The 57,671-nt window shown below is 62.9% G+C and carries 50 protein-coding genes (2 of these 50 running past the window's edge); 16 read left to right on the top strand and 34 right to left on the bottom strand.

What is annotated here, in order from left to right; genetic code table 11:
- The 4 genes from AC57B1_RS27010 to AC57B1_RS26995 form a co-directional block, all read right to left on the bottom strand.
- On the bottom strand, positions 1-268 hold the 5' end (the start) of the coding sequence (locus AC57B1_RS27010) for a tetratricopeptide repeat protein (RefSeq protein ID WP_408342398.1). The gene continues 488 nt to the left of window position 1, outside the view; 268 of the gene's 756 nt are visible here — the first part of the coding sequence; it begins with the start codon at positions 266-268; the stop codon falls past the left edge of the window.
- On the bottom strand, positions 265-2,262 hold the full coding sequence (locus AC57B1_RS27005; protein WP_408483442.1) for a bifunctional 2',3'-cyclic-nucleotide 2'-phosphodiesterase/3'-nucleotidase: 1,998 nt from the start codon (positions 2,260-2,262) through the stop codon (positions 265-267). The genes AC57B1_RS27010 and AC57B1_RS27005 overlap by 4 nt, the downstream gene beginning before the upstream one ends.
- A 241-nt stretch (positions 2,263-2,503) precedes the next feature.
- Positions 2,504-3,976 (bottom strand): MocR-like pyridoxine biosynthesis transcription factor PdxR, encoded by a 1,473-nt coding sequence (gene pdxR, locus AC57B1_RS27000; protein WP_496419191.1) that lies wholly within the window; start codon positions 3,974-3,976, stop codon positions 2,504-2,506.
- Positions 3,977-4,189: 213 nt separating this feature from the next.
- Positions 4,190-5,731 (bottom strand): peptide MFS transporter, encoded by a 1,542-nt coding sequence (locus tag AC57B1_RS26995; protein WP_408185124.1) that lies wholly within the window; start codon positions 5,729-5,731, stop codon positions 4,190-4,192.
- Positions 5,732-6,636: 905 nt separating this feature from the next.
- Here AC57B1_RS26995 and AC57B1_RS26990 point away from each other — a divergent pair.
- On the top strand, positions 6,637-7,209 hold the full coding sequence (locus tag AC57B1_RS26990; protein ID WP_007177972.1) for a cupin domain-containing protein: 573 nt from the start codon (positions 6,637-6,639) through the stop codon (positions 7,207-7,209).
- Between the two features lie 245 nt (positions 7,210-7,454).
- Here the strand turns inward: AC57B1_RS26990 and AC57B1_RS26985 are convergent, their stop codons facing one another.
- Positions 7,455-8,687, bottom strand: coding sequence for a DUF2252 domain-containing protein (locus tag AC57B1_RS26985; RefSeq protein ID WP_091802473.1), 1,233 nt, complete (start codon positions 8,685-8,687; stop codon positions 7,455-7,457).
- Positions 8,688-9,040: 353 nt separating this feature from the next.
- On the opposite strand from AC57B1_RS26985, the gene AC57B1_RS26980 reads away from it, so the two are divergent.
- From AC57B1_RS26980 to AC57B1_RS26965, 4 genes are all read left to right on the top strand, one after another.
- Positions 9,041-11,689 (top strand): response regulator, encoded by a 2,649-nt coding sequence (locus AC57B1_RS26980; RefSeq protein WP_496419190.1) that lies wholly within the window; start codon positions 9,041-9,043, stop codon positions 11,687-11,689.
- A 36-nt stretch (positions 11,690-11,725) separates the two neighbouring features.
- The gene (locus AC57B1_RS26975) at positions 11,726-12,637 is read left to right on the top strand and encodes a DUF72 domain-containing protein (protein ID WP_496419189.1); all 912 of its coding nucleotides are present in this window, start codon (positions 11,726-11,728) and stop codon (positions 12,635-12,637) included.
- A gap of 128 nt (positions 12,638-12,765) precedes the next feature.
- Positions 12,766-13,713: a phosphatase PAP2 family protein gene (locus AC57B1_RS26970; protein ID WP_496419188.1), complete on the top strand. Its 948-nt coding sequence runs from the start codon at positions 12,766-12,768 to the stop codon at positions 13,711-13,713.
- A 264-nt stretch (positions 13,714-13,977) separates the two neighbouring features.
- Positions 13,978-14,244, top strand: coding sequence for a hypothetical protein (locus AC57B1_RS26965; RefSeq protein WP_408348276.1), 267 nt, complete (start codon positions 13,978-13,980; stop codon positions 14,242-14,244).
- Between the two features lie 117 nt (positions 14,245-14,361).
- Here the strand turns inward: AC57B1_RS26965 and AC57B1_RS26960 are convergent, their stop codons facing one another.
- The 3 genes from AC57B1_RS26960 to AC57B1_RS26950 all read right to left on the bottom strand — a co-directional run bounded on the left by AC57B1_RS26960 (position 14,362) and on the right by AC57B1_RS26950 (position 16,856).
- Positions 14,362-15,717, bottom strand: coding sequence for an ATP-binding protein (locus tag AC57B1_RS26960; RefSeq protein WP_496419187.1), 1,356 nt, complete (start codon positions 15,715-15,717; stop codon positions 14,362-14,364).
- On the bottom strand, positions 15,714-16,427 hold the full coding sequence (locus AC57B1_RS26955) for a response regulator (protein WP_408300809.1): 714 nt from the start codon (positions 16,425-16,427) through the stop codon (positions 15,714-15,716). The genes AC57B1_RS26960 and AC57B1_RS26955 overlap by 4 nt, the downstream gene beginning before the upstream one ends.
- 135 nt (positions 16,428-16,562) lie before the next feature.
- The gene (locus AC57B1_RS26950) at positions 16,563-16,856 is read right to left on the bottom strand and encodes an EF-hand domain-containing protein (protein WP_091802493.1); all 294 of its coding nucleotides are present in this window, start codon (positions 16,854-16,856) and stop codon (positions 16,563-16,565) included.
- 541 nt (positions 16,857-17,397) lie between these two features.
- On the opposite strand from AC57B1_RS26950, the gene AC57B1_RS26945 reads away from it, so the two are divergent.
- Positions 17,398-17,643, top strand: coding sequence for a hypothetical protein (locus AC57B1_RS26945; protein ID WP_496419186.1), 246 nt, complete (start codon positions 17,398-17,400; stop codon positions 17,641-17,643).
- Between the two features lie 51 nt (positions 17,644-17,694).
- Here AC57B1_RS26945 and AC57B1_RS26940 read toward each other — a convergent pair whose 3' ends face one another.
- Together AC57B1_RS26940 and AC57B1_RS26935 are read right to left on the bottom strand one after the other, a co-directional pair.
- Positions 17,695-18,945 carry an arsenic transporter gene (locus AC57B1_RS26940; RefSeq protein WP_408182020.1) on the bottom strand — a complete coding sequence of 417 codons (1,251 nt, stop codon included), beginning with the start codon at positions 18,943-18,945 and terminating at the stop codon, positions 17,695-17,697.
- 133 nt (positions 18,946-19,078) lie between these two features.
- Positions 19,079-20,095 (bottom strand): GGDEF domain-containing protein, encoded by a 1,017-nt coding sequence (locus AC57B1_RS26935; RefSeq protein ID WP_408348267.1) that lies wholly within the window; start codon positions 20,093-20,095, stop codon positions 19,079-19,081.
- A 229-nt stretch (positions 20,096-20,324) separates the two neighbouring features.
- Here AC57B1_RS26935 and AC57B1_RS26930 point away from each other — a divergent pair, with 229 nt between their 5' ends.
- The 3 genes from AC57B1_RS26930 to AC57B1_RS26920 all read left to right on the top strand — a co-directional run bounded on the left by AC57B1_RS26930 (position 20,325) and on the right by AC57B1_RS26920 (position 22,199).
- Positions 20,325-20,879, top strand: coding sequence for a cytochrome b (locus AC57B1_RS26930; protein ID WP_408348265.1), 555 nt, complete (start codon positions 20,325-20,327; stop codon positions 20,877-20,879).
- Between the two features lie 118 nt (positions 20,880-20,997).
- On the top strand, positions 20,998-21,573 hold the full coding sequence (locus AC57B1_RS26925; RefSeq protein ID WP_496419185.1) for a YceI family protein: 576 nt from the start codon (positions 20,998-21,000) through the stop codon (positions 21,571-21,573).
- A gap of 47 nt (positions 21,574-21,620) precedes the next feature.
- Positions 21,621-22,199, top strand: a complete 579-nt coding sequence (locus tag AC57B1_RS26920) for a YceI family protein (RefSeq protein ID WP_408348259.1) — start codon at positions 21,621-21,623, stop codon at positions 22,197-22,199.
- A 106-nt stretch (positions 22,200-22,305) separates the two neighbouring features.
- On the opposite strand, the gene AC57B1_RS26915 is transcribed toward AC57B1_RS26920, so the two are convergent.
- Positions 22,306-23,289, bottom strand: coding sequence for a hypothetical protein (locus AC57B1_RS26915; RefSeq protein ID WP_496419184.1), 984 nt, complete (start codon positions 23,287-23,289; stop codon positions 22,306-22,308).
- Positions 23,290-23,722: 433 nt separating this feature from the next.
- Here AC57B1_RS26915 and AC57B1_RS26910 point away from each other — a divergent pair, with 433 nt between their 5' ends.
- Both AC57B1_RS26910 and dinB read left to right on the top strand, forming a co-directional pair.
- Positions 23,723-24,331: a hypothetical protein gene (locus AC57B1_RS26910; protein WP_408348474.1), complete on the top strand. Its 609-nt coding sequence runs from the start codon at positions 23,723-23,725 to the stop codon at positions 24,329-24,331.
- Positions 24,332-24,402: 71 nt separating this feature from the next.
- Positions 24,403-25,569: a DNA polymerase IV gene (gene dinB / locus AC57B1_RS26905; RefSeq protein ID WP_496419183.1), complete on the top strand. Its 1,167-nt coding sequence runs from the start codon at positions 24,403-24,405 to the stop codon at positions 25,567-25,569.
- On the opposite strand, the gene AC57B1_RS26900 is transcribed toward dinB, so the two are convergent.
- The 6 genes from AC57B1_RS26900 to AC57B1_RS26875 all read right to left on the bottom strand — a co-directional run bounded on the left by AC57B1_RS26900 (position 25,536) and on the right by AC57B1_RS26875 (position 34,551).
- A complete protein-coding gene (locus AC57B1_RS26900; protein ID WP_408348252.1) occupies positions 25,536-26,990 on the bottom strand; it encodes a heavy metal sensor histidine kinase in 1,455 nt (484 codons plus the stop codon). The two genes, dinB and AC57B1_RS26900, sit on opposite strands and share 34 nt — an antisense overlap.
- Positions 26,987-27,673 (bottom strand): heavy metal response regulator transcription factor, encoded by a 687-nt coding sequence (locus tag AC57B1_RS26895; protein WP_091802526.1) that lies wholly within the window; start codon positions 27,671-27,673, stop codon positions 26,987-26,989. Before AC57B1_RS26895 ends, AC57B1_RS26900 begins: the two co-directional genes overlap by 4 nt.
- 76 nt (positions 27,674-27,749) lie before the next feature.
- Entirely contained in the window at positions 27,750-29,246 is a 1,497-nt protein-coding gene (locus tag AC57B1_RS26890; RefSeq protein ID WP_496419182.1) for an efflux transporter outer membrane subunit, read from the bottom strand.
- Positions 29,243-30,466: an efflux RND transporter periplasmic adaptor subunit gene (locus AC57B1_RS26885; protein WP_408348246.1), complete on the bottom strand. Its 1,224-nt coding sequence runs from the start codon at positions 30,464-30,466 to the stop codon at positions 29,243-29,245. Before AC57B1_RS26885 ends, AC57B1_RS26890 begins: the two co-directional genes overlap by 4 nt.
- 35 nt (positions 30,467-30,501) lie before the next feature.
- The gene (locus AC57B1_RS26880; protein ID WP_408348243.1) at positions 30,502-33,741 is read right to left on the bottom strand and encodes an efflux RND transporter permease subunit; all 3,240 of its coding nucleotides are present in this window, start codon (positions 33,739-33,741) and stop codon (positions 30,502-30,504) included.
- A 375-nt stretch (positions 33,742-34,116) separates the two neighbouring features.
- The gene (locus AC57B1_RS26875; RefSeq protein WP_408348240.1) at positions 34,117-34,551 is read right to left on the bottom strand and encodes a VOC family protein; all 435 of its coding nucleotides are present in this window, start codon (positions 34,549-34,551) and stop codon (positions 34,117-34,119) included.
- 143 nt (positions 34,552-34,694) lie between these two features.
- Between AC57B1_RS26875 and AC57B1_RS26870 the strand changes: the two genes are divergently transcribed.
- The 3 genes from AC57B1_RS26870 (at position 34,695) to AC57B1_RS26860 (ending at position 36,802) form a co-directional block, all read left to right on the top strand.
- Entirely contained in the window at positions 34,695-35,579 is an 885-nt protein-coding gene (locus AC57B1_RS26870; protein ID WP_408348237.1) for a LysR family transcriptional regulator, read from the top strand.
- Positions 35,580-35,734: 155 nt separating this feature from the next.
- Positions 35,735-36,373, top strand: coding sequence for a LysE family translocator (locus AC57B1_RS26865; protein ID WP_496419181.1), 639 nt, complete (start codon positions 35,735-35,737; stop codon positions 36,371-36,373).
- 69 nt (positions 36,374-36,442) lie between these two features.
- A complete protein-coding gene (locus AC57B1_RS26860; RefSeq protein WP_091802544.1) occupies positions 36,443-36,802 on the top strand; it encodes a hypothetical protein in 360 nt (119 codons plus the stop codon).
- A 43-nt stretch (positions 36,803-36,845) separates the two neighbouring features.
- Here AC57B1_RS26860 and AC57B1_RS26855 read toward each other — a convergent pair whose 3' ends face one another.
- A complete protein-coding gene (locus AC57B1_RS26855; RefSeq protein ID WP_496419180.1) occupies positions 36,846-38,543 on the bottom strand; it encodes a SulP family inorganic anion transporter in 1,698 nt (565 codons plus the stop codon).
- Positions 38,544-39,259: 716 nt separating this feature from the next.
- On the opposite strand from AC57B1_RS26855, the gene AC57B1_RS26850 reads away from it, so the two are divergent.
- Positions 39,260-40,117: a PA4780 family RIO1-like protein kinase gene (locus AC57B1_RS26850; protein ID WP_496419179.1), complete on the top strand. Its 858-nt coding sequence runs from the start codon at positions 39,260-39,262 to the stop codon at positions 40,115-40,117.
- A gap of 85 nt (positions 40,118-40,202) precedes the next feature.
- On the opposite strand, the gene AC57B1_RS26845 is transcribed toward AC57B1_RS26850, so the two are convergent.
- The 12 genes from AC57B1_RS26845 to rpoD form a co-directional block, all read right to left on the bottom strand.
- Positions 40,203-41,258, bottom strand: coding sequence for a LacI family DNA-binding transcriptional regulator (locus AC57B1_RS26845; protein ID WP_408348227.1), 1,056 nt, complete (start codon positions 41,256-41,258; stop codon positions 40,203-40,205).
- Between the two features lie 50 nt (positions 41,259-41,308).
- Entirely contained in the window at positions 41,309-42,496 is a 1,188-nt protein-coding gene (locus AC57B1_RS26840; protein ID WP_496419178.1) for an ABC transporter ATP-binding protein, read from the bottom strand.
- Positions 42,497-42,500: 4 nt separating this feature from the next.
- Positions 42,501-43,421: a carbohydrate ABC transporter permease gene (locus AC57B1_RS26835; RefSeq protein ID WP_408348221.1), complete on the bottom strand. Its 921-nt coding sequence runs from the start codon at positions 43,419-43,421 to the stop codon at positions 42,501-42,503.
- Complete coding sequence (locus AC57B1_RS26830; RefSeq protein WP_496419177.1) at positions 43,421-44,362, bottom strand: carbohydrate ABC transporter permease; 942 nt, start codon at positions 44,360-44,362, stop codon at positions 43,421-43,423. The genes AC57B1_RS26835 and AC57B1_RS26830 overlap by 1 nt, the downstream gene beginning before the upstream one ends.
- A 9-nt stretch (positions 44,363-44,371) precedes the next feature.
- Positions 44,372-45,610, bottom strand: coding sequence for an ABC transporter substrate-binding protein (locus AC57B1_RS26825; protein ID WP_408182061.1), 1,239 nt, complete (start codon positions 45,608-45,610; stop codon positions 44,372-44,374).
- A 52-nt stretch (positions 45,611-45,662) separates the two neighbouring features.
- Positions 45,663-47,075, bottom strand: a complete 1,413-nt coding sequence (locus AC57B1_RS26820; RefSeq protein ID WP_408348212.1) for a GH1 family beta-glucosidase — start codon at positions 47,073-47,075, stop codon at positions 45,663-45,665.
- A 277-nt stretch (positions 47,076-47,352) separates the two neighbouring features.
- Entirely contained in the window at positions 47,353-48,567 is a 1,215-nt protein-coding gene (locus tag AC57B1_RS26815; RefSeq protein WP_496419176.1) for a DUF2252 domain-containing protein, read from the bottom strand.
- A 43-nt stretch (positions 48,568-48,610) separates the two neighbouring features.
- Entirely contained in the window at positions 48,611-49,375 is a 765-nt protein-coding gene (locus AC57B1_RS26810; RefSeq protein ID WP_496419175.1) for a bestrophin-like domain, read from the bottom strand.
- 215 nt (positions 49,376-49,590) lie between these two features.
- Complete coding sequence (gene ftrA, locus AC57B1_RS26805) at positions 49,591-50,556, bottom strand: transcriptional regulator FtrA (protein ID WP_496419174.1); 966 nt, start codon at positions 50,554-50,556, stop codon at positions 49,591-49,593.
- Positions 50,557-50,773: 217 nt separating this feature from the next.
- Entirely contained in the window at positions 50,774-51,811 is a 1,038-nt protein-coding gene (locus AC57B1_RS26800; RefSeq protein ID WP_408348200.1) for an isocitrate/isopropylmalate dehydrogenase family protein, read from the bottom strand.
- 139 nt (positions 51,812-51,950) lie between these two features.
- Positions 51,951-52,406 carry a 3-hydroxyacyl-ACP dehydratase FabZ gene (gene fabZ, locus AC57B1_RS26795; RefSeq protein ID WP_496419173.1) on the bottom strand — a complete coding sequence of 152 codons (456 nt, stop codon included), beginning with the start codon at positions 52,404-52,406 and terminating at the stop codon, positions 51,951-51,953.
- 79 nt (positions 52,407-52,485) lie between these two features.
- Positions 52,486-54,612 (bottom strand): RNA polymerase sigma factor RpoD, encoded by a 2,127-nt coding sequence (gene rpoD, locus AC57B1_RS26790; RefSeq protein WP_496419172.1) that lies wholly within the window; start codon positions 54,610-54,612, stop codon positions 52,486-52,488.
- Positions 54,613-54,923: 311 nt separating this feature from the next.
- Between rpoD and AC57B1_RS26785 the strand changes: the two genes are divergently transcribed.
- Positions 54,924-55,748: a fused MFS/spermidine synthase gene (locus tag AC57B1_RS26785; RefSeq protein WP_496419171.1), complete on the top strand. Its 825-nt coding sequence runs from the start codon at positions 54,924-54,926 to the stop codon at positions 55,746-55,748.
- Between the two features lie 84 nt (positions 55,749-55,832).
- Here the strand turns inward: AC57B1_RS26785 and AC57B1_RS26780 are convergent, their stop codons facing one another.
- The 4 genes from AC57B1_RS26780 to AC57B1_RS26765 all read right to left on the bottom strand — a co-directional run.
- Positions 55,833-56,030: a ribbon-helix-helix protein gene (locus AC57B1_RS26780; protein WP_091802594.1), complete on the bottom strand. Its 198-nt coding sequence runs from the start codon at positions 56,028-56,030 to the stop codon at positions 55,833-55,835.
- 174 nt (positions 56,031-56,204) lie between these two features.
- A complete protein-coding gene (locus tag AC57B1_RS26775; RefSeq protein ID WP_408348189.1) occupies positions 56,205-56,978 on the bottom strand; it encodes a spermine/spermidine synthase domain-containing protein in 774 nt (257 codons plus the stop codon).
- A 70-nt stretch (positions 56,979-57,048) separates the two neighbouring features.
- Entirely contained in the window at positions 57,049-57,312 is a 264-nt protein-coding gene (locus AC57B1_RS26770) for an HPr family phosphocarrier protein (RefSeq protein ID WP_408348186.1), read from the bottom strand.
- Positions 57,313-57,378: 66 nt separating this feature from the next.
- On the bottom strand, positions 57,379-57,671 hold the 3' portion of the coding sequence (locus AC57B1_RS26765; protein WP_496419170.1) for a hypothetical protein. It continues 154 nt past the right edge of the window; 293 of the gene's 447 nt are visible here — the last part of the coding sequence; its start codon lies beyond the right edge, outside the window; it ends in the stop codon at positions 57,379-57,381.

The raw sequence follows: 57,671 nt of genomic DNA, 5'->3' as shown, positions 1-57,671 counted from the left end.
AAAGCTCGACGCCTTCACGGCGCTCGTCGGGCCGCGTCGAATTCACCAGCACGTCCGCGAGCGCTTCGCGCGCCGCCGCGTTGCCGAAGGCCGAGGTCACGCGCAACTGCCACAGCGGCCAGGCCGCGTGCGTCGCCGTGCCCTGCATCTGCCAGTCGTCGATCTGCACGTTGGACACGCGCGTGGCGGCCACCGTGGCCACCGTGGCGAACGTGCCGCCTGTGATGGCGACGGCCACCGCCAGCACCAAAGAAAGCCGCGCGTTCATTGGTTGAGGTTCACGGTGTAGACCGCGAGTCCCTTGCCCGTGCCGTCGTCGGCCTGAATCTGGGCGACGTTGGCAATGCCGTTGGCCTGCGCGAGCGCCGCCAGGTTCGGCGCAGACAGGAAGGTCACCGGGCCGGCCGTTGCCACCTTCGTAAAGCGCCAGCTGCGATCGCTGCCGTTGCTCGCCGCCTTGATGGCCTGCACTTTCTTGATATAGGCGATCAGCACGTCGCGGCTCGCATCCGGCGACGCGTAAATCGTCTTGCTGCCGTCGAGCCCAGGGAAATTTCCGCCACCGCTCGCGCGATAGTTGTTGGTCGCGACGATGAACGACTGCGTGTCCGAGATCGCCGCGCCCTGATATTTCAGGTTGCGAATGCGGCTGCCGACAGCCTGCGTCACGTCGATTTCGTAGCTGAAATCCTTCGACGTGATCATGTCGAAGTTATAACCGGGATACGTGCTGACGAGTGCCTGCGGCGCGGTGTTGGCCGGATCGATCTTGTTGAAGCGTTTGGCCGCGGTTTCGAGCCAGGCCTTCAGGTCGGCGCCCGTCACCTTCACCGCATAAATCGTGTTCGGATACAGATAGAGGTCGGCGGCGTTGTTGATCGCCACGTTGCCTTGCGCGACGTCGGTGAAATCGTTGCCGCCGCCGAAGCCGCTCTTGAACGGCGCGCTCACCGATAACACCGGAATGCCCGCATATTGCGGCAGATTCGCGTTGATGTAGTCCTGCGTGTAGGCCGCCTGCGCCTGGTTGACGATTTCGATGGCCGACACGTCGCCCACATCGGCAAAGTACGTGGTCATGCGGAAATCGGTCGTGCCGATCGGTGTTTTCACGTAGTTGATGGTCGCGGCGTGCTCGGCAGCGATCGCCTGTGAGACCGCCGGATCGACGGCGACGTAGCTTTTATCCGCGTTCTGGATCGAGCGGGCTTCCGCGGTGCTCGCGTTTCGGTCCACCGTCCACGTGCCGTTCGTGAAGTTCAGCGCGAGCTTGATCACGCCGAGATGTTTGCCCCAGAAATTCGCCATCACGGTCGGCACGCCGTTGACGGTGCCTTTCACCTTGTCCACACCCGGCAGGTTGAATTGCGTGACCGTGCTGTTTTTGTCGGGGAAAACCTGATGCGAATGGCCAATCAACATGGCGTCGATGCCAGGCACTTTGGACAGGTAGTAGCTGCCGTTTTCCATCGAAGGCGAATAGGTCGAGTTGTCGAGCCCGCCGTGCGACATCGCCACGATGATCTGCGCGCCCTTCGCCTTCATTTCCGGCACGTACTTCGACGCGCTTTCGACAAGACCTTGCGTGTAGACGTTGCCGTCGAGCCAGCGCTTGTCCCACGCCATGATAGCGGGCGGCGTGAAGCCGATCACGCCGATCTTCACCGGCGCGCTGACGGTCTTGCCGTCGGGCGTCGTGGCCGTGATCGTGCGCTCGAGAATCGTGTACGGCTTGAAGATCGGCTGCTGCGATTTCGCGCCGAGCACGTTGGAGAGCACCAGCGGAAAGTTCGGCCCCGCGCATGCCGGCTGCGCGGCGACCGGACTCATGTTCGGCACGTCGAACGCGCTGCCCGTCACTTGCGCGAGAAATGGCAGGCCGTAGTTGAATTCGTGATTGCCGATCGTGCCCGCGTCGTACTTCAGCAGATTCATGACCTTGTAGACACCGAGCGTGGTCTTGCAATCGATCGGCGCGACTTGCGCCTGATAGTCGGCGAGCGCGGTGCCCTGGATCGTGTCGCCGTCGTCGAGCAACATGGTATTGGGAAATTCCTTGCGCGCCGCCGCGATCAGCGTCGCCGTGCGCTCCAGACCGAGCGACTTGTCTTCCGCCAGCTTGTAGTAGTCGTAACTCAGCAGATTGGTATGGATGTCGGTGGTTTCCAGCAACGCAAGCGTCGCGGTCGTGCCATTCGCCACTTGCGGCGCGGGCGTGTCGACACTGCTGCTGCACGCCGTGATACCCGCGGCGATTCCCATTGCGCCCAGCGCCCCCAAGGTTCCCCATGCGCCAAACGCGCCTCGCGCGCGCAGCCGCTTGCCCGCCATGAACGTCACTCGCATCCTTACCGCCCTCCGGTTTGTCGTCGTGTCATGCCGGCACATCTGGCCGGCTTTGCATTACAAACAATTACAGAGGCGCAAGCGTACGGCGGGTTTATGACACTGATTTGTAGGGCATTAGATAGGTTTGAGTAAACCGTATGCGCGGTTCGCGTGCCTATTGCGCGAGCCGCGGAAGGATGCCGGCTAGCTTGGTGAGCGCCGCGTCGATATGCTCGACCGCGATATTGCCGTAGCCGAAAATCAGACCGGGCCGCGCCTTCACACGCAAATAAAACGGTGCGAGTCCATACAATCCGATCGATGCTTCACGCGCCGCGCCAACCACGGCCTCCTCCGTCAGCGGCGCTTTCAGGTGCGCCGCCATGTGGATGCCGGCCGTGGGCACGATCGGCTCGAACCAGGGCGCGAGGCCGCCGTGCAGATGATCGAGCAGCACCGCACGGCGCGCCGCATAGGTCTTGTGCATGCGCCGCAGGTGCTTGGCGAAATCGCCGTTGAGCAGGAAGGCCGCGAGCGCGGTTTGCGTGAGCGTGCAGCCATGCCAGTCGGCGATCTGGCGTGCCTTGAGAAGCGGATTGAAGAGCGAAGCTGGCGGCACCACGTAACCGACCCGCAGCTCCGGAAAGATCGTCTTAGAAAACGTGCCCACGTAGGCCACGAGTCCGGCGCGATCGAGGCTTTTGAGCGGCTCCATCGGCCGGCCTTCGAAACGGTACTCGCAGTCGTAGTCGTCCTCGATGATCACCGCGCCGCGCTTCTGCGCCCATTCGAGCAACTCGACGCGGCGCTCGAGACTCATCGGCATGCCGAGCGGAAACTGGTGTGAAGGCGTCAGATAGACGAGCCGTGCCTTGTCCGGCAGCTTGCTCACGATCAGCCCTTGCGCATCCACCGGCACGGGCACCACGCGCGCGCCGGTGGCCTTCAGGCAGGCATGGGCGGGCGAATAACCGGGGTCTTCGATAGCTGCGACGTCGCCGGCCCGCAAGGTGACGCGAGCCAGCAGATCGAGCGCGTGCTGCGCGCCTTGCGTCACGATCACGTCTTCCCAGTTGCTCGCCACGGCCCGGTTAAAGGCCAGATAGCGCGAGATCGCGAGACGCAACTCCTGCTCGCCGGCCGCATCGCGATACGTGCCGGGGCCGCGCGCTTGCGCACGCAACGCACGATTCACGCAGCGGCGCCACACGTCGAAGGGGAACAGCGTCTTGTCGGTCGCGCCGCCCATGAAGTCCTGCGGCGACATTACCGAAGGACGCGGCAACGCGAGGCGCTCAGGCATCTCCTCCCACAGCGGCTGGGCGCGCGCGGCGGCCTTCGCCTTGGCCCGCTCGCGCGACACATCCGCCGCGCGCGCATGCGAGGAGCGCTCCACCGGCAAACGCTCCAGGCCGTCGGCGACGAAGGTGCCCGAGCCGGCACGGGCGCTGAGATAGCCTTCGGAGAGCAGCCGCTCGAATACGTCGAGCGTGGTCTTGCGCGACACCCCCAGTTGCGTGGCGAGTTCTCGCGTGGACGGCAGGCGCGTGCCGCCGGCAAGGCGCCCTTCGAGGATGCCGGCGCGCAACTGGCGATAGATCTGTCCAGACAGATCGTGATGCCCTTGGACCGCGATATGGATTTCCATCCGGGTGGCTACCTCAACTATCCGGAAGAGGGTTGAGTCGAAAGACCCATGTCGGTCCTAAGCTTACCCCCGTCGCCGGCATTTGAGCGGACATTGACGATCAGGAAGGTCTGATGCCGGAAGTGCCGGATTGAGTGCTGGACTCAATGCGGCGCTCAAGGTGAAGGCGGCCTGCAAGCGGCGCGTTCGCAGCGCTGCCGATGTTGCAGCGGATTACTCCGCCACCACGCCGTTCAGTGCCGCGCTTTGCCGCGCGCTCTCGCGCGCTTCGTCGCTGCAGCGCTGATGTTCGCGCGACAGCTTGCGCATCAGCGGCAATAGCAGAACCGCCACCAGCGCGCCCACCGCCGCGAGCCAGCCGAGGCCGGTGAACAGCTTGGTGTAGAGCGGCAGTGATTCGAGTGGATCCATGTCGCCGGCCGGCATCTGCGCGAAATTCGCCACCACGCTGCCCAGATATTGCGACACACCGGTCGCGACGAAGTAGGCGCCCATCATGAAGCCGCTCATGCGTGCGGGTACGTAACGCGCGATCATGGCGAGCCCGAGACCGCTCACCAGCAGTTCGCCGAGCGAATACAGCCCGTAGCCGCCCACCATGAACCACGACGACACGCGTCCGTTCACCGCGTAATTGCCACTCGCCGCATAGACGAAAAAGCCGGCCGCCACCACAGCGAAACCGAACGCGTACTTCACCGCCACAGGAACGTCCTTGCCGCTTTTCGCGAGCTTGGTGTAAAGCAGCGCAAGCACAGGGCTCAGCAACATGATCCAGATAGGATTGAGCGCCTGGAACTGCGCGGCGCTCCACGTGAACCACGTCTGGCCGAACAGAATGAAACGCGGATCGACGTTGCGCAGCGCGAACAGCGTGAGCGAGGTCGACATCTGCACGTAGAACACGAAGAACAGGATCACCTGCGCGGTCAGAATCAGCGCGGCCACCAGACCCGAGCGCTCCGAGCGTTCGCACTTCATCAGCATGTAGCCGAAGATCGCCAGAATCGCGACGCCCGCCGTGTACACGCAGGCCACCGCGATCGCCTTGTGCTGCAGCACGAACATGGTCGCCGCGCCGAGCGCGAGGCCGCCCAGCGCGACCGCGCCGACGCGCTTCCAGCGCACCGGTTCGGCATCCGGCGCGGAGCCGATATGCGCGAGCGTGCGGAACATGACGAAATAGTTCAGCACCGACAACAGCATCCCCGCGCAGCAGACGGCGAACGCCGTGTGCCAGCCCCAATGGTCCTTGATCCACGGCGTGGCGAGCATCGACACGGTCGAGCCGATGTTGACCGCCATGTAATAGATCGTGAACGCACTGTCGATGCGCGCGTCGTCGCCTTCATAAATACGGCGCACGAGATTCGCGGCATTGGCCTTGAAGAGACCATTGCCCACCACGATCACGCCGAGCGACGCGTACATATAGGCAAGCTGGTCATTGGGCAGCGCCAGCATGAAATAGCCGACCGACAGCACGCCCGCGCCGAAGATCATCGTGCGGCGCGCGCCGAGAATCTTGTCGCCGATCCAGCCGCCGATCGAGGGCGACGCATACACCAGCGCCGTGAACGCGCCCCACGTCAGGGTGGCGTGGCTGTCGGTGAACTGCAGCTTGTCGATCATGAACAGGACCAGCAGCGCGGCCATGCCGTAGTAGCCGAAGCGCTCCCACATCTCGATCAGAAAGACCGTCGAAAACGAACGGGTCTGCGACACGCGCGCGCCCGGCGGATTGGATGAATTCATCGTGTACCTCTTGTTCAAACGGTTACGGCGTCGCGCGAACTGGCCGCGCGGCGCATGAAACGGAATCTGGAAAGACAGTCGGCGCAGCCTGTGCCGTTACGCACACGCGGACGCATTGGCCCTGGCGCGAACGCGCGCATTCGCGCGCCAATGCGCCAAACCAGCAGATAAACCAGGAAGGGTGGCGAAGGCCCGTCTCGCGATAGGCCTCGAAGCAAGTCCCGTTGGCGAGCGCCCTGCGCAACGCGTTGCCGGGGCACGCGACGTCGTATCGGGCCCGCGTTCCGGCATGCGGAGCGGGCTCAATGATAAAGCATCGCGGCGAATGGAAATTCTGAGGCCGGCCAATGGCGTCCGTGCCAGTCGGCGATGGGCGGCGAGCCCGCGGCGGGAAAGATCGGCAGTGATGGTCATATCCTTACGCCGGCGGGCGTTCGGTTGGAACGGGCCGGACAATGCTCCGCCGCACAGGATCGCTGCGCGCGGAATGAAAAATAGTGGGGCTGATTCTGCAAATAGAAACATGCTGAGTCACTCAGGGATTTCACCGATCCCGCGTTGATGACATGGGTCGATTGCGCCTTGCGTCTTTGCCGCACCCGCATCCGCACCGGCCGCCAAAAATAATCTGTAATGTCATGCCGTTAATCCTGCTGATACTCGAATTGCATAAACGCGCCGGCGAGCGTGCATACTCCAGGCGTTACCGCCTTTGTTTGCTGTTTTCCGAAATAAACAGTCATTTTGGCGGGGTTTAGTTTCGATTCTGGCAACATAGAGTGTTATCTCAGATTGTGGTCGCTTGCCTCACCCGGCGTCGCCAAGGCCCGATGCCGCGCCCGGACCGCAATCAAACCATATTTACATATATCAAACAAATTTTGACGGGCTAATTTCCTCCTGCTATGGTCACGACAATTCAAAAGAGCAATCCGGCACTAGAAATCGGCAGCAAGATCCGCGCGCTGCGGCAACGGCTCAAGCGCACGCTGGATGACACGGCAACCGCGGCGGGCATTTCCAAGCCGTTTCTGTCGCAGGTGGAACGTGGCCTCGCGTCACCGTCCATCACGTCGTTGGCGGGGATCGCAAACGCACTCGGGGTCACAGTGCAGTATTTCGTCGACACACCCAGCGAAGAACGCTGCGTGAGCCGCGGCGATCAGTTGAGGTTTTTCGGTTTTGCGGACTCGGCCAATCTGTTTGCGCGGCTGACCAATGTGACGGGCGGCCGCCAGCTCGAGGCGATCCTGGTGAGAATGCCACCCGGGCAGAAGCGCTCCGAAGTCACCACGCATGCCGGAGAAGAGTTTATGTATGTGATCGACGGCGAAGTGTCGTTGACACTGGAAGGCAAGACGTTCGTGTTGCACGCGGGAGACAGCGCGCATTACGAATCGACGGTGCCGCACAGCTGGGTGAACACCGCGCGCATCGAGTCGGTGGTCGTCTGGGTGGGCACACCAAGACTGTTCTAAAGAGCAGGCACCTCATCCGGTCGGACCGGCCAGGGATTGCCTGCATTACGCAATGTAAGGAATCCTGCATGTCGCGCTATCAATACGAGCAACAAGGGCCGCCCTGGCCCGAGCAACGCAGCTAAACGGGCGCGCCGCTCGTCTCGCCGTATGTGTCGTTGTCGAACTGAGGTTGGCTTGACCTCGTTAGCGGTTTTCCGGCGGCGGCTCCAATCATGTTGCCGCCGCCAGTGGACAACCCTGCGTCAACCGTCCCGGCGCTCGGTCGCGTAGCGCCGGCAATGCTCCAGATAGCCGGCTGCATGGCTGCTCACCAGTTCCACGATGCCTTTCCACAGCCACCCGGGCGCGTCGAGGGTCTTTGAACGATTTCTGCGCAGTTCGGTGAGCCAGGCCTTGCGCTCGGCGCGATCCATTTGCCGCGCATGCGCCCGGCCGACCACCATCGCCAGAAAGCGCGCCGCCTTCGTCGCTTCGTCCCGAGTCAGTTGCTCGATGGTCAGCTTCATGTCCTGCGGCAGCAGTTCACGAATCACGACGGCGCGATCCGCGAACCGCGCCGCCCGCATCCGCTCGCCGAGCGACGGCGACAGATGCCGCGCGCCCTCCACCACCCGCTCCGCGTTGTCGCGCGGCATCCGCACGCCGGGATAGCGCGGCGCGGCGGCCTGCGCGGCCTCCTTGATATCGATAAGGCACAGGTCGTCGCCCTCCATCGCGGCCCCGTCGATGTCGAGCAGCACCGCATAACGCAGCCTGCCGAGCGAACTGCATCCTTTCACCCAGTAAGCGGCGTCGAGCACTTCCACGTCGGTCTCGTCGCCGACGGCGCGCAGGACCGTGGCGAACCGGGCCAGCGAGCCCTTCTCGAACAGCGCTTCAATCTCGCGTCGCTCGCTCTTCGCAAGCGGCCAGAAGCGCGGACCGAGCGGAATGCTCGGCTCGAGATCCTCGATGCGCTCCTCCGCCAGATGCCGCCACGAGCGGCGCACCGCTTCCTTCATCACAACCCGCACCGCCTCGGGCTTTTCTGCGCGGATGTCGGCGTCGCTGGCCGCTTCGTCGAAGGCGCGCTCGTAGCCGTCCGCCAGCGCTTCCATCATGCTGACGGTCGTCACGCCCGGCAGGTCCGAACCACGCGCGGCGGTCGCCAACGAGAGGCCGAGGCGAATCAGGTCGTGGGCCGGATTGCCGATCACGGTCTGATCGAGGTCGCGAATCTGAATCTCGACGCGCCCTTGCGCATCGGCCACCGGCCCGAGATTGCCGGTATGGCAATCGCCGCAAATCCAGATGGCGGGCCCCTCCGGCAACGCGTGGCCGTCGATGCCTTCGAGCCATTCGTAGAACTTGCTGGTATTGCCGCGTACATAAGCGTGCGCCGAGCGCGCCATTCTGGCATTGCGGCGCGTAACGAGAAGCGCCTGACGCGCATCCGGTTTGGGCAGCTTGTTTCGTGTGCTGATTTTCTTCGCCATTGTGTGGTCCGCGTTGCTTCAGATTCGAATTCTGCGTGGTGCGCCGCCCCACGATGCGCCAGGTGGCGCGCGCGAACAAGTGGGATCAGCAGGATTCGCGCCTGGGGCAGACCTTCCACGCAAATTCCGCCAACGCGTCTTGCGGATGTGATCCAGCCGACCCGGCGGTCGCCGGAGCGACCTGTCACCCGTTGGGGGTTGTGACCTACAATTGTCGCAGCCTGCCTGCAGCTATCCTGCCGGCAGATGGGGACAGCAAAGGTTCATCCCGCCTGCTGCCAGGCATAGAAGCGCGTCACACGCGCCGGCAGAGTGGGAACACATTGATCGACGTGACCTTTGGAGAGCGCAGCATGCCATTTCCGGCACAAGACCATGGCTGCTCAGGCTGGAGCGGGGAGATGGCGCAGCGCATCAGCGCCTTCGACTGGACCGCCACCGGCATCGGCGCAATTGAAGACTGGCCGCGCAGCCTGACCGCCACGGTCCAGCTGGTGCTTGCCTCGCCCGTGCCGCTCGTGCTGCTGTGGGACAAGCCGGGCTACATGATCTACAACGACGCCTACGCGGTCTTCGCGGGCGGTCGGCATCCCTATCTGCTCGGCAGCCCTGTCGAAATCGGCTGGCCCGAGGTTGCCGAGTTCAACCGCCACGTCATGCACACCTGTCTCGCGGGCGGCACGCTGTCGTATCGCGACAAGGAACTCGTGCTGCTGCGCGACGGCCTGCCCGAAGACGTGTGGATGGATCTCTACTACAGCCCCGTCGCCGACGACAGCGGCGCACCGGCCGGCGTGCTGGCAGTGGTCGTCGAAACCACCTCGCGTGTGCTTACCGAACGCTGGCGGCAACGCGCCGAAACCGAACTGCACGAAACCAACGAGCGGCTGCAACTCGCCCTCAACACCGGCGCGGTGCTCGGCACATGGGTACTGGACGTGCGCACGGGGAAGGTCAGCGGCGACGAACGTTTCGCGCGCACCTTTTCGTTTCCGCGCGAAGAAGCCGCGAAAGGCATCGATCGTCATGCGGCCACGCAGATGCTTCATCCGGACGATCAGGCGCTCAACGATCAGATGACCGTCGAAGCCATGCGCACCGGCGAGCCGTTTCGGGCCGAGTACCGAATCCGCCGGCCCGATGGCGACTACCTGTGGGTGCAGGCGAACGGCCGCTGCGAATTCGACGAGCACGGCAAGCCGACCCGCTTTCCCGGCGTGCTGATCGACATTCACGAACGCAAGATCGCCGAACAGTCGCTGCGTCAGTTGACCGAAACGCTCGAACAGCGCGTCACCGACGCGGTCGCGGCGCGCGCGCTGGCCGAAGAACAGTTGCGCCAGGCGCAGAAGATGGAAGCGATCGGCAGCCTCACGGGCGGCGTCGCGCACGACTTCAACAACGTGCTACAGGTCATCAACGGCAACCTGCAAATGCTCGCCGCCGACGCGGGCGATAATCCGGCCACGCTGCGCCGCCTGTCCGCCGCGACCGACGCTGTCAAACGCGGTGCGAAACTGGCCGCCCATCTGCTGGCGTTCGCACGGCGCCAGCCGCTCTCGCCTACGGTGCTGAACCCGCGCCGGCTGTTGAACGGCATGACCGAGATGCTGCATCGCGCGCTCGGCGAAACCGTCAAGGTGGACACGGTCCTGAGCGACGATCTGTGGCACGTGCAGGCCGACCGCAATCAGCTGGAAAACGCGCTGCTCAATCTGGCGATCAACGCGCGCGACGCGATGCAGGCGGACGGCACGCTCACCGTGCGCGCCGCCAACCGCGTGCTGGACGCCGCGTTTTGCCAGGATAAGCCGGAGCTGTCGCCGGGTGAATACGTGGTGTTCTCCGTCGCGGACACCGGCGGCGGCATGCCGCCCGAGATCTTGCAGCGCGTGTTCGAGCCGTTCTTCACGACCAAGCCCGACGGCCACGGCACCGGTCTCGGCCTGAGCATGGTATTCGGCTTCGTCAGACAAAGCGGCGGTCACACCCTGATCGAGAGCGAGGTGGGACGCGGCACCACCGTCTCGCTGTTTTTTCCGCGCTGCTACGAGCCGGAAACCGCGGAAACCGTCGACGATACCGCTGCGCCGAGCGGCGGCGGTGAAACGATTCTGGTCGTGGAAGACGATGCCGACGTGCGGCTCACCGCCGTCGAGATGCTCGCGCAACTCGGCTACAAAGTGCTGACCGCGTCGAGCGGCGACGCGGCGATCGAGTTCATCGACAGCGACGTGCCGATCGATCTGCTGTTCACCGACGTGGTGATGCCTGGCAAGGTGAAGAGCGTGGAATTGGCGCGGCGTGCCGCAGCGCGCTCGCCCGCCGTGCCGACACTCTTCACCTCCGGCTATACGCGCGACGAAATCGTCCATCACGGCAAACTCGACGCCGGCATCACGCTGCTCTCAAAACCGTACCGGCGCGACGATCTCGCCCGCATGTTGCGCAGCGTACTGCGCGCCGGTCAGGCCGCGGCGCGGAGTGGATCCGTGCCCGGCGCCACACCGGTTTTCCTGCCCGCTGGACAGATCGCCGCTTGCGTGCCGCCCGCCGTCTACGACCCTCCCGCGGACCTTGGCGAGCAAAGCGGGCATCCCGAGCCCGAAACTTCGGCGCGCCCTTGCGGTACCCCGGCTCGCGTGCTGCTAGTCGAAGACGACGCGGATTCGCGCGCAGCCTTCAGCGATCTGCTGAGCGTCCTCGGCTTCGCTTGCACCGCAGTCGCAAGCGCGGAAGAAGCACTGCCGCTCGTGCTCGCGCAACGCTTCGACATCCTCTTCACGGACCTGACGCTGCCCGGCATGTCCGGCGACTGCCTCGCGCGCGCCGTGCTGTGCCAGCAACCGGAGATTCGCGTGCTGCTGGTGTCGGGCTATGGCAAGAGCGCGCAGATCGGCGACGCCATTCCCGGCGCGCGTCTGCTCGGCAAGCCGCTCGACATCGCCGAGTTGCGGCGCGAACTCGCGGAATGGATCGACCACACCGAAGCGGCCTCCTAGCCCGCCCACACGACGCCCTTTGACACGAGTTCGCCGATGGATATTCGATGCGGCACCGCAGGCTGGACCGACAAGACGCTGATTGCCTGCAAGCGTTTTTATCCGCGCGGCAGCAACAGCGCTGAAGCACGACTGCGGTTTTATGCGTCACAGTTTCCGCTGGTCGAAGTCGACTCGGCTTATTACGCAATGCCTTCGGCAAGCAATGCGCAGTTGTGGTCCGAACGCACGCCCGAGGGCTTCACCTTCAACTTCAAGGCGTTTCGTCTTTTCACCGGGCATCAGACCTCGCCCGACGCGCTGCCGAAAGACATTGCGATGGCGCTACCGGCCGGCATCACCGGCCCGCGCAAGAAGAACGTCTACTACCGCGACATGCCGGCCGACATCCGCGATGAACTGTGGCGGCGCTATCAGGAAGCGCTCGAACCGCTGCGCCGAACCGGCCGCCTCGGCGCCGTGCTGTTCCAGTTCGCGCCGTGGATCACGCGCGCGCCGGACGGCCTGGCACTCGTGGAGGAATGCCGGGCGCGCATGGCGGGCTACGTGATGGCGGCTGAATTCCGCAATCAGTCCTGGTTCGACGACCAGCATGCGGCCGGGTCGCTCGAATTCCTGCGCGAGCGCGGCATCGTGCATGTGATCGTGGACGCGCCGCCGGACGTCACCAACCGCGTGCATACGCTGTGGGAGGTGACGCAACCCGCGCTCGCGATGGTGCGCCTGCATGGGCGCAACACGCAGACATGGAGCGCGACGGGCGCGGCGAGCGCCGCGGAGCGCTTCGATTACGACTATGACGAAGCGGAATTGACTGAACTGGCCGCGCCGATCCGCGCGATCGCGAGGCGGGCGGGTCGCACGCATGTCATTTTTAATAACTGCTTTGAAGACCAGGGGCAGCGCAATGCGCGCACCTTGATGAACATCCTGGGAAATGATGCGTAATCGATATGGAATGCGGTAAGTCCGCTTTGATAATCTGATTTCACTCCCGCCTCGGATTTTGCGGCTGAGCACCGTGCATCTTTGAATTAATATCGCAGGCATAATGCAAAAAAAAATCCGAGAGACCTATGCCAAAACAAATGCGCGCGCTTTACGGGGCGGCCTGGCAGTTCACTTTCCTGATGTTGCTGATCGACTGCATATGGGCGGCCCGTATCGGCTTTCGGCTCGAGCGCAGCGGCGTCGCGCTAACCATCGCGCTGACTTGCGGCCTCGTTGTGATTGACGCAGTGCTGTGGATCGTTTCGCGCGTGCCTTTCAAAAACGTCGACAGATCGATGTTTTATCGGAACGTGCTCGACGCGTTCTTGTGGCTCACCGTTATGGCCACGTTCAGCAAGGTCGGCGTCGTCTTCCAGTATCTGTGCGTGACGACGAATTTCCCGCTCGCGACCCATGCATTCATTGCCGCCGACGCCGCGCTCGGATTCCACTGGCCCGATCTCTATCGATGGGTTCAGGCGCACCCGTGGCTGCACACAGCGCTTGCCTGGGCCTATAAGTCCGGCGCGTGTCAGCTCCTCGTCATTCCTGCCATTCTCGCGGTGACCCGCAACACACAGGACTATGCAGAGTTCGTCGTGCAGTTCATGGTGTCGGCTACGCTGGTGATATTGATCTCTCTGCCCTTTCCGGCTGAAAGCGCCTTCGTGCATTTCGGCATTCACGATCCCAATACGGCCTCGACCGTGTCGGACTTTGCCCTTTTCAGAAACGGCCACGCGCGAGAACTGAATCTGTCCTTAGCGCAGGGACTGGTTTCCTTCCCGTCGTTGCATACGATTCTGGCGCTCTGCTACGCGTATGCATTGCGTCACGTTCGTTATGTCTTTCCCATGGCGATTGCGCTGAACGCCTTAATGATCGTTTCGACGCTCACGCAGGGCGGCCACTACCTGGCCGACGTTCTGTCAGGACTGGTCGCCGGCGCTATTGTGATCTGCGTGGTCCGCAGGGTCGTTTTCCGGCTGGCCGTTCCGGCCGCCGAGCAGATTCCTTCGGCCGTGACATCGTAAGGTTTGCGTGGCATCGCGCTTTTTAGCCTGCTGCGGGAAATGCAGCTTATATTGATGTTAAGTGTGTTCCTGCATCAACGGGACTACCGGTTCAGCGCAATCGCCGCGCTCGTACCGGCGATCGTGGTCTTGGAGTGGGTGGTTGGCGCGGCATGAAATGCGCGCCACGCACACACCCTGGTATGATGCCCATCGCGCTTCTTTTGCGGAGTCCGGTTCACCAATGCTCCCCGCGCTGCTTTTCCTATCGTCACGAGATCCATCATGCCCGCCCAACACGACAAAGTCCCCGCTGATAGCGCCACGCCGGGCCAGGCCAGGCGCCGCGCCATGCCCATTGCGGCGCGCAATCTTCTGATGGTGGCCGTCGGCGTCGCGGTCTTCGCGATCGTGGCGACCGTCGTGCTCTATGGTCCGATCACATACGGCGACGAGATTCCGAACTTCGGCATCATCCTCATGCTGACGGTGCCGGTTATCGCGGGCGTGGCGTTCCGGGTCGGGCTCGATGCGTGGCTTGACAGAAAATGAAGAAAGGACGCCCGGCAGCAAGGCGACCGCTCGCCGCACCCGCGACGTGTAAGCCAGTTGACGGCGAGGCGCAGGGAAGATGGCATGGCCCGAACCGTACACGGGAAGTCGCGATCGCTAGCGTGTCGAGCCACTGAAAGGCAACACGACCCACACCTCCAGCCCACCACCCTCGCGCGCATGAAACTGCAGATTGCCGCCATGCAGCCGCGCAATCCGCTCGACGATCGCCAGCCCCAATCCCGTACCGCCGCTATGCGAACGCGCATTGCGGCCGCGCTGGAACGGCGCCTTGAGCTGCTCCAGCTCGGCCGCCGAAAGGCCCTTGCCGCGATCGCCGACCGCCACATACACCGCCTCGCGCGTCGCCCAGCTTCGTACCGCGAGTCCGGTTCCGGCGTAGACGATCGCGTTCTGCATCAGGTTCATCAAAAGCCGCATCATGCTGATCGGACGATAAGGCACAGGCGGCAGATTCGCGAGAGAGAGATCGAACTCGTGCCCGAGCCCCGCGAAATCGCCCGCCAGCCGTTCGATCAATGCATTCAGATCGCCCGGCTCCGGTTGCTCACGCTCGCCGCTGCCCGCGTAATCCATGAACTGCTGCAGGATCGTTTCGATCTGATCCAGATAGGATTCGGCGGCGACCGCGAAGCTGCTGTCGCTGCCGTCGGGCATCGCCATGGCCATTGAAAGTCGCAGCTTGGTGAGCGGCGTGCGGATGTCGTGCGAGATGCCGGCCAGCATCAGCGCGCGCGTCGCCTCGGCTTGCTGCAACGCTTGCGTCATCTGATTGAAGGCGCCGCTCACAGCGGCGATTTCAATGGGGCCGTCGGTCGGCAGCGGCGCGGGCATTTCACCGGCGCTCACGCGGCGCGCCGCGCGCGTCAACTCCTGGAGCGGCCGGTTCAGGTGGCGCTGGATCACGTAACCGGTCAACGCGGCCAGCGCCCCCAGGCCGAGCGACAACAGGATGGCGGCGTCGAGTCCATTACCCTGCGCGTCCTCGGGAACCGGCAGCGCGATCCAGTACGGCGCCTGTGGCGCATCGGCCGGGCCGTGCATCCGGATCCACAGGCGCTGGCCACCCACGGACTGCCAGCGCGCCGGCATATCGGCGGGCAGGTGCGCGCGCAGGCTATCGAGAAACAGGTCGCGCTGATAGATGCGATAGGCGCGCACCACATTCCGCGGCGGCGTCTCAAAGGCTTCGGCCGGCAATTGCGCGCGAGCGTCGAGGCGCGCCGTCAATTCGACGCGCGCCTTGGGTGGCGTTGCCGCGAGCAGATTGTCGAGCGTGGTCACATACGTGGCGAACACAGCCGCGGCGCGCTCGACCCGAGGCCGCTGCACGTAGTGCAGCAGCACGCCGAGCGCGCACACCTGGCTCAACATCACGAGCGCGATCAGCAGCGCGATATTGCGCGCCAGCAGCGTTCTTGGCAGCGCTCTTTGCAGCAGCGAGCGCGTCATGAGTCGACGTCCGCGGCCAGCATGTAACCCACGCCCCACACGGTCTTGATGAAGCGTGGCTTGGACGGATCGTCCTCCACGATCTGCCGGAGCCGCAGCACCTGCACGTCGATGCTGCGATCGAGCGCATCGTGATCGCGGCCCCGCGCGCGTGCCAGCAGATTGTCGCGGCTCACCGGCCGGTTCGGCGACGAGGCGAGCGCGACCAGCAACAACATCTGCGCCGAATGAATGTCCAGCAACTCGCCCGCGCGCGACAGCTGCTGCTTGGCGACATCGAGAGAGAAATCGCCGAAGCGCACGCTTTGCGAGGTCACGGTGACCTCGCCCGATGCGATCTTCTGGCGACGCAGCAGCGCATTGATGCGCGCTACCAGTTCACGCGGCAGGAACGGTTTGGCGAGATAGTCGTCGGCGCCGGTTTCGAGGCCGAGCACCCGGTCGAGCGGGTCGCCCTTCGCGGTCAGCATCAGGATCGGCAAGGTCTGGCCCTGCTCGCGCAGGCGGGCGCAGATGGCGAGGCCGTCCTCTTCGCCGATCATCAGATCGAGCACCAGCAGATCGAACGGTTCGCGCTCCAGATAGCGGTCGAGACGCTTGCCGTCTTCGGCGACTCTCACGTCGAAGCCGTGGCCGCGCAGGAAACGCTGCAGCATGTTGCGCAATTCGACTTCGTCGTCGAGCACGATGATTTTCGCGGGGCGATCCATGCGAAAGCTCCTTGGTTCAGCTGGCGGTTGGTCGGGCATCAGGCACGATCGGAGTATGACGTGCCGATGCTTGCGTGTCCGGTGAGCGCCGCGCCGCGCGCCGCGACTCTACGGTCCCGCCCATCGCTTCGCGGCTCAGTGCGCTGCCCCGCGTTCCTGCATGAATGCCTCGATCTGCGGCAGGGTGATGTAGCCCGCCTTCTGCGTATCGATTTCATCAAAGTGCTTTGCCAGCATCGGCATGCCGGAGGCGGCCTGATCTTTGGTGAGCTTGCCGTCGTGCGTGGTATTCGCATTCGCAAAGCGCGTTTGCAACTGCTGCACCATGCGCTCCATGCGCTGCGGATTGCCGGCTTGAGGCGCGGCGGTCTGGGCGAACGTGACGGTGGATGCGCTGCACAGCAACACGATAGCGATCAATTTTTTCATGACAGATTCCTTCGATTGAGCCACCGGCCGTCGCCTGCCTTTTGCCGCGATCCGTTTCGATGACAGACCGAATTCTTGAGGAAGCGCCGCCGGAAGGCAACGCCACAATCATGTCGACTTATGTCACGCGTTTCACCCACCCGCAGCCGATGATGAAGGCATCGCGCCATGGGCGCCGGACGTGCATGTATTCACGGGATTGATGACGGGTTGATGACCCCGAAACGGCTGTGAAAGCAGCATAGGACATGCCGTCGCGAGGAAAGCCTGGTGAATTCCCGTTGTTGTGAGGAATTTGGAGTCGCCGGGAATAAAGCGGTCGGCACACCGGTTACTGAAGGAGACAAACGAAAGAGAGAAGCGCGTGCGATTTCATTCCGACGAATGCGGAATGGGCCTTGCTGGACGTGATTCATCATGCGGGAAATGTCCATTCGTTGGACATATCTGTCCAACTATCGCATTCGCGAGCGCATGCATGAAACCGGCTCGGACAGACCCGAACCGGCGCCACCAGGTAACCCTTGGGGGAAAACATCAGATGAACCACCTGGAAATCGACAAGGAAATCGCCCACCTCGAACGCGTATTTGTGGTCATCTCCACCAGCGACCGCATTCCCCTGTCCTATTGGCAGGAACGCCTGCGTGGTTTGGTGTCACCGTGTTTGATGCCGTCACAACGAGAACGCGTCGCGCGCCTCGTGGAAATGCTGCGCCTGCTGGAAGAAGCGGAGGAAGTTTTGCGCGCCAAACCTCCGCTACATCGCACCGGCACCCGGTCGTGACGCCGCGCTCTCGAACCAGCGGCGCCGCATTCAGATCTCGCGCACGCGTCTTCACCCGGTCAGTATTCGCGCGCCGAGAGCCAGCACGAGCGCCGGCAGCATCACCAGCGCCCCTACCTTCAGAAACTTCATGAAGCTCACGTCTTCGCCCTCGCGGCGGATCGCGCTGAGCCAGAGGATCGTTGCCAGTGAACCGGTGATGGACAGGTTCGGCCCCAAATCCACGCCGATCAGCAGCGCGTCGATCACGCGCTCCGGGCTGTGGGCCTGCATCACGGTCGAACTGGCGATCAACCCGGCCGGCAGGTTGTTCATCAGATTGCTGCCGATCGCGATGATGCTGCCGGCCCAGCCCGCCGCGGCCAGTTCGTCGTGTTGCGCGGCGCGCTGCGCCAGTTGGGCGAGCGCCGTAATGACGCCGGTGTGATCGAGCATCTCGACGAGCACGAACAGCGCGGCGACGAGCGGCAGCACGCTCCACGAGATCTCGCGGATCATCGGCAGCGGCGATTTGCGCTCCTGGATCAGCACGATCAACGCGGTCAGCGCGCCGAGTATCGCGGTGGGCAAGCCGAGCGCGACATCGAATGCCGAGACCGTCAGCAGCACGGCAGCCGTCACCGCGATGCCCGCCAGCGCCACGCGCCCGCTCGACGACAGTTCGAGCGGTTCGAGATTCGCCTCGCAGGTGCCGGCGAGCGCCTCACGCTGGGTCCAGCGCAGCATCGCGTAGGTCGCGATGATCGACAGGAGCGAGGGCAGCGTGAAGCGCAGCAGCCAGGCGCCGAGCGCCGGCGTGTGGTTGCCGTACAGCACGATGTTGGCCGGATTCGAGATCGGCAGCACGAAGCTCGCCGCATTGGCAATGAACGCGCAGACGAACAGCAGCGGCAACGGATCCGTCTTCGCTTTTTTGGCGGCGGCGAACACGGCCGGCGTGAGGACGACGGCGGTGGCGTCGTTCGACAGAAAAGCGGTGATCACCACACCGACCAGATAGACGAGCAGGAACAGTTTGCGCGGCGAACCCTGGGCGTGATTGACCGCGAGCACGGCCACCCAGTCGAACAGGCCTTCACGGCGGCCCACTTCCGACAGCAGCATCATGCCGAAGAGGAACAGATAGACGTCGGTGCCCTTGCCGATCGCCTCGATTGCCAGATGTACGGGCAATAGCCCGAGCGACACCAGCAGCAACGCGCCGGCCACGGCCCAGACAGCCTCCGGCCATTTGAACGGCCGCGTGATGACACCCGCCGTGGCGACCGCGGCAATGCCCCAAGACAGAAAAATGGAATTCACAACGTAAGCCCTGGATTCTTGATCAGTGCGAGCACGGGGTTTCGCCCTCGCCTCGCAGCCGCACCATGAGCCGGCGGCCGCAGGCGCTCACTTTAGCAAGTTGCGCGCCTGCGGCGAAGCCGTTGGCCGCGCTTCATCCCACCCGGCTCACCGCGGCGATGCAGTCGCGCCCGTTGTCCTTCGCGCTGTACAACTGCGTATCCACCAGGTTGACGAAGGCCACCGGGTCGCCCGCCTCTGCCGGAATCGTCGTGCCGACGCCGAAGCTGGCCGTCACCGTCTGCCGGAACGGGGAGCGCTCATGCGCGATCTGCTCGGCGGAAATCCGCTCGCGGCAACGCTCGGCCACCTGGCGCGCGGCCTCGGCGCCGGTGTTGGGCAGGATCAGCACGAACTCTTCCCCGCCGAAGCGGCCGACGAAGTCACCCGGCCGCACCGCGCCGCTAAGCACGCCGGCCAGCCGCCTCAGGCACTCGTCGCCCTGCACGTGCCCGTAGTAATCGTTGTAGGACTTGAAGAAGTCGATATCGACCATGATCAACGAGAGCGGCGCCGCGTGTCGCAAGGCCGCGCTCCATTCCCGTTGCAGGTTGGCGTCGAACGCGCGCCGATTGCCGACGCCCGTCAGGCCGTCCCTGAACGACAGCGCCTCGAGTTCGCGCTGCAGCGCGGCCAGCTTCTCCTCGGTCTTCTTGCGCTCGCTGATATCGAACATGAAGCCGACCAGCGATTCCACCTCGCCCTGCGCGTCGCGCACCACATGCACCACGTCGCGCAGCCACACGTATTCACCCCGGCTCGTCAATGCACGATAGTCGGCTTCGTGATCGGTGCCGGCCTTCGATTGCGCCACGCAGAATTCGACCACCTTGTCGCGGTCGTCCGGATGCATGCGCGCCGCCCAGTCCTGCACGGTTTTCCAGCTAGCGGGCGCCCAGCCGAGCAGGGCTTCGATCTGCGGGCCGATATAGGCGAACTCCATGGTCGCCCAATCGATCTTCCAGGGAATCGCCCTGGTCGATTCGAGCAACGTGCGGTAGACCGCCGCGTCGTGCTCCAGGTAGCCTTCCACCCCGGCTGCGGCAGGCGCCGTGTCGTGCCGCAGAAAATCCGCGCCGAGCGCGACAGCGTTGTTATCGATTCTGTTCATTGGCCTCAACTCTCCTCGCGGTTCAGCCGGCAAATTACCACAACGCCCTGTCGCGCGACCCGTTAAGGCCGCCGCCGAGCGTTATTCCAGCGACATTAGCGTCACGGTTACAACAATGTGTTCTCTTCTGCATGCCTATTCAGTTTTCATTGGCATCCCTACCATCCGCACTTCATCTGCATTTATCTGCATTCGTCGGTTATCGCCGACGCCCCACGAGCGCGACACAATGAAATCCAGCCCTGTCCAACCAGACCGCTACCACGGCGCCGCCATTGCCTTGCACTGGCTGATCGCGGCGTTGATGATCTGCGGCTTCTATATCGGCTGGATCATGACCGATATCCCCGGTTTCACGCCCACCAAGCTCAAATATTTCTCCTGGCACAAGTGGATCGGCGTGACCGTGTTCGTGCTCGCCGTGGCCCGCGTGCTGTGGCGCGCCACCCACCGCGCGCCGGCGCTCGACAGCGCCACGCCCGCCTGGCAGAAGGCCGCCGCGCATCTCGTGCACGCCGTGCTGTACGTGCTGATGCTGGCCATTCCGCTGTCCGGCTACTTTTATAGCTCCGCTGCCGGCATTCAGGTGGTGTATCTCGGCATCGTGCCGCTGCCCACCTTGATCGGCCCGGATCAGGCGCTCAAGGCGAGCCTGCGCACCGTCCACGTGCTGCTCAACTACACGTTGCTCGCCCTCGTTGCAATGCATGTGGCGGCGGCGCTCAAGCATCAGTTCCTCGACCGCGATGGATTGCTCGCGCGGATGGTTCCGTTCCTCAAGTAACTGACCGGCAGGCAACTCATAGCAGACGGACCGCAGGTCATTGGCAACGGCTTGTTGGCAATCTAATTCCCAGCGGTGCGCAATCAACGCACGCGGGTTCGATAGGATGCGTACCACCATGAAATCAAACTTTTATCTCTCCGCTCACCGTGTCACGCTCGCCGGCGTGACGGCCTTCTCGCTGTTCGGCGCGAGCTTCGCGCACGCCGACGTCGATACGAGCAAGAGCACTGTCATTGCCACCACGAAGCAGATGAACGTGCCCGTCGACGGCAAGTTCAGAAAGTTCTCGGCGCAACTGACTTTCGATCCGGCCAAACCGACCGCCGGCAGCGCCAATGTGTCGATCGACACGGGCAGCTACGACCTCGGCGCCGACGACTACAACAAGCAGGCCCAGGGCAAGGAATGGTTCGACAGCGCCGCCTACCCGGCCGCGACCTTCGTCTCCAGCGCGATCGCGCCGGCGGGCGGCAATCAGTACAAGATCACCGGCAAGCTCACCATCAAGGGCAAGTCGCAAACCGTGGTGGTGCCCGTCACCATTGCAAGCCAGGGCGCCACGCAAACCTTCGACGGCGCATTGCCGATCAAGCGCTCGCAATTCGATGTCGGCACCGGCGAATGGAAAGACACCTCCGTGGTCGCCGACGAAGTCGTCATTAAATTTCACCTCGTCGCTTCGAAGAAATAACCCCGACACCGAAGCGTCGCCACACTTTCTGAAACCTGGAGAACACCTTGAAGAAACAACTTTTGCTCGCCGCAGGCGCGCTGGCCGCCGCATTGTCCTTTAACGCCATGGCAGCCGACACGTACCAGCTCGACCCGACGCACACCTACCCGAGCTTCGAGACCGACCACTTCGGCGGCATTTCGGTCTGGCGCGGCAAGTTCAAGAAGAGCAGCGGCAGCGTGGTGCTGGATCGCGCGGCGAAGACCGGCACGGTGGACGTGACGATCGACATGAGCTCGGTGGATATCGGCAACGACAAGCTCGACGCGGAACTGGTCACGGACAAGTTCTTCGACGCCGCCAAGTATCCGACCGCAACCTACAAGGGCACGCAGATCCGCTTCGACGGCGACAAGCCGGTGGAAGTGATCGGCACGCTGACGATGCACGGCATCACCAAGCCGGTCAATCTGAAGATCGAATCGTTCAAGTGCTTTGTCAACCCGATGCTCAAGCGTGAAGTGTGCGGCACGGAATCGACCGCGACGTTCAATCGCGACGACTTCGGCGTCGACTTCGGCAAGGCCTACGGCTTCAAGATGCAGACCACGCTGCACATTCAGGCCGAAGGCATCAAGCAGTAAACCGCTGCCTTTTCAGGCCGGCGTCAGGCGGTTGCGGCAACCGGTCTCTGTACCGGCATGTCGCCGCAACCCGCCCCTACCTGTGTACGTCGGCCGGTTCCGTCGCTCAGCCGCTCACGAGCGCGCGGAACGTATCCACGCTTTCCGTGTAATTCCCCGTCTGACCATTCGCTGTCACCGTAATGCCGACCGTCGACGCGTCTTTCGGCGTGATGGTCTCGACGGTATCGCTCGTCGACAACTGGATTACGCCCGCCTGCACGTTGCCGCCGCTGATCGTGACCGGCGTCGGCGTCGTCACGCTGAAGGCGATCACAGCGTCCGCCACGTTCACATTGATATTGCCGCTCGTGCTGAGGGTGTCGGTGACCGGATCCGTGCCGTGCACGCGCGAGTAGGTCAGCGACGTGATCGTGATGGTGCCGCTCACATTGCCCGAACCCGCCGGCTGCGAACGCTCGAGCGTGACCGTCGGCGCGCTGGCGGTGGTGGTGGTCACACCCGTCTTCGCGTCATAGCTCATCGTGAAGCTGACCGTGCCGTTCACCACAGTCGTGCTGCTGCCGGAGGTGAGTGTCAACGCATTGGCGGTTTCGACGGCGCTGTACGACCAGTCGTTCGACGCATTGCCGACCACACCCCGCGAACTCTGAATCTGCACACTCACCGCGCCTGTCACGGAAGCGCTGTTCGATACGCCGGGCGCCTTCACCTGACCCACGCATTGATTGAAACTGACGGTCGCGGTTTCGCCGCTCTGCAGACCGCTCGCACCGGCGCTCTGCGCGGCCACGCTGATCGAGCCGCCTACCGGGCAAGCGGTCGTGCTATTCGGCGTACCGGCCGTGACACCACTCACCAGCGACTGCACCACCGAGGTATAGATCACCGCGACGCCCGGCCCGGACAGCATGCCGAACGCGCCGGCATAACGGGCGACGTGCTCGCTTTGCACCGCCGACGACAGTTTCAGCACGTTGCTGCTGGTGCTCGTGCTACCGCCGCCCGAGCCACCGCACGCGCTCAATAAAACCGTTGCGGCCACAACGACTGCGGCGCCGAACGATCGCGAGGTTTGAGACGAAAACATAACTGCTCCAGATCCAGAAAAGCCGGTCGCGCACACGATCACGACCCACGCAAGACGAAGCGCGATGCGCTCCATTTATCAGATGAATAGACCTGTTTTTTCGAGTGCCGTGTGCGTGGCGAACGGGTCTTCTGCGGATGTGATTATCGAAGCGGCAGCCACGGTTCGATTCATCGAATAGCCCTTGAAAACAGGGCTATTTTTCATGTCGCGTGCGATTCAATCGCGTGTTCGGCATGTTTTACGCGTCATAAATTCCGTTTTCTCCGGAGCTCAAAACTTGAGCGAGAAGAGCTGCCATAAATACCCGCTATTCATGCGTTTGAACCGCTCGGTTAAACCGTAAAGTCGCCAGCACGGAAATAATCCTTTGTCGGGAGACTGTGCGGTGAAACTGGTAAAAAATGCGGCTGTGGTCGCGGTGTTGGCGACGATGATGGTGGGAACAGCACAGGCGCAGGAGATGTATGTGCATGGCGGATCGCTCGGCGCCGGTGTAGGCGCGGCACTGCCGCTGAGTTCATGGGCGGGCGTTCACGCGGAATTCGAAGGCTTCGGACTGTCGCATTCGGTCAACGTCAACGAGAACGAGTACGACGGCCATCTCAAGCTCTTGCAGGGCGGCCTGTACCTCGACCTGTTTCCGTTCAGCTCCAGCGGTTTTCGCGTCACGGCCGGCGCGCTGATCAACGACGACGAACTGAGCGCCCACGCCGTGCCGAACGCACAGGGCAACTACAAGATCGGCGACGACTATGTGCCGGCCGTGGCCGACGCGCCGTCCGCCACGGTCACGCTGCCGCGCGTCATGCCCTATCTCGGCATTGGGTACGGCCATAAGCCGGTTTCGAAGGGATTCGGTTTGACGTTCGATCTCGGCGTCGCCTACGGCCGTCCGCGCACTACCTATAACGTGCCGGCGATCTATTCGATGTTCACCACGCAGGCAAATATCGACGAGCAGGAACGCAAGATCAGCGACAAGGTGGAGCGCTACAAGGTTTATCCGGTGCTGCAGATCGGCGTGAGCTACCGCTTCTGAGCAGTCCTTGCGGCGGCAGAGCAAGGTAGTATTACGGTTTGGCCTTTGTTGCCATCCGTTTTCTCCATCCCATGAGTTCTGCAGGCCGCCACATCGCGCACCTCGACATGGACGCGTTCTACGCGTCCGTCGAACTCTTGCGCTATCCGGAATTGCGCGGCCAGGCGGTGGTGATCGGCGGCGGCCGCAGCGGCGTGCCGCAAACGCTCGAAGACGGCACCCGCCGTTTCGCGAGGCTGCGCGACTACGCGGGCCGTGGCGTGGTGACCACCTCCACTTACGAAGCCCGCGCACTCGGCGTGTTCTCGGCCATGGGCATGATGAAGGCGGCCATGCTCGCGCCGGACGCCATCCTGCTGCCCACCGACTTCGACTCGTATCGCCACTACTCGCGCCTCTTCAAGGCGGCGGTCGCCACCTTCACGGACCGTATCGAAGACCGCGGCATCGACGAAATCTATATCGATCTGACCGACGTGCCGGGCGAGCCGCGCGAGACCGCCGCGCGCATCAAGCAGGCGGTCAATCAGGCCACCGGACTCACCTGCTCCATTTGCGTGGCGCCGAACAAGCTGCTGGCGAAGATCGGCTCCGAACTCGATAAACCCAACGGACTCACGATCCTCACGCCGGCCGATGTGCCGCTGCGCGTGTGGCCGCTCGCCGTGCGCAAGGTCAACGGCATCGGGCCGAAGGCCGCGGAAAAGCTGACCGCGCTCGGTCTCGCCACGGTCGGCGATCTGGCGGCGGCAGATGCGGGACTGTTGCAGGACCACTTCGGGCGCAGCTACTCGGCGTGGCTCATGCAGGTCGCGCAGGGCCAGGACGAGCGGCCGGTGGTGGTCGAATCGGAGCCCAAGTCGATGAGCCGCGAAACGACCTTCGAGCGCGATCTGCATCCTCGTCACGACCGCCCGGCGTTGTCGAACTCGTTTACCGGCTTGTGCGTGCGGGTGGCGGAAGATCTGGTGCGCAAAGGCTACGTGGGTCGCACGGTGGGTATCAAGCTGCGTTACGACGATTTCCGCACCGTCACCCGCGATCTGACGCTGGATGCGCCGACCGCCGACGCCGCCGAGATCCGCCGCGCCGCAACCGAATGCCTGCGCAGAGTGGAATTGAACCGCAAGCTGCGGCTGCTCGGTGTGCGCGTGAGCGCCTTGAGCCCGGCCAACGCGATGCCGCCGCAAAGGCGGCTGCCGGTTCAGGCCGACTTGCCCTTCACCAGCGACGAATAATCCGCCGGCCCGGCCGCGGCGCTTGCGTTCGCCCGCACCGGCCGCATGCCGGCTTCGACCGGCAGCGCCGCGACCGAGAACGCAAAGGTGTTGATGCCGTGCGCGCTTTGCGCCGACACCTTACCGCGATGCATCTCCGCAATCGCTTTCACGATCGCGAGACCCAGCCCGTGGTTTTCGCGGCTATTGGTGCGCGAGACCTCCGCGCGATAAAAACGGTCGAACAGATGTTCGAGCACGTCCGGCGAAATCGGTGCGCCGGGGTTGGCCACCGCGACGCGCACCTGATCCTCTTCATTCACGATCGTCACGTTGATCTCCGCGCCGGGCTCGCAATGCTGGATGGCGTTCATCAACAGATTCGTGCAGGCACGGCCGAACAGCGAGCGGTTCACGCGCGCCACGGCGTCACCGCGCAATTGCGCATGCACTCGCGCTTCTTCGAGCGGAATCTCGAGAAACTCCAGCGTGTGCGCGGCTTCCGCGGCCAGCGACACTTCGACCAGACCGGTCGCCCGCTCGCCCTGATCGGCGCGGGCGAGGAACAGCATGTCGTTGATGATCGCGCGCATGCGCTCGAATTCTTCGAGGTTCGATTGCAACGTATGGCGCAGATCGTCGACGGAACGATTGCGTGTCAGCGCCACTTCCGTCTGGCCGATCAGAATCGTCACCGGCGTGCGCAGTTCGTGAGCCACGTCCGCATTGAACGATTCGAGGCGGCCGTAGGCGCCGTCCAGCCGCTCGAGCGCGCCGTTGAAGGAATTCGCCAGGTCGCTCAATTCGAGCGGCAGCGCGGCCGTGTTCAGACGCTGCGAGCGATTGTTCGGGCTGACGGCGGACGCGTCGCGCGTGAGACGCGTGAGCGGCGCGAGACCGAGCCGGGTGACGGAGTAGCTGAGCAACAGGACAGCAAGACTGCCGAGCGCCGACAGCGCGGCGAGTGCCGAGCCGAACACGCGCATGGTGCGCACGTTGGGCGAGTAGCTCGCGGCCACCTGCAATTGAACAGGCGGACGCGCGCCGTAGGCCGGGATCGTCACCGTGGAGGTGAGCATGTCCTGACCGCCGCCGGCCGGCGTCACGCGTGTATAGCCGCCCGGCCAGCTCGTCACCACCGGACCGTCCACCAGCTTGCCGTAATGGAAATAAGGATCGGTGCTCGACACCGCATAGACGGTGCTGCCGTCGTGCGGCGTCATGTCAGTGAGTTTTTCGCGTGCCATGCGCCATTTTTCCGGCGTGACCGCGTGATAGACAATGATGCGCGCAATCTGCGTGCGATCGTCGAGCGACTCGCGCAGATGATGTTCGAGCTGCGTGCGCAGCACCAGAAACAGCCCCGTGCCGACCAGCGTGAACACGAACAGTGCGACGAACGCGAACATCATGGCGAGGCGCCGGGCGATCGAACGGTTCATGACTGCTCCGCCTCCTCGCGCACTTCGAGCACGTACCCCATGCCGCGCACGGTGTGCAGCAGCTTGGAGGAAAACGGGCCGTCGAGTTTGGCGCGTAATCGTTTGATCGCGGTTTCGACCACGTTCGTATGGCTGTCGAAATTGACGTCCCAGACGAGTTCGGTAATCGCGGTCTTCGAGAGTATGTCGCCTTGCCGGCGCGCCAGCACGCTGAGTAACTGGAATTCCTTGGCGGTCAGGTCGAGGCGCACGCCGTCGCGGGTCGCGCGCCGGCCGATCAGATCGACGAACAGATCGCCCACGGAAATCAGCGTGGATTCCTGCGAACGGGTGCGCCGCGCCAGCGCGTGCAACCGTTCGACCAGTTCGAGAAACGAAAAGGGTTTGGTGAGGTAGTCGTCCGCGCCTTCGCGCAAGCCGCGCACGCGGTCGTTCACATGGTCGCGCGCGGTGAGCATGATGACCGGCGTCGATTTGCGCATGCGCAGTGCCTTCAGCACGCTGAAGCCGTCGCGTTTGGGCAGCATCACGTCGAGGACGATCACGTCGTAATCGAATTCGGTGGCCAGATGCATGCCTTCCTCGCCGTCGAGTGCGACGTCGACGACCCAGCCCTGCTCTGTCAAACCGGAGCGCAGGTAGTCCACCACCTTGTGCTCGTCTTCAACAATCAGCAATTTCATGCGCGTCCCCTTGTCTATGCATTATACGAAACGCCTCGCCGCCCCCCTGCGTCCGCGCCATTCATGATCCATCGGCTCACCGCGCGGGAGCCATTGCCTCCTTCGTGTCGCCGGGCTGCGTGTTCTTCGGCATGTCCGCCATATCCGCGCCGACGTCCCAGCCACCGCCGAGCGCCTTCACGAGCGATACCGACAGCGTCATCTGCTGGCCGTGAATCTGCACGTCCTGGCGCTCGCTGGTCAAGAGCGACTGCTGCGCCGTAATGACGTCGAGGTAAGCGACGAGGCCGCCCGAATAGCGGTCGTTGGCGAGCGCCAGCAGATGCTGCGCGTCGGTCACGGCCTCGCGCGACTGCCTGGCCGCGCCGTCCAGCACGGAGAGTCCGGTGATGCCGTCCTGCACCTGCTGGAACGCGGTGAGCACGGTCTGGCGGTAGTTCGCCTCGGTGGCCTTGTAGCCTTCGCTCGCGAACTGCACGTTGGCCGCGCGGCGGCCGCCGTCGAACAGCACCTGGCCGACCGCCGCGCCGAGCGTCCACATCAGCGTGGGCGCGCTCAGCAAGCTGGCGAACTGCGTGCTTTCCCAGCCAATGCTCGGTGTCAGCGTCAGACTCGGGAAGAACGCCGCCTTGGCGACGCCGATCTGCGCATTCGCCGCGGCCATCGCGCGCTCCGCCGAGGCGATATCGGGCCGCCGTTGCAGCACGTCGCTCGGCACGCCGAGCGGAATCGACGGCACCTGGACATCGACCACTTTGGGTGCGATCGAGAACTGCGGCGCGGGCACGCCGACCAGCGCGGCAATCGCATGTTCGAACTGCGCGCGCTGATTCAGGAGCAGTTGCGCCTGCACGCGTGTCGAGTCGAGCAGCGACTTCTGTTGCAGCACGTCGAGTCCCGACACCGAACCGAGATCGTGTTCCGTCGTGACGTAGTCGAGCGCCTTCTGTTGCAGTTTCACCGATTGATTCAGCACGTCGATCTCGGCGTCGAGTTCGCGCAGCGAGAAATAGTCGGTGGCGAGATCCGTGGTGAGAACGAGGCGCGCATTGGCGAGGTCGTCCGCCGATTGCTGTGCGGATGCCACCGAGCCTTCCACTTCACGCCGTATCCTGCCGAATAGATCGGTGTCGTAGTTGATGGTGGGGCCGAGCTGCACGTTGTTCTGCACGGTCGACGTGGTGGGCGTGCCGTAATTGGTCCGCGGGCGATCCTGCGAAATCCGGAAACGCGATGCCTGTGCCGCCAGATCGACTTCAGGAATCTGCTGCGCGCGGGTGTTCGCCCGCGTCGCCCTGGCTTGCTCATAGTGCGCGCTGGCCGCCACCAGCGTCTGATTCTGCGCGAGCGCCTGGGTTTCCAGCGTGGCAAGCGTCGGATCGTTGAACGCACTCCACCAGTCCGGCGAAATCGGCGCGTGCGACGGCACGGCCACGCGCCAGTACGAATCGGTTTGCCAGGTAGGCGGCACCTCGGCCTGCGGCCGCTGATAGTTGGGCCCGACCGTGCACGCGGCCAGCAACGCCGTGCCCGCGAGCGTCGTTATCGCACGCCCTGTGGCCACGCGCTTCACGACGCCCCCTTGCCGTTGGCCCGCGGCGGCTGGATCTGCACGTGATCGCCGTCCGCGATCGAATCGCTCGGGTTGATGATGACCTTGTCGTTGGCCTCGATCCCGCTTTCTATTTCGAGCGACTGTCCGAGGTCTTGCGCAATCACGATCTTATGCAACTGCACGTTGCCGTTCGCATCGACCACCGCGACGCGCGGGCCTTCGGCGCGGAACAGCAGCGCGTTGCCCGGCACCATCAATTGTGCGTGGGCGACGGAAGGCACCGCGACCTGCACGTAAGCACCGGGTCGCAGCTTGTCGTCGGGATTCGGCAGCGTCACTTCGACCTGCAACGAACGGGTGGGCACGTCGATCGCGCCGGACATGTGCGTGATGGTGCCGTGGAATTGCTGGCCCGGCAGTTCCGCCTGCGTCACCACCACCTTCTGTCCCACCGACACGTTTTGCGCGTACGCCTGCGGCAATTGCACATAGACACGCAGCGGGTCCGACTGCGCCAGCGCGAAGAGCGCGCGGCTCGTGCCGCTGCCCGCGTCGATCAGGTCGCCGACATCCACATTGCGCTGCGTGACCACGCCCGCGAACGGCGCGACGATGCGCTTGAACGATTCGAGCTGCTGCAGGCGCTTGACGTTGGCGTCGGCAGCGGCCAGGTTGGCGACGTCCTGCGCATACGTGCTCTGCCGTTCGTCGAGCTCCTGTTGCGAGACCGCGTCGCGCTGGCGCAATTGCTGCCAGCGGTCCAGCGAGCTTTTGGCGAGGCCGAGGCTCGAACTGGTTTGCTGACGCTGCGCCAAAGCCTGCGCGAGTTCCTGATCGATTTCCGGCGTATCCAGATCGGCGAGCAGTTGGCCCTGCTTCACGCGCGTGCCGATATCGGCGTACCAGTGCAGCAGATAACCCGTGGAGCGCGCATAGATCGGCGATTCGACATAGCCGCGCAGCGTACCCGGTAGCAGCGTATTGCCGCCGCCTTCGGTCTGGGTCGGGCTCACCACGTTCACGTACTGCGTGGCGTTCTGCTTCGTGGTCTCCGCCACCGAACGGTTTTGCATCACGTTCGCGATCACGGTGCGCAACGCCCCGACGGCGAGCAGCGCCAGCACGATCCAGACAGCGATTTTGGCGCGCTTCCATTCGCGATGGCGCGGCGGCAAGGCGTGGCCGCCTTCGGTCTCTCGCGAGGGAATCGCTAGCGATGCATGAGTTTTTTCGGTCATCTCAGTCAGCCATCTCAGTCAGCCGTCAATTAACTTTACGCGGGCTTGCCGGCGCCGCCATGGTCCGGCGTCGGGCCATCGTGGCCATCGCCGTGGGAGTCTGCGTGGTTCGCGCCGCCGTCGTCGCCATCGTCACGGTGGCGGCGTGCGAGCCGCGTGTGAATGGCCGCGAACACGAGCGGCACGAAAAACAGCGTGGACACCGTGGCAAACAGCAATCCGCCGATCACCGCGCGGCCGAGCGGCGCATTCTGCTCGGCGCCTTCGCCGAGACCGAGCGCCATCGGAATCATGCCGATGATCATCGCAAACGCGGTCATCAGCACCGGCCTGATCCGGCTCGCACCGGCTTCGAGCGCGGCGGTCAACGGCGGTGCGCCGGCGGAAAGCCGTTGGCGCGCGAACGACACCATGAGAATACTGTTGGCGGTAGCCACGCCCATCGTCATGATCGCGCCGGTCAAGGCCGGCACACTCAGATGCGTGCCCGTCAGGAACAGCATCCAAACAATGCCTGCGAGCGCCGCGGGCAACGCGCTGACGATAATCAGCGGATCGACCCACGACTGGAAATTCACCACGATCAACAGGTACACCAGCACGATCGCCATCGCCACGCCGAGTCCCAGCCCGAAGAACGAACTGCGCATGGTCTGCACCTGGCCGCGCACGGTAATCTGACTGCCGCGCGGCAGCGACGCGCGCATGTTGTTCACGAGCTGGTCGACCTGATTCGCCACGCTGCCCAGGTCGCGCTTCTCGACGCTCACATACAGATCGATCACCGGCTTGATGTTGTAGTGCGTGACTTCCGCGAACTGATTTTGCGGCGAGACCCGCACCAGGTTGCCTAGCAACTGCGTCGGGCCGTTGGCCGAACCCGACACCGGCGTGCGCAACAGTTCATCGATCGACGAGACCTGATACTGCGGCGTCTGCACCGCCACGTTGTATTCCACACCATTCTTGTTGTTGAACCAGAAACCCGGTGAGGTCTGCGAACTGCCCGACAGGGAAATGAGCACGTTCTGCGCCACGTTGCTCGCGCTCAGATTGAGCTGCTGCAAACGCGTGCGATCCATCTGAAGGTTGATCGCCGGTTCATCCAGCTTCTGCTGAATGTGGGTATCCACCGTGCCGGGAATCAGGCGCACCTGTTTCAGCAGCTTGCGCGCGACGTCGAAGTTGCCCTCCTGATTCGCGCCGGAAATCTGCACGTCCACGGCGGCGGGCAAGCCGAAGTTGAGAATCTGCGTGACGATGTCGGCCGGTTGAAAGAAGAACTCGACGCCCGGAAATCGCTGCGGCAAGATCGCGCGCAGTTTGTCCATGTAGATTTGCGACGGCTTGTGGTCTTCATTGAGCGCCACCTGGATCTCGCCGTCGAGCGTGCCGATCGTGCCCGCATTGCTATAGGAGAGGTTGATGCCGCTATAGGGCAAACCGAGGTTGTCGAGAATCGTGCCGAGTTCTTTAGCGGGCACTACCTCGCGGATCACATTTTCGACCTGGTCGGCCAGACGCGCGGTTTCCTCGATGCGGGTGCCCGTCGGCGCACGCATGTGCAGGCGAATGTCGCCAGCATCCACACTCGGGAAAAAGTCTTCGCCGAGCACGAAAATCAGGCCCATCGACACGACGCAAAAACCGAGAAACACGCTGCCGAACACACCACGGCGCACCAGCACACTGCTGAGTATCATGATGTAGCCGGCGCGCATGCGCTCGAAACCGCGATCGAAGCGGTGATAGATGCGCATGAACGGATTCGGTTTCGCGCCCTCTTTCGGCTTGTGCGCGTGCCCCATCAGTAGCATCGCCAGGGTCGGCACCAGCGTACGCGACAGAACGTACGACGCCAGCATGGCGAACACCACGGCCTCGGCGAGCGGCACGAAGAGATACCGCGCCACGCCGGTCAGGAAGAACATCGGCACGAACACGATACAGATACACAATGTCGACACCAGCGCCGGAATCGCGATTTCTCCCGCGCCGTCCAGAATCGCATCGTGCAGATTCGTGCCCATATGCAAGTGCCGTTCGATGTTCTCGATCGTCACCGTGGCATCGTCCACCAGAATCCCGACCGCCAATGCCAAACCGCCGAGCGTCATGATGTTGATCGTCTGCCCGAGTGCATGCAGCGCGATCAGCGAGGACAGGATCGACAGCGGAATCGAGATCGCGATGATGCAGGTGCTGCGCCAATTGCCGAGAAACAGCAGGATCATCGCCGCGGTCAGCGCGGCGGCAACCAGCGCCTCGCGCACCACGCCCTGCACGGCCGCTTTAACGAACACCGATTGATCGAATAGCGGCGTGATCTTCAGGTCCGGCGGCAGTGCCGCCTCAGCGCCCGGCAGCAGGCCACGCAGCGTGTTGACGATCGAGAGCGTCGACGCACTGCCGTTCTTGAGCACCGACATCAGCACGCCGCGATGGCCGTCCTGCCGCACGATATTGGTCTGCGGCGAGAAGCCGTCGCGCACGTGCGCGACTTCCCGCAGATACGTCGTGGCGCCGTTGAGCGTACGCACCGGAATATCGTTGAGCCCTTCCACTGTGGCGGGCGAGCCGTTCATGTTGATCGTGTATTCCTTCGGTCCGATCTTCGCCGTGCCGGTCGGCAGAATCAGGTTTTGCGCGTTGAACGCGCTCACCACGTCGGATGGCGTCAGGCCTTTGGCAAGCAATGCGCGCGTGTCCAGATCGACCGAGATCAGCCGCGATTTGCCGCCGTAAGGGTACGGCACGGCCGCGCCCGGAATCGTCACGAGTTGGGGACGCAGGAAGTTCAGCGCCGTATCGTTGAGCGCCTGCTCGGAGAGCTTCGGGCTCGACAGGCCGAGCTGGATCACCGGAATACTGGAGGCCGAGTAGCTGATCACCAATGGCGGCGTGGCGCCGGGCGGCATCTGCTTGAGCTGCGCCTGTTCGACGGCCACCGTCTGCGCGATCGCGGTCTGGATGTTCGCAGTCGGCTGCAGGAAAACTTTCAGGATCGTAATGCCCGCGAGCGATTGAGACTCGATGTGTTCGATGTCGTTGACCGTGGTGGTCAGGCTGCGCTCGTTCACCGACGTAATGCGGTTGGCCATGTCTTGGGCCGACAAGCCCGTGTAGGTCCAGATGATACTGACCACCGGAATATTGATTTCCGGCAGCACGTCGACCGGCGTGGTGAACAGCACGAATGGCGTCGCCAGCAAGATCAGAATGGCCATCACGATGAACGTGTATGGCCGTTTAAGCGCAACGTTGACGATCCACATTGAAACGTGCCCGAGAGAATGCAGGTAAGGGATAGGTGAATCTGCGCCTATGCTAGATCGATAGCACCAACGCCTGCATGGCGCGAAAATGGCGGAATTGTCAGGAAGGATAATGTAAGAAAACCGGGAGCTTGAGACGGGACGCAGTTTGCTGACAAGCAAACGTTTGATGCCCGAAGATAGGCGAGATTGATGCGCGCCTTGACGCGATGCTCCGCGCCGGCATCGCGGAACATCGCACAGATTGATTTGCGCAAAGCAAATACTTCACGCTTGTTGAAAGCTTAGTCGATTACTGTCCACTTGCCATTTCGCCGGCACTTTCAGCAGTGCCGGTTCTGGCGTTCAGTTCGGCTTCAGCGTGAATGGCCTGGGTTACCTGGCGAACAACGACGACATATCCGCGAACGCCTTGAACTCCAGCGCATTGCCCGACGGATCGAGGAAGAACATGGTGGCCTGCTCGCCTACTTCGCCCTTGAAACGCACGTGCGGCTCGATGATGAAGTCGATGCCCGCTTTCTGCAGTTTGTCCGCCGCAGCCTGCCACTGCGCCATCGAGAGCACCGCGCCGAAATGACGGACCGGCACGGCGTCGCCGTCGACCTTGCTGGTCTGACGGTGGCCGATTTCTTCAGGCGCGAGATGGGCGACGATCTGATGACCGTAGAAATTGAAATCGACCCATGCGTCCGAGCTGCGCCCTTCCGGACAGCCCAACAGGTCGCCGTAAAACTCGCGCGCGGCGGCAAGGCTATGAACAGGGAACGCCAGATGGAACGGCGGCAAGGCGGTGTCGGCAACGCTCATGATGGGGAAACTCGCTGATTGGAAATGGGTTGAACGTGCCGGCGCTCCATGCCACACGCGTAAGGCCAAGTTTAACCATGACTAAAAATGGTTAAAAACGATATATATTTGATCTGACCCACACCAAAATCGATCAATCGATCATGCTGAGCGAACTCAAGACCTTTATCGCCGTGAGTCAGTACGGCACGTTTTCCGGCGCCGGCGCGCGGATCGGCCTGACGCAATCCGCCGTGAGCGCGCAGATGCAGCGGCTCGAACAGGAACTCGGCTTTGCGCTATTCGACCGTACCGGCCGCTCCGCCACGCTCAACGACGCCGGCCGCGAAACGCTCGCGCTCGCCGAGGAAATGATGAGGCTATACGCCCGGCTCTCCGAACGCGGCGCAGGCGCGGCGGAAAGCGGCATGCTACGGGTGGGCGCCATTGCTTCCGCGCAAGTGTCGTTTCTCGCCGATGCGCTGGCGCGTTTTCGCGAAGACCGGCCCGGTTGGCGAATTCGCGTCGTGCCGGGCGTGTCGCTGGGCTTGCTGGGCCAAGTGGATTCCGGTGAACTGGATCTGGCCGTCATTATCAAACCGCCCTTCGCGCTGCCGTCCGAACTCGAATGGCGCACGCTCGTCACCGAACCGTTCGTGCTGCTCGTGCCCAAGGCGCTCGTGCGCGGCAAGGGCCACGCCCGGTCGTGGCGCGAGTTGTTGCGCAGCGAGCCGTTTATCCGCTACGACCGCACGTCGTTCGGCGGCAGACTCGTCGACCGGTTTCTGCGGCGCTCGCGGCTGAACGTGCACGATGTGATCGAACTGGATGAATTACAGGGGATCGTGCAACTGGTCGCGCGCGGCATCGGCGTGGCGCTGATTCCGGATAGCGCGGGACTCGGCAAGTGGCCCGCCAACGTCGCCGTGCTCGAACTCGGCGAGGCGACGTTTGACCGTGAGATCGGACTCGTGCAGCGTCCACGGCATAGCCGGCAGGCGGTGGCAGGCGCGCTCGCCGATTGCATCGGCATGGCGGCAAAAGCGTGAAGCGCTGCGCGTACGCATGATTGTGCCGTTGCGGGAGCGGTCAACTGTATCTGTGAGACTCGTGCGGCCGCATGCAGAATCCTCATTCGCGTGACGCATCCCGCTTTCCGCCCGTGTGCGCGCCGCACGGTTTGCCCGCCGCCGAGGTTCAGCCCATGACCGCCAGCCCCTTCCTCACCGCCGATGTCCTGATTGCCTACAGTGCGTACTTCGTCGGTACGGCAAGCCCCGGGCCGAGCAATCTTGCGATCATGTCGCTCGCCATGAGCGCGGGCCGCCGATCCGCGTTGACCTTCGCGCTCGGCGTGGTGTCGGGTTCGTTCTTCTGGGCGCTGCTGGCGTCGCTGGGTTTGTCCGCGGTGCTCGCCACGTACTCGGAATGTCTTGTAGCGATCAAGGTCGCTGGCGGACTGTATCTGCTGTGGCTCGGTTTCAAATCCGCACGCTCGGCCTTGCGCGCCGAGGCATTGCCCAGCGCCACAGCACGGCAGGACGCGACGCTCCAGCGCCTGTATCTGCGCGGGCTGCTGCTCCATCTCACCAATCCGAAAGCGATTCTCGTCTGGCTGTCGATCGTTTCGCTGGCCATGTCGCCCGCGAGCGGCACGTCGCACACCGCGCCGGTCGTGCTCGGTTGCATGTGCATCGGCGTATCGGTGTTCAGCAGTTATGCGGTGCTGTTTTCGACCGCTTCCGCACGGCGCATCTATGTGGCGATCCGGCGCTGGCTCGACGGCTCGCTCGCGATCATGTTCGGAATCGCCGGCATCAAGATGCTGACTTCGAAAAGCTGAGCGCGCTTCGAGACATCCACCGCTCTGCGATACTGTCGCCGTGACGACTGAAGCGGATAAGCGAACACGATGAGCGGCGGTAATGAAGTGAACCCGGCAACGCAGCGCTCGCCGCGGCAGAAGCGGTTCTATCTCGCGGGCATGGTCGCGCTAGTGGCCGGCGTGATCGCGGCGGCGATCATCTATGCGACAGCACCACCGCCGGACAGCGCCGTCTCCATGTACAGCATGGCCGATCCACGCTATCAGATCGAATTGCAGCGCATCGGCGGCAATGCGGCGGTGCTGATGGCGCAATTTCATCAATGGTTCGACGGGCTTTGGCACGGCACGGCGCTCGCTTATACGGTGGCCGTGCTAGGCATCGCCATCGCGGGCATGTGCTTCTTTATCGGCCATTTCTTCGCTGACGAAGAACCGCCACGCTAAAGCCATCACAGCTCGGCGCGAGCATGCGCTTGCGTGACCTCGCCTACCCGCCGGACGGGCTCACCACGCCGGCCGCGTGCAGCGCCTCGTGCAGGGTGTTGAAAATACAGCTTGCATCGATAATCGGCGTAATGCCGTGCCGGTCCATATCCGAGCGCAAATATCGGTTCACGCGCGCGAAGAAAACCTCGATGCCCTGGCGCTTCAGCGTCGCGCACAATTCGCCGACCGAGCGCGCCGCCGAATAGTCGATGTCGGTGATCGCGCTCGCGTCGATCACGAAACAACGCACTTTGCTGGGCGCCTCGTTGATCAGGCGGCGGGCGTCGTCGACGAAAAAGTGGTCGTTCGCGTAAAACAGATCGGCGCCGAAGCGATAGACGATCAGGCCCGTCGCGGTCTGCATGCCGGGTACGGCAGGCTCCGGAACCCAGACGCCGTTGTCGCCGGGAACGAGAATCATAGTGTGCGGACGGTAGCTGTGCCGCACGTGACGCAGCAGCGAGAGCGCCACCGCGACCAGGATACCGTGCTCGACGCCGATCAGCACCACCGCCGCCGCGGTGAACACGGCCAGCGCGAATTCACCCGGGCTTTCGCGGCGAATCGCAAACAACGTCTTCAGATTGATCAGACCGATGGCGATCGTAAACACGATGCTGGCGAGAATGCAGTGCGGCAGATACTGCAGGAATCGGCTGAAAAACAGCAGCACCGCGACCACCACCGCCGCGAACACAAGCTGCGCGAACTGGCTGCGCGTGCCGGCGAGATCCGCCATGGCGGTTTGCGTCGGGCTGCCGTTCACCACGAACGCGCCTGAAAACGCCGCCGCCGCGTTGGCTGCGGCGATGCCCAGCAGATCGGCATTGGTGTCGACCGATTCGTGATAACGCTCGGCGAACACGCGACTCGCGGCAGCGCTTTGCGCGACGATCATCACGAAGCAGGACGCCGCGACGGGCAGAAGATCGAGCGCCTGCTGCCATGTCACCGACGGCATGCGCAGCGGCGGCAGCCCACCCGCCACCGGGCCGAGTACGGCGATACCGTGGGCCGAAAAACCGTAGAGATCGCTTCCTGCGATACCCGCCACCACCGCGATCAACGGCACCGGCACGCGTGGCTGAATGCGCTTGAACGTCAGAATGGCGCCGACCACCAGCAGCGAAATGGCGAGTGTTGGTGGATGGATTTGCGCTGCTCCGTGCACCACCAGCATCAGCTGATCGACGCTGCGCGAGGCGCGGCCGGGCACGCCGGACATGTCGCCCAGCATGCTGATACCGACCTGCACACCGACACCGGCGAGAAACCCCACCAGCACGGTGCGCGACAGGAAGTCAGCCAGAAAGCCCAGTTTGAAAATGCGCGCGACGAACAGCAATGCCGCGGTCAGCAAGGCAACCATCGCGGCAAGCGCGGCATAGTCGGCGCTGGAGGGCGGCGCCATGGTGGAAAGCCGGCTTGCGAAAATAGTGGCGGTGGCGGAGTCGGCGGCCACGACGAGGTGCCGCGAGGCGCCGAAGAAGGCAAAGGCGATGAGTGGCAGAAAGACCGTGTAGAGGCCCGTCACGGCCGGCATGCCGGCAATGCGCGCATAGCCCAGCACTTGCGGAATATCCATCGACGCAAGCTGCACACCGGCTAGCGCATCGCGCGCCGCCGCAGCACGGTTCAGGGGGAGGACGCCCTTCAGCACGCTGACGCGCGCCGTGACATTCGCCAGAAAATCTCGCATACGCGATACTGCCCTAATCTTGGGTTATCGCGCATCGTGCCGCGACTCGGCACTCAAAGGCAAGACTTGTCGCGAGATCGGCTCAACAAAACCGCACTCCCCAGCACGCGGTTCAGCGGTGCTGCAGGAAACATCCGACCAGCGGATTCAACGCTTGAATTGTCCCGTCACCGGATCGACGTGCCGCGCGAAACCAATTAACGCGGCGATGCCGATCGGGCAGGCAATGAAGAACACGGCCAACATCTCACACCCCGTAACAAAATGTTACCGACAAGTCTACGTGATTGGCCTGCGAATTGAATGAGGGAAAACGGCAAATCAGTGTATCGGCAATTACAACAATCTCTTGAGTGTCCGCTTTCGCGTGCGGCGAAAATATGGCAGAAAATGCGGCATAAAGCGCGGGAAACCGTATGTTGCACGAGACGTTTCGATACGCAAACGCTTGCGCATTTCTCCCAGTTCGACACTGTCAGATCAGCTTTTCCGTGGCGACACCTCGCAATTAGACGGACGCTTCTACAAGCTATTGCGGCGAACACGCGTTGGAGACTTTCAGGAGTGATGCGATCGGGCTCGCGCCCAAGTCGGTACCGCGCCCATGCTTTTTACGGTCTCCCCGTATAATCCGGCATGAACCGAATCCCGCACCACCCGCCCTCGCAACCGGCCGCTGCTCCCCGCCGCGCTGCCCGCCGCCCTTCGGCGGTCGCATGAAAACCCCGAAACGTCTGGTCCCGCTGGTCGAAGAAGGTCTGATCGACGAAGTCATCTCCCAGCTGATGAGCGGTAAGGAAGCCACCGTCTACGTGGTGCGCAGCGGCGACGCCACGCGCTGCGCGAAGGTCTACAAGGACGCCAAACAGCGCAGCTTCCGCCAGGCCGCCTCCTATCGCGAAGGCCGCAAGGTCAAGAACAGCCGCCAGCAGCGCGCCATGGAAAAAGGCAGCCGCTATGGCCGCGAAGTGCAGGAACAGGCCTGGCAGAACGCCGAGGTCGACGCCCTGTTCCAACTCGCCAATGCGGGCGTACGTGTGCCGCAGCCTTTTATCTGCACCGACGGCGTGCTGCTGATGGAGCTGGTGACCGACGCGGACGGCAATGTTGCACCGCGTCTGAACGACGTCGAGATGAGCGAGGAACGCGCGCTCGAATTGCACGCGCTGCTGTTGAACCAGGTGGTGCGCATGCTGTGCGCCGGCATGATTCACGGCGACCTGTCCGAGTACAACATTCTGCTTGCCGCCGACGGCCCGGTCATCATCGACCTGCCGCAAGCGGTGGACGCCGCAGGTAATCTCGAAGCGCCCGCCATGCTGGAGCGCGATGTCAACAACCTCGCCACGTATTTCGGCCGCTTCGCGCCGGGCTTGCTCGACACCCACTACGGCAAGGAAATCTGGGCGCTCTACGAAGCGGGCGCGTTGCATGTCGACACCGCATTGACCGGCCGCGTCGAAGCGGACACCACGCCGATCGATCTCGAAGCCGTGCTGCAAGAACTCGAAGATACGCGGCTCGACGAAGAAGCTCGCCTGCGCTATGAGCAGTCGCTGCGCAGCGGCACCTGAGTGTGTGCCGCCAACGGCAGCGGCATGGAGCGGCGGTCGCGCTTAGCAGCAACGGCGTGCAGCAGTTCGCCGCTGCGCGATCCGGCTACCGCGTACGGCCCAAATGTGCAGCGTCGATGGCACCGGCCGCCACACCCGGCGCCGGCCCCACCGATTTGCGCATCGTCACCGTCACCGGAAACTCGCGGAAAATCTCCCACGTGGTCCGATAGCACTGGTTGACCAGCCAGCGCACGGCATTCTGCGTCAGCTCGGCCGTTGGAATATGCACCGATGTCAGCCCGGGCGCGGCGTAAGCAGCCGAGTAATCGTCGTCGTAGCCGATCACCGAGACCTCGTCGGGAACGGCAATACCCGCCTGGTGAAAACGCGCCAACGCGCTCACGGCCATCGTATCGTTCGCGCAGAACACGCCCGTGAAGCGGCGTTTCGCCTCGAGCAATTTTTGCGCGGCAGCGTAGCCGCCTTCCGGTGAGAAATCCGATTCGATCAGCGTGACGTCGTCGCGCGCAATGCCCTCGCGCGCCAGTTCGGCAAAGAAGCCTTCCAGGCGGGTCAGGTTGTCCGACGCGGTAAAAGGCCCGGAAATCACCGCGATGTCACGGTGCCCATGATCGAGCAGCGTGCGCGCCGCCAGCTCGCCGCCACGGTGGTGGTCAGCGCAAAACGACGCCTCCGGCAACTGGTCGAACGCGCGGTTCAGGAACACCATTTTCGGATGCATGCGGTGCAGCATGATCAGATCCTCGTCGTGCAGATCGTGACTGATCACCACCACGCCGTCGCAATCCCGGCCGATCAGAAAACGCACCGCCTCGATCGCCTGTTCACGCGGCGACACTTCTCCGCAGCCGGTCGCCACCACCACGTGACGGCGTACCGCGCGCAGTTCGGTATCGGTCTGCTTGAGGATCGTGCCGTAGTAGGAGCCGAAGAAAGTCGGCACGAAAAGGCCGACCATGCCGAGCGACTGCGTAGCCATGGCGCGGCCGATGGAGGACGGCCGAAAGTTCAGCTGCTCGATGGCCGCTTTCACGCGAGCGGCGGCATCCGCCGAAATCGGCCCTTTACCGGAAATGGCGCGCGAGGCAGTCGACATGCCCACGCCGGCCAGTGCCGCGACATCTTTGAGTGTTGCCACGCGGTTCTCCGTCAAGCATGTTGTATTTGGAGCGACGCCGCGTGCCGGCGCTACAAACGCGCGCCGCCCGCTTCGTCGAACAGAGAGACATGTGTGCCGCCGAACGAGAACGCCACGGTGTCCCCCACCGCGACCGGCGTCTTCGTCTGGTCGATCGACGCGACCTGAACTCCATGATAGTCGAGCCAGATGACGCGGTGGTTGCCCATCGGCTCCACCAGCGAAACTTTTGCGCGTTCGCTCGCGCCCTCGCCCACCCTCACGTCTTCGGCCCGCACGCCGAGCACGCACGGCAATGCATTTGCCGGCGTGGACTTGAACGGGTACGCAGAGACGTCGAGCCGCCCATGCTCAGAGCAGAAATGGACGCTGCCGTCGCGTGTTTCGAGCGTGCCCTTGAGCAGGTTCATCGCGGGCGTGCCGAGAAACGTGGCGACGAACAGGTTGTCGGGGCGCGCGTAGACTTCCGCGGGTGTGCCGAACTGCTGGATCACGCCGCCGCGCATCACCGCCATGCGGGTCGCGAGCGTCATCGCCTCGACCTGATCGTGCGTGACGTAGATCATCGTCGCGCCCAGACGTTGATGCAGTTGCTTGAGTTCGCGGCGCAGTTCGGTGCGCAATTTGGCGTCGAGGTTCGAGAGCGGTTCGTCAAACAGGAATACGTCGGCTTCGCGCACGATCGCCCGGCCAATCGCCACCCGCTGCCGTTGGCCCCCTGAAAGCTGCGCCGGCTTACGCTTGAGCAGCGGCCCGAGTTGCAACATCTCGGAGGCCCGCGCCACGCGCCGCGCAATCTCCGCCTTCGGCGTGCCGTTGATGCGCAGGGCAAACGACAGATTGCGCTCCACGCTCATGGTCGGATAGAGCGCGTACGACTGGAACACCAGTGCAATGCGCCGGTCTTTCGGGTCGGCCCAGGTCATGTCTTCGCCGGCAATCTCGATGCTGCCGTCACTCACGTCGATCAATCCGGCGATGCTGTGCAGCAAGGTAGATTTGCCGCAGCCCGACGGCCCGAGCAGTACGACGAATTCGCCGGCCCGCACGTCGAGATCGAGGTTCTCGATCACCGTGTTCGCGCCCAGCCGGATGGTCAGATTGCGCACGGCCACGTTGGCCGGTGTCGCGAGACCCGCCGCGTCCACCGCCTCGGGACGGGTCGCCACGCCCGCCACGTCGGCCTCGCTTGCGACCGGATTGACCAGCGCGTTTGCCGGATTAGCCACGTTTGTCATTGCCCTATCCCTTGACGGCGCCGGAGGCGATCCCGCGCACGAACCAGCGGCCCGAAACGAAGTACACCGCGAGCGGCACCATGGAGGTCAGAATGGTCGCCGCCATATTGACGTTATAGAGGCGCTCGCCGGTCGTCGTATTGATGATGTTGTTCAGTTGCACCGTCATCGGCAGATTCCTGGTGCCGGCGAACACGAGGCCGAGAATGAAGTCGTTCCAGATGCCCGTGACCTGCATGATGACCGCCACCACGATAATCGGCACGGACATCGGCAGCATCAGTTGCACGAAGATACGCCAGAAACCGCCGCCGTCGATGCGCGCCGCCTTGAACAGTTCCTGCGGAATCGACACGTAGTAGTTACGGAAAAGCAAGGTCATCACCGGCATGCCGAAGATGGTATGAATCACCACGATACCCGGCAGTGAACTGAACAGGTGCACGCTCGCCAGCACCCGCACGAGCGGATAGACCATCACCTGCACGGGGATGAAAGCGCCCATCAGCAGCACGCCGAACAGCAGGCCCGCGCCGCGCGGACGCCAGAACGACAGTGCATAGCCGTTCACCGCGCCGATCGCGATCGACAGAACCGTGCTCGGCACGACAATGCGCACCGAGTTCCAGAAACCGACCTGAATGCCGTTGCAATCGAGCCCGGTACACGCGGACTGCCACGCAGCGCCCCACGCGCTGAGCGTGAAATGTGCGGGGAACGCCAGCAGATTGCCCAGACGAATCTCGCTCATCGGTTTGACCGAGGTGACGAGCATTACGTACAAGGGCAGCAGGAAGAATAGCGCCGCCGTCAGTAAAAACGCGTAGACGCCCAGACGCGCGGGGGTGAATATCGCACGGCGGCGGCGGCGCTGCGGAGCGCGGCGCGGCGTACCGTCTTTGAGCGTTGGACTGAGCGTGTTCATCACCTCTCCTCGTGCCTGGCGGCGCGGCTGCGCGCATAGAAGAACGGCGCGAGGATCGCCAGCACGGTCGTCAGCAAAACGATCGACGCCGCCGAAGCAAGCCCGATATTGGCGCGGCCGAATAGATAGTCCATGATGAACTTCGCCGGCACTTCGCTCGCCGTGCCGGGGCCGCCTTGCGTCATCGCGACCACAGCGTCGTAGAGCTTCACCACCATCACGAACAGCAGCACGAAAGCGGTGGAGAACGACGGTCCGAGCATCGGCACGACAATGCTCGCATACACCCGCCAGCGCGGAATGCCGTCGATGCGCGCCGCCTTCCACAATTCGTCGTCGATGCCGCGCAGGCCCGCGAGCAACAACGCCATCACGAGACCCGAGGCCTGCCACACCGTGGCGATCACGATGGTGTAGATCACCCGGTCCTGATCGACGATCCAGTCGAAGCGCGCGTGCGCGAAACCGAGCTTGTGCAGCACGGCCTGCGCGCCGAGTTCCGGGTTCAGGATCCATTGCCACACGAGCCCCGTCGCCACGAACGACATTGCATACGGATAGAGAAACACCGTGCGCAACGCGCCTTCGGCGACCACGCGTTGATCGATAAAAATCGCCAGCAGCAAGCCGATCACCATGCACGCCACAATAAAGCACGCGCCATAGATCACGATGTTTTGCAGCGACAGCAGCCAGCGGTCGTTATTGAACAGCCGCGCGTATTGCGTGAAGCCCGCGAAGTCGCCGGAAGGAAACGTGCGCGAATTGCTGAGCGACACGCGCGCGGTCCACACCATCGTGCCGAGATACGCGAACACCACAGTCAGAACCATTGGCAGCAACGCGAGCCACACCGCGAACGGCAAACGCTTTTTGAGCGGCTTCTTCAGCCGCGCTTTTTGCGCCTTCGACCCGGCTGCCGGCAACTTGAGCGCGTGCATGCCGCGCACCTAGCTCTTCAGCGCACTGGCAAATGCCTTCTGCGCGTCGTCAACCGACTGGTTCTTGTTCCAGAAGTTGGTGACGACGTCGATCAACGCGCCCTGCGTGTCAGGCGAGAGCAGCATTTCCGGATTCGGCAACTGACGCGACTTGTCCTTCATGATCGCAATGCCCTCCTTCGCGCAGATGTCGAGACTGCTGGCGTCCACGTCGGGACGAATCGGAATCGAGCCTTTTTTCGCGCTGAATGCGACTTGCGCGGATGGCGAGGTCATCACCGTGGCAAGCAGATTTTGCGCCTTGATCGCAGTGGGATTGTCCGTTTTCGGGAACACGAACACGTCGCCCGCGACCAGATACGGCGAGTGCGGCCCGAAACCGGGGAAGCAGCCGAAGTCTTTACCCGCGCTCTGATTCGCCGCCGAGAATTCGCCCTTGGCCCAGTCGCCCATGATCTGCACGCCCGCTTTGCCGGAGATCACCAGCGCGGTCGCGTCGTTCCAGTTGCGGCCGGGCGAACCGGCATCGACGAAATCGTGCAGACGCTTGAACGACGCCAGCACTTTCTTGAAGGCATCCGACTTCACGGCATTCATGTCGCGGTCGCGGTACACCTTCAGATACAGATCGGCACCGCCCACGTCAGCCAACACGGCGTCGAAGGTGATTTTCTCCTGCCAGGGCTGACCGCCGAGCGCGAGCGGAATCACGCCCGCGGCTTTCAGCTTGCCGAGATCGGCGATGAACTCGTCGTAGCTCTTCGGCTCGGCGGTAATGCCCGCTTTCTGGAACACCGGCTTCGAATAGAAGAACCAGGCGGGCATGTGGATATCGACAGGCGCGGCGTAGTAGTGTCCCTTCACCTTGATGCTGTCGAGGATCGACTGCGGAAATACGCCGTTCCAGTTCTCTTTCGCGGCGACGTCGTCGACATTGTTCAGCAGGCCCTGATCGATCAGGTCGTGAAACTGCCTGGACGTATTGAACTGCGCGGCGGTGGGTGGATCGCCGCCGACGATCCGGTTGATCGCCGTGGAGCGCGCCTGATCCGCGCCCGCCACCGCGTTGTCGACCCATTGGCCGCCGGCCTTGTTATACGCGTCAGCAAACTGGCGAATCGCGGCTGACTCGCCACCGGAGGTCCACCAGTGAATCACGTTGGCCTTCAAAGGCTCCGCATGCGCGACGACGCCATATAACGTCAGTGCCGCAACCACGCCTCGCAAGACCCATTTTCTGCTGTCCATTCCGTCTCCTTTGTCGGTGTTTCGGGTCGACATACGAACCAGCACCCGCCCGCTATTCGCTGCGTGCTTTGCGCTCCTTCAGGAATTTCGACACCAGTTCGGCACTGCGTTTGATCGTGCGTTGCTGGGTAGCGTAATCGACATGCACGACACCAAAGCGACGCTCGTACCCGAACGCCCACTCGAAGTTGTCCATCAGCGACCAGAGAAAATAGCCGCGAATCTCCACGCCGGCCTTGATGGCCTGATCGACCGCGGCGAGATGGCGCTTGAGGAACGAGATGCGCTGGGTATCCTCCACGTGGCCGTCGATCACCTTGTCGTCCGAAGCCATGCCGTTTTCGGTGATGTAGATCGGCGGCAGGTTCGCATATGTGGCCTTGAAGCCGGTCAGCAGATCGCGCAAGCCGTCCGGATACACTTCCCAGCCCATCTGCGTGCGCTCCACGCCTTCGAGCGGCACTTCCCTGAAACCGTGCGCGCCGTCGCTCGCGACATTGGTGCGGAAATAATAGTTGATGCCGAGGAAGTCCAGCGGCGCGGCGATGGTCTGCATATCGCCGTCGAGCACCAGCGGCTCGGTGCCCGGCCACAGTTCGAACAGATCCTGCGGGTAGCGACCCTCCAATAGCGGATCGAGAATCCACGCGTTGTGCTGCACCTCGAACAGATGCGCCGCGCGCTGATCGGCCGCGCTCCCGCTGTTGGCCGTGCCGCGTCCGACATTGGCGACGATGCCCTTTTGCGAAGCCGGATCGTTGGCGCGCAAGACCGGCACCGCGAGACCGTGCGCGAGCAGCAGATGATGCATGGCCTGCGTGGCATAGCGTCCGTCTGCGAGCCCCGGCGCGTGGTGGCCGTTGCCGTAGCCTAGGTACGCCGAGCACCAGGGCTCGTTCAGCGTCATCCAGCCGTCCACGCTGCCGGCCAGCTCGCGGCTCATCAGGTCGGCGTAGTCGGCGAAACGGTACGCGGTATCGCGATTGAGCCAGCCGCCGCGATCTTCCAGATGCTGCGGCAAGTCCCAGTGATACAGCGTGACGAAGGTCGTGACGCCCTTCTCCTTCAACCGCCCGAGGAGCCGTTTGTAGAATTCGATGCCTTTGCGGTTTGGCGCGCCGGCCGCGTCCATCACGCGCGGCCAGGCGATGGAGAGCCGGTAGCCTTCGAGGCCGAGCCCGGCCAGCATGTCCACGTCCGCTTCCCAGCGATGATAGTGATCGCAGGCCACGGCGCCGGTGTCGCCGGCGAGAACCTTACCGGGCGTCGCCGAGAACGTGTCCCAGATGGAAGGCAGGCGGCCGTCTTCGTTCACCGCGCCTTCGATCTGATAGGAGGCCGTGGCCGCGCCCAGCAGAAAGTTCTTGCGCCATAGCGACGAGTCCGCTGGCGGGGTGAAAGGATCGGCTGGCGATTGGGAATGGGAGGAGAGAGCGTCGGATACAGCAGAAGCGTCGTTTGCCACGAGGTCTCCATACATAGCAATTACCGCGCTGAGGCCATGAAACGGCGGCACAGCGAACGTCCACGCTCATCCACTCAGAAGCTCAAAGTGGAAGCGCTTCCACACGACCAGCGAACGATATCAGCGGCCGATTCAACGCAGCAATCAGGGTTTGTCTGGAGCGGTTCTGGCACGCGCGACGGCATGATGCGCCGCGCATTGAGAGACGCCTGCAAGCGGCGCACCGACCACACCGGAAGCGCACAAGCGCGACATAACGCGCCCAACGTATCGATCCTCAGTGCCCAGCAGTCAGATTGAACGCGCCGCTGTCGTAAGCGTCGCAATACGCTTTCCAATCCGCAGCCACCTGCGCTTCGCACTGCATCGCGACGTTCACCAACGGCACCTGCCAATCCTGCCGATTGCCGAACGCGATCAACTCGTCGCCGATCGACGACTTTTGACGCCCGCCGCTGCGCAGATGTGCCCACGCGCTCAATTGGGCCATGTTCTTCACCACCTCTTCGAGACGCGGCAGCTTGCCGTCCCAATCGCTCAACGCCACGCGGTCTTCCGAAGGCTGAAGACTACGCAACACATAGGATCGCTGATTGAATTCAACCGCGTGCAGGAATGCCTGCGAGACCGCCTGATTGCGCCGTTGAATTTCCACCACCCGCTGCGCTTCCGTCTGCCAGGCCGGTTGCGGCGTACCGATGTGTGGCGTGACCGAAGAAGGCAGCGCCTCTTTCAGATCAATCAGATAATTGCCGTCCGGCGAGCCTTTTCCTTCGACGAGGATTACGTAACGATCCACACCGAGACTCCCCGTTCCGGCAATGCGCCGCGCGACGTCGAGAATGCGGAAGAAGTTGGGATTGGGCTCGGTCGCGGCGAACTTTTGCATGAACTGCGTGACCGCGGCCCGCTGGGTATCGCTCACCGCCAGCGCTTTCTTGCCGTCCACTTTCAGCGCGCGGGTTTTGCCTTTGAGCGTGGTGCGCCGGTCCAGATGCGCAACCCGCGTACGGCTGGCGAGCGCGACGAACAGATCGCGCACCATCCCCGTCGCGGTTTCCTCTTCGATCCAGCGCGATTTGCCGTCCGCGAGCGCCGCGCCGTACGCTTCCACGGCGGTGTGGCACAGCGCCAGCGCCTGCGCGCGGCTCAGTTTCAGATCGCTCGCGCCGACCAGCACGCTCGTCAGCAACCGCACCAGCTCGTAGAGATTCGGCGCGAGACACGCTTCATCGAAATCGTTATTGTCGAAGTAGATCAGACGATTGTCGGCCTTGTAGCTGCCGAAATTTTCCAGATGCATGTCGCCGCAGATCCACACCGGCGGTGCGTCGTCGAGCGCCTTGTCGCGCGGCAGGCGTTCGTAAAAGAGGTGGCACGTGCCGCGCAAAAACACGAACGGTGAAGTGCGCATCGCCTTGTATTTCATCGCAAGCCGCTCGGGATCACGACCTGTGTTAAAGCTGGCGATGGTCTTTGCGATATCGAGCATGAGTTTCCTTTGTATGTGCGACTCAGCGCCGCCCGGCTGTCGTTCAATGCCGACGCATGGAATCCGCAAGCGCATGCAGATTGAGTGGCTTCACGCGTATCATGCCGCCGCGCGGACTGTCGATATCCGCGATCAACGTGAACGATAGCGACACCAACAGTGGCACGATCAGCAGCAATCCCGCCCCCGCTTTCAATCCGCGCGCGCCGTAGCCGACCAGCAGATTGGCCCCCATCGCTATTAGCATCATGAGCACCCACGCTGCGGCAGGAATGCGATTCCACCACGCGGCCTGGGTATAACCTTGCGCATTGAGCACATCGTTCATTCCCGAAACAGCCAGTGCGACGATCGGCGTGGGCTGCGCGGTGGCCGCCTGTTTCACGGTAGACCACATGGCGTCCTGCAGACGCTCGGTTTCCGCGTTGACTTTCGCCAACTCCTGCTCGTCGCGCGTGGTGTAGAACAGCACGCGCTCCTCGATATAGGCTTTCAGCAGGCCGCGCACCATCGCCGCATCGGCCGTGGGCAGCAGTTCGGCGCGAATGTATTCGGTACCGATCGCGTTCGCCTCCTCCTCGTAGTTCTTGCGCTGGTCGTAGCGTCCCACCGCCATCGAAAAAGTGAAACCGATGATCAGCGCAAGCAGTGTCAGCGTAGCCGCCTGAATCACGCTGAAGTCCTCGCGGGCTTCGTCCTCGATTTTTCTGAAGCGCCGCAGGAGTGTGGCGCCGAGACGCGCCGACAGCCACATCAGCACCAAGGAGATGATGAACAGGCGGGCCGGGTAGTGGAGAATATTTTGCATGGCGAGCGTTTGTCTCAGAGCGGTTGGGCAGGAAACGCTTTCTGATACGGAATCGACGTGTACGACCGCTGCATGATAAGCGCAGCAGCACACGCGCGGATAGGGCCGCGATGATGGCTGGCAAGGACGGCCGGAAGATCGCCGAGCACGCGAATCCGCCAAGGCGGCCCAACGCAGTGCTAAACCGTTCAAGCCGCGTAAGCCGCTTAAGCCGGTTAAGCCGTTTCCCGCGCGCCGAACTTCTTGCGATACGCAGCCGGGCTGGTCAACGCGATGCGCCGGAAATGCCGCCGCAACGATTCCTCGGAACCGAAGCCCGCGAGTTCCGCGACGCGCGCCATCGGCAGCAGCGCCTGCGCTTCGAGCAGTTCACGCGCGATCGCCACGCGCTCGCGCACGAGCCACTCATAAGGCGCCATGCCGGTGGCGTCGTGAAACTGACGCTGCAATGTGCGCGGACTCATTGCCGCGCGTTCGGCCAACGAGCGCAACGTGTGCGGCAAGGCGGGATGGCTGCGCACCCAGTCCATCAGCTTCGACAGGCGCCCGCTTTCGTCCTGCGGCATGGGGCGCGGCACGAATTGCGCCTGACCACCCTCGCGATGCGGCGGCACCACCAGCCGCTGGGCAACCCGGTTCGCCACCGCGCTGCCGTGATCGCGCCTCACCAGATGCAGCAGCATATCGAGCCCCGCCGCCGAACCCGCCGACGTGATGATCTGCCCTTCGTCGACATAAAGAGAGTCCGGCTGCACATGCAATGACGGGTAGCGCTCCTGCAATTTGCCGGCATAGCGCCAATGGGTCGTGACGGTCTTGCCGTCGAGCACGCCCGCGGCCGCGAGGACGAACACGCCGGAGCAGATCGAACAGAGGCGTGCGCCGCGCGCGTAGGCGGCGCGAATTTTCTTCAGGAGCGGTTCGGGCGGCACTTCATCGGCATCGCGCCAGCCGGGAATCACGATGGTGTCGGCGCGCTCAATCAGCTTGAGCGTGTAGGGCGCGGCCAGGGTGATCCCGCCTGCCGCGCGAATCGGGCCCGGCTCGCTCGCGCAGACCGCGAAGCGATACCAGTCCACGCCGAGTTCGGGACGTTCGAGCGCGAACAGCTCGGTTACGCAGCCGAATTCGAAGGTGCAGAGCCGGTCGTAAGCGAGGGCGACGACGAAATGATTGTGCATGGCGCGATGTTACCGGAGATTGACGATCACGCTACCTCATCCGCACGGCGCGCAACGCCTGGAGACGTATGTCCGGGCCCGGGACAAAGTGAACGCCATGATCGAGCCGTCCTTCGCCGCTGATCAATTCGAACTTCGATTTCGACAACGAACCATTGAAATCGAAGTACGTCGATCCGACGCGTCGCATCCGGTGCGAATCAACCGGCTCGGTGAACTAGGCGTTCTCGATCCGGCGAACCACGGCACGAGCGAACTCGCTCGTCGACGCAGTCCCTTTCAGGTCGCGCGTGCGGATATGGTCCGTGTTCAGGGTTTCAGTGATTGCAGCTCGCAATCGCTGGGCGAGATCACCTCTGCCGACATGGTCAAGCATCAAGCCAGACGCAAGGAGCAAGGATATGGGATTGGCCACGCCCTTGCCGGCAATGTCCGGCGCCGATCCGTGCACGGCTTCAAATATCGCAGTGTCATTGCCGTAGTTCGCGCCTGGAGCCATGCCGAGTCCGCCAACAAGACCCGCTAACTGGTCCGAGAGAATATCCCCGAACAGATTGGTACACAGCAGCATATCGAACTGCCACGGGTTCATCACCAGTTGCATCGCACACGCGTCGACGATCATGTCATTCATTTCCACACGGCCTGCGTACTCCCGCGCGACGTCTCTCGCGGCTTCCAGGAACAATCCCGTCAGTGCCTTCAGGATGTTGGCCTTGTGGACAACGGTGATCTTTTTCCGTCCGTGTTTCAAAGCATATTCAAACGCGAATCGCGTGATTCGCGTGCAGGCATCGCGTGTGTTGACTCCTGTCGCGACCGCAACCGCTTTCGGGTCATTGCCGACAGGAACATAGTACTCGTGCGCAACATAGAACCCACCCAGGTTCTCGCGTACGAGCACGAGGTCGATCTTGTCGTAGCGACCGGGCACGATGGTACGCACGGGCCTGACATTGGCAAAAAGCTGAAACTCTTCCCGAAGCCGAACGTTGGAAGAACGGAACCCCTCACCGACCGGCGTCGTCAGCGGACCTTTGAGGGCAAGCCTGGTTCTGCGAACACTATCGAGTGTCGCGACTGGTAGCGGGTCGCCACTGTGGGTGACCCCAGCGACCCCGGCATGCTGCACGTCCCAAACAAATGGGGCCCCTAAAGCGTCAAGAATGTGGGTCGTGGCGTCAACCACTTCCGGCCCGATTCCGTCGCCGGGGATCAGCGTTGCGGGAATTTGTTGGCTCGTCGTACTTTCCATGACTTTTCTTCCTGATCTGGATGGCGGCGGGCCGCCGGGACTGGCGATGATGGTGGGCACAACTAATGCGACAGCGTGAGTCGCGGGCATGGACCATTATCAGTATTTCACTAATGTAATACGCATGTGTCAGGCAACGTCAATCCCCATGCCTGACGGTGCACATAAGAGTGGCTTGCGCTGCCACTGCATCCTCCACTTCAGCGCGTGCCGCGAACTTCCAGATGCCGCGCATGTGGCGCTGGAACGAGACCGTCAGGAGAAGCTGGTCACCCGGCTCGACCACCCGCTTGAAGCGTGCCTCGTCGATACCCACGAAAAGATACTGCGCGCTGGCCGGATCGTGCGGCTCTTCCGAGAACGTCAGCAGCGCCGCGGCCTGCGCGAGCGCTTCGAGGATCAGCACACCCGGCATCACAGGACGGCTCGGGAAATGACCCATGAAGTACGGCTCGTTGATCGATACGTTCTTCAGTGCCTTGATGCGTTTATGCGGCTCGAGTTCGAGCACCCGATCTACGAGCAGAATCGGATAGCGATGCGGCAGCAGCGTGAGAATCTTGTGGATGTCGAGATTGATTTTTTCGGTGCTCATGGTATTTCTGCTCACGCATTGGCCGTGCGGCGATGGGTCTGACTGCCGGCGTACGGTTTCGTCATTCTGCCGGTGCCGTCTAGCCTTCATCCAGAAACGACTTCAGGCGCTCGGATCGGGCCGGATGCCGCAGCTTGCGCAGCGCTTTTACTTCAATCTGACGAATCCGCTCGCGCGTCAACTCAAACTGCTCGCCGAGTTCCTCCAATGTGTGATCCCTGCCGCTCTCAATACCGAAACGCAGGCGCAGAATCTTCGCTTCGCGCGGCGTCAGCGTCATGAGCGCCTCGCCGATGGCGTCCCGCATGCTGGCGTGGAGCGCCGCGTCGTCGGGCAAAATGGCGGCGGAGTCTTCGATCAGGTCGCCTACCGACGTGTCGTCGTTTTCCCCGACGGACGCGTCGAGAGAAACCGGCTCCTTGACGATTCGCAGCATTGCCCGAACCTTCTGCTCCTGCATTTCCATCAACTGCGCAAGTACAGCGGCGTCGGGTTCACTTCCCGTCTCCTGCAGGATCTTGCGCGAAATCCGCTTGAGCTTGTTGAGCGACTCGATCATGTGGACGGGAACCCGGATGGTGCGAGCCTGATCCGCGATCGACCGGCTGACGGCCTGCCGGATCCACCAGGTCGCATACGTGGAGAACTTATATCCGCGGCGGTATTCGAATTTGTCCACGGCGCGCATCAGCCCGATGTTGCCTTCCTGGATCAGATCGAGAAACAGCAGTCCGCGATTCGTGTAGCGCTTGGCAATGGAGATCACCAGCCGCAGATTCGCCTCGATCATTTCGCCTTTCGCGCGCAGCGTTTTTGCCTCGCTTGCGCTCAGCGCGCGACAGACCTCGCGAAACTCGTCGAGCGGCAACACGACCCGCTTCTGCAGGGCAAGCAGTTTTTCCTGCTCCAGCTGGATCGCGGGGAGGTTTCGTTCCAGCACGCTGCTGAACGGTTGCCCTGCCGCGACGATCTGCCGCGCCCACGCAGGGTTGGTCTCATTACCGCGGAAATGCGCGACAAACGTGTCACGCGGCACACCGCATCGCTCTACTACGATCCGCGCGATTTCGCGCTCGATAGTTCGGACTTCGTCGGCTGACAGCCGCAGTGCCCCGCACAAGCGTTCGATCGTCCGCGCGGTGAAGCGGATCGTCATCAGCTCGGCCTCGATCGCTGCCTGTGCGGCGCAATAGCGTGCGGAACCGTAGCCTTGTGTTTCATAGGCATCCCGCAATTGCCCGAACCAGTCAGCCACTTTCGCAAATTTCGCAAGCGCGTCGTGTTTCAGTGTCTGGATGTACTGATCGGCGGGTTCGGTTCCAGCGGCGTCATCGTCTTCGTCTTCTTCGCCCTGGGCGTCGTCGAACACAGGGGCCGAATCGAGTGCGTCGTCCGGCACTGCGGTCATATCGTCGGTCCCGGTTTCAGCCGGATCGACCAGACCGTCGACGAGTTCGTCGATGGCCGTTTCGCCGCAGGCGACGCCGTCAGCAATCGCGAGGATCTCCGCTATCGTTGCGGGACACGAAGATATGGCCCGGATCATGCCGTTGCGGCCCTCTTCGATTCGTCGCGCAAGGGCAATCTCGCCCTGACGGGTAAGCAGCTCCGTGGCGCCCATTTCACGCATGTACATGCGCACGGGATCTGTAGTACGGCCGAACTCCGCGTCCACGCTCGAGATAGCCGTGACGGCCTCTTCCTCCATTTGCTCGTCGCTCGCGACCGCGGCCGGATGATCGCCCATGATCATCGACTCCGCGTCCGGCGCCTGCTCGAACACGGCAATGCCCATTTCGCTGAACGCTCTGATCACGTTCTCGATCGCATCCGGTTGCGCGAGGCGCTCGGGCAGACAATCGCTGATTTCCCCTCGAATGATGAAGCCACGCTCGGTTCCGAGCTTGATCAGTGCTTTCAGGTCCGCGCGGCCGCTTTCATTTTCTCCGCTGGACTCATCCGGCATCGAGGTGATCGCAGCATGCACAAGTGTGCTCGCTTTCGTGCGACGTGACGCCGCCCGCGTCGGGACCGTTCCGTCCGGGACCCCGGTGTGCGGCGTCACGTCCTGCGCCGAGGCGTTCGCCGGTTGCGTCGTGATTGCAGGCGTCTGACCTGCAACCGTTATGCGGACACGTTCGTCCTGCATGTCGAGATCTTCCGCTGCCACATCCAGTGCCCGCCTTTTCACCGCCCTCTTCGTCACGCCGTCGCTCCTTTGAGTATCACGTTCGGATCAGCACGCAGCCCGTGCCCCGCCGATATTCGGTGGGAATGCAATGTCAAGGGCACGCGCCGCGCATTCGATCGACTGGCTCCGCTCAGATGCCAAAGTCCCTTGCCCACGACCCGTCACACAGTGGCGGCCGAAATGACTGACGTGATAATATCATTATCATAATCTGCAAATCTGGTTAGCCGTGTGACATGATTGCCGGCCGAGCGGAAGTGGAGCGAAGGCGCTCCCGGTTATCACGAGGCTGAAGAGCCAGACTTACACGCTGCCCAGGCAACTGCATGGATCATTCGCACGCGTCCTTCAACGCCTACATGAAATTTCTTGCCGAGCCGCCCGCGGACGGTACGCCCGTCGTACTGGAAACCGCCAATGCGCTGTCGCTGCACTTCGACCTGCTGGCCACGCAGAGCTTCATGTCCCGGCGCGATCCGCACAAGCTCGTGCTCGGCTATACCCGGACAATGATGGGATTTCTTTTGCTGAAGCCCACGCCCAGCAGAATTTCGATGATCGGGCTGGGCGGAGGGTCGCTGGCCAAGTTCTGTTACCGGCACCTTCCGGACACACGAATAGTGGCCATCGAAATCGACCCCGCAGTGATCGCGCTGCGCGACACATTCCATATTCCGCCGGATGACGAGCGATTCGAGGTGATCTGTGCAGACGGGGCACGATACGTCAAAGGCGGCGACGCGCGCCCTGAGGTGATTCTCGTAGATGGCTTTCTGGCACACGGCATGCCCGCGCAGTTGGGTAACGCGGCGTTTTACTCGGCGTGCCATGCGCGACTTACGGACGATGGAGTGCTCGTCGCCAATTTCGTCGAGGACGATCCGCTTATTCCCCATTATCTGGAAGAGGCGCGCTCGGCGTTTGGTGACTCGCTCTCCATTTTTATGGCAGAGGACAGTTGCAACTACACGATGTTTGCATGGAAAGGCGCGTCGAAGCTTCCGTCCCGGGATGCGCTACTCGCACGTGCACGCACCCTTGCAACGATACATCCGCTGAACCTGCTCGCGACCGCGCGCCGACTGAAGCAAGGCACGAGCCTCGCCATGACTTGGAGATCTGAACAGAATCGGGAGCTGGGCGAGCGCTGACAGCAATTGTGCAGCCGCCACCCGCTTGCAACGAAGCGCAGCGACGCTGAAGGATCGGGGTGGGGACTTGAAAACCGCCTTGATTCAGGCAGTTTTACGGCGCGGGCGCGCACCAATTGCGCTCTTCGTCTTGTAGCTGACGCCGTGCTGCTCAAGGTAATCGCGGATCAATTGCCGAACCACCTGTGAGGGCGTCAGGTCCTGCGCTGAGCACAGTTTCTCGAACGCTTCCTTCTTCACAGGATCGATTAAAATCGTGAGCCGAGCGCTTTTCGTTTCCATGACGGGCAGAGTCCAGATATGTTAATTTAATTATAATACATGGCTGCTCCCGAGTCACCCTGGCGCCGCCCTCGCTGGCGCGTCCTGCCGTCGCCTTCCTGCCGCGAGCGCACACTTGCTCGATCTGTCTGGTCCGTAGAGATGAAACCGTCCGCAGATAGCGGACACCTTCACTCAAGCCGTCCGTCCATATCGGCTCCAGTTGAATTTTTTGCCGTATTCAATGCGCGTGGCCGTGGCGTGGAGATTGACCGCGTGCCGCGCCTGAAGCTCGCGCGCCCGCTCAAGCATTGCTGTGAATGATGGAAGTTCGCCCGCTCCTTTCCACGCAAAAACGGTGACGTTGTGCTCACTACCTTCAGACGGCGCCAGAGCAACCGCGCCGGCAAACACCTCCCAGAGCGCGCGGAGGTAGCGGTGGAAGTCGGGTTCGTCCGTCACCAGATTGGCCACCAGCACGCCATCGTCGCTCAGTCTGCGCCGACAGGCTTCGTAGAACACGCTACTGCCCAACCTGGCAGGCAGGCCGTCGGCATTGAAGCCATCGACCAACAGCACGTCGGGCCGGTGACCCGGCACGGCGACGTACTGCGCACCATCTGCGCAGACCACTGTGAAACGCCCATCGTCGCGCGGCACGTGAAAATGGTCACGCAGCGCGATGACATCCGGATTGATTTCGATCGCGGTGATGGCGGTGTCCGGCAAATGGCGATAGCAGTATTTCGCCAGTGAACCGCCTCCCAGGCCGATCATTGAAATACGGCATGGAGACGGCCGGAACAGCAGAAAGCCCATCATGGTCCGCGTATAGCCCAGTGCGAGAGCGTAGGGATCGTGCCGCAACATCGTGCTCTGGACGCCGCGCGCGTCGAAGTACAACGACACCACCTGGTCGTTTTCAATCACCAATGGCTTGTTAGGGTTTCTCTTTCCTGTCTTGAGCATGATCGGGGGCGAATCGTGGCGTGGTCGGTTGGCGAGTGCGTGTCGAGTGGGGTGCCTTGCCTGAAGCGGGTCAGGAAGACACCTGCGCATGCAGAACCGCCGACAGGGCATCCATCGCGGCGCTTTCGTCGGGCCCCGTAATCAGGATGCGTACGAGCGTGCCTCGCCTCACCCGAAGGGACATGACGGACATGACGTCCTTGGCGTTAACGGACCGGCCGTTCGCCATGCAGACGATATCGCTGGCAAACCGGGCAGCACTCACCGCGAGCCTCGCCGATTCGTGCCCGTTCAGCCCCCACCGGCCATTTATCTGAATCAATGCCTCGACCAACCCACTCCCCTTTGCACGTAAATCGTCACGGCCGGTGCGCCACGCCCGGACATAGCCACACAGCACTCAATGCATGGAACTTGCGGCCCTCTGTGCAAGGAAAGCGCGTAATTGCTGGTCCCATTCGTCATCCCGCACCGCAATGTCGACCGTGCCGAGTCGCTTCATATCCCGATCCAGATGAACCGCCCGAAGCGATTTTGGACGCAGTGGAGCACGAAAGAACTTCCCGTCGTCGTCCAGAAACAGACAGGGCCGCTGCCGGTATCGCGCCCCGAAAAGCGAGGTTGTGTCGTGGACATGGCGGGCCGATTCCTTCTGATACACGAAGATGACATTGATCCCGCAATCTTCCAGGC

This window comes from Paraburkholderia sp. BGA-UO-ETr-F21 (assembly GCF_059567925.1).
The sequence above is the reverse complement of the archived record's forward strand: the minus strand, read 5'-3'. Positions and strand labels throughout refer to the sequence as shown.

What these genes read in the sequence shown, in the direction of transcription:
- AC57B1_RS26815 (WP_496419176.1), bottom strand. Translation starts at nt 48,567, where the DNA reads ATGCTCGATATCGCAAAGACCATCGCCAGCTTTAACACAGGTCGTGAT.
- AC57B1_RS26955 (WP_408300809.1), bottom strand. Translation starts at nt 16,427, where the DNA reads ATGGATCGCCCCGCGAAAATCATCGTGCTCGACGACGAAGTCGAATTG.
- AC57B1_RS26965 (WP_408348276.1), top strand. Translation starts at nt 13,978, where the DNA reads ATGCCCGCCCAACACGACAAAGTCCCCGCTGATAGCGCCACGCCGGGC.
- AC57B1_RS26935 (WP_408348267.1), bottom strand. Translation starts at nt 20,095, where the DNA reads ATGAACAGAATCGATAACAACGCTGTCGCGCTCGGCGCGGATTTTCTG.
- AC57B1_RS26960 (WP_496419187.1), bottom strand. Translation starts at nt 15,717, where the DNA reads ATGACGCGCTCGCTGCTGCAAAGAGCGCTGCCAAGAACGCTGCTGGCG.
- AC57B1_RS26860 (WP_091802544.1), top strand. Translation starts at nt 36,443, where the DNA reads ATGAGCGGCGGTAATGAAGTGAACCCGGCAACGCAGCGCTCGCCGCGG.
- AC57B1_RS26785 (WP_496419171.1), top strand. Translation starts at nt 54,924, where the DNA reads ATGGATCATTCGCACGCGTCCTTCAACGCCTACATGAAATTTCTTGCC.
- fabZ (WP_496419173.1), bottom strand. Translation starts at nt 52,406, where the DNA reads ATGAGCACCGAAAAAATCAATCTCGACATCCACAAGATTCTCACGCTG.
- AC57B1_RS26825 (WP_408182061.1), bottom strand. Translation starts at nt 45,610, where the DNA reads ATGGACAGCAGAAAATGGGTCTTGCGAGGCGTGGTTGCGGCACTGACG.
- AC57B1_RS26925 (WP_496419185.1), top strand. Translation starts at nt 20,998, where the DNA reads ATGAAATCAAACTTTTATCTCTCCGCTCACCGTGTCACGCTCGCCGGC.
- AC57B1_RS26830 (WP_496419177.1), bottom strand. Translation starts at nt 44,362, where the DNA reads ATGCACGCGCTCAAGTTGCCGGCAGCCGGGTCGAAGGCGCAAAAAGCG.
- AC57B1_RS27005 (WP_408483442.1), bottom strand. Translation starts at nt 2,262, where the DNA reads ATGGGAATCGCCGCGGGTATCACGGCGTGCAGCAGCAGTGTCGACACG.
- AC57B1_RS26895 (WP_091802526.1), bottom strand. Translation starts at nt 27,673, where the DNA reads ATGAAATTGCTGATTGTTGAAGACGAGCACAAGGTGGTGGACTACCTG.
- AC57B1_RS26835 (WP_408348221.1), bottom strand. Translation starts at nt 43,421, where the DNA reads ATGAACACGCTCAGTCCAACGCTCAAAGACGGTACGCCGCGCCGCGCT.
- AC57B1_RS26850 (WP_496419179.1), top strand. Translation starts at nt 39,260, where the DNA reads ATGAAAACCCCGAAACGTCTGGTCCCGCTGGTCGAAGAAGGTCTGATC.
- AC57B1_RS26970 (WP_496419188.1), top strand. Translation starts at nt 12,766, where the DNA reads ATGCCAAAACAAATGCGCGCGCTTTACGGGGCGGCCTGGCAGTTCACT.
- AC57B1_RS26880 (WP_408348243.1), bottom strand. Translation starts at nt 33,741, where the DNA reads ATGTGGATCGTCAACGTTGCGCTTAAACGGCCATACACGTTCATCGTG.
- AC57B1_RS26870 (WP_408348237.1), top strand. Translation starts at nt 34,695, where the DNA reads ATGCTGAGCGAACTCAAGACCTTTATCGCCGTGAGTCAGTACGGCACG.
- AC57B1_RS26840 (WP_496419178.1), bottom strand. Translation starts at nt 42,496, where the DNA reads ATGACAAACGTGGCTAATCCGGCAAACGCGCTGGTCAATCCGGTCGCA.
- AC57B1_RS26875 (WP_408348240.1), bottom strand. Translation starts at nt 34,551, where the DNA reads ATGAGCGTTGCCGACACCGCCTTGCCGCCGTTCCATCTGGCGTTCCCT.
- AC57B1_RS26915 (WP_496419184.1), bottom strand. Translation starts at nt 23,289, where the DNA reads ATGTTTTCGTCTCAAACCTCGCGATCGTTCGGCGCCGCAGTCGTTGTG.
- AC57B1_RS26910 (WP_408348474.1), top strand. Translation starts at nt 23,723, where the DNA reads ATGATGGTGGGAACAGCACAGGCGCAGGAGATGTATGTGCATGGCGGA.
- AC57B1_RS26800 (WP_408348200.1), bottom strand. Translation starts at nt 51,811, where the DNA reads ATGGAAAGTACGACGAGCCAACAAATTCCCGCAACGCTGATCCCCGGC.
- pdxR (WP_496419191.1), bottom strand. Translation starts at nt 3,976, where the DNA reads ATGGAAATCCATATCGCGGTCCAAGGGCATCACGATCTGTCTGGACAG.
- AC57B1_RS26900 (WP_408348252.1), bottom strand. Translation starts at nt 26,990, where the DNA reads ATGAACCGTTCGATCGCCCGGCGCCTCGCCATGATGTTCGCGTTCGTC.
- ftrA (WP_496419174.1), bottom strand. Translation starts at nt 50,556, where the DNA reads ATGCACAATCATTTCGTCGTCGCCCTCGCTTACGACCGGCTCTGCACC.
- AC57B1_RS26975 (WP_496419189.1), top strand. Translation starts at nt 11,726, where the DNA reads ATGGATATTCGATGCGGCACCGCAGGCTGGACCGACAAGACGCTGATT.
- AC57B1_RS26865 (WP_496419181.1), top strand. Translation starts at nt 35,735, where the DNA reads ATGACCGCCAGCCCCTTCCTCACCGCCGATGTCCTGATTGCCTACAGT.
- AC57B1_RS26855 (WP_496419180.1), bottom strand. Translation starts at nt 38,543, where the DNA reads ATGCGAGATTTTCTGGCGAATGTCACGGCGCGCGTCAGCGTGCTGAAG.
- AC57B1_RS26810 (WP_496419175.1), bottom strand. Translation starts at nt 49,375, where the DNA reads ATGCAAAATATTCTCCACTACCCGGCCCGCCTGTTCATCATCTCCTTG.
- AC57B1_RS26985 (WP_091802473.1), bottom strand. Translation starts at nt 8,687, where the DNA reads ATGGCGAAGAAAATCAGCACACGAAACAAGCTGCCCAAACCGGATGCG.
- AC57B1_RS26780 (WP_091802594.1), bottom strand. Translation starts at nt 56,030, where the DNA reads ATGGAAACGAAAAGCGCTCGGCTCACGATTTTAATCGATCCTGTGAAG.
- dinB (WP_496419183.1), top strand. Translation starts at nt 24,403, where the DNA reads ATGAGTTCTGCAGGCCGCCACATCGCGCACCTCGACATGGACGCGTTC.
- AC57B1_RS26990 (WP_007177972.1), top strand. Translation starts at nt 6,637, where the DNA reads ATGGTCACGACAATTCAAAAGAGCAATCCGGCACTAGAAATCGGCAGC.
- AC57B1_RS26945 (WP_496419186.1), top strand. Translation starts at nt 17,398, where the DNA reads ATGAACCACCTGGAAATCGACAAGGAAATCGCCCACCTCGAACGCGTA.
- AC57B1_RS26950 (WP_091802493.1), bottom strand. Translation starts at nt 16,856, where the DNA reads ATGAAAAAATTGATCGCTATCGTGTTGCTGTGCAGCGCATCCACCGTC.
- AC57B1_RS26930 (WP_408348265.1), top strand. Translation starts at nt 20,325, where the DNA reads ATGAAATCCAGCCCTGTCCAACCAGACCGCTACCACGGCGCCGCCATT.
- AC57B1_RS26980 (WP_496419190.1), top strand. Translation starts at nt 9,041, where the DNA reads ATGCCATTTCCGGCACAAGACCATGGCTGCTCAGGCTGGAGCGGGGAG.
- AC57B1_RS26775 (WP_408348189.1), bottom strand. Translation starts at nt 56,978, where the DNA reads ATGCTCAAGACAGGAAAGAGAAACCCTAACAAGCCATTGGTGATTGAA.
- AC57B1_RS26885 (WP_408348246.1), bottom strand. Translation starts at nt 30,466, where the DNA reads ATGACCGAAAAAACTCATGCATCGCTAGCGATTCCCTCGCGAGAGACC.
- AC57B1_RS26995 (WP_408185124.1), bottom strand. Translation starts at nt 5,731, where the DNA reads ATGAATTCATCCAATCCGCCGGGCGCGCGCGTGTCGCAGACCCGTTCG.